At 59.4% G+C, this 57,671-nt stretch carries 48 protein-coding genes (1 of these 48 running past the window's edge); 24 read left to right on the forward strand and 24 right to left on the reverse strand.

The window, feature by feature from the left end; genetic code table 11:
* From fucP to H4317_RS06945, 5 genes are all read left to right on the forward strand, one after another.
* Positions 1-581: the end of an L-fucose:H+ symporter permease gene (gene fucP, locus H4317_RS06925; RefSeq protein WP_185889396.1), read on the forward strand. Its footprint begins 688 nt before the window's first position; only the last 581 of its 1,269 coding nucleotides appear in the window; the start codon falls outside the window, past its left edge; its stop codon occupies positions 579-581.
* A gap of 33 nt (positions 582-614) precedes the next feature.
* Positions 615-1,379, forward strand: a complete 765-nt coding sequence (locus H4317_RS06930) for an SDR family NAD(P)-dependent oxidoreductase (RefSeq protein ID WP_185889397.1) — start codon at positions 615-617, stop codon at positions 1,377-1,379.
* A 151-nt stretch (positions 1,380-1,530) separates the two neighbouring features.
* Positions 1,531-2,388: a fumarylacetoacetate hydrolase family protein gene (locus H4317_RS06935; protein ID WP_185889398.1), complete on the forward strand. Its 858-nt coding sequence runs from the start codon at positions 1,531-1,533 to the stop codon at positions 2,386-2,388.
* On the forward strand, positions 2,375-3,205 hold the full coding sequence (locus H4317_RS06940; RefSeq protein ID WP_185889399.1) for an amidohydrolase family protein: 831 nt from the start codon (positions 2,375-2,377) through the stop codon (positions 3,203-3,205). The genes H4317_RS06935 and H4317_RS06940 overlap by 14 nt, the downstream gene beginning before the upstream one ends.
* A 12-nt stretch (positions 3,206-3,217) precedes the next feature.
* Positions 3,218-4,006, forward strand: a complete 789-nt coding sequence (locus H4317_RS06945) for an L-fucose dehydrogenase (RefSeq protein WP_185889400.1) — start codon at positions 3,218-3,220, stop codon at positions 4,004-4,006.
* Between the two features lie 184 nt (positions 4,007-4,190).
* Here H4317_RS06945 and H4317_RS06950 read toward each other — a convergent pair whose 3' ends face one another.
* From H4317_RS06950 to H4317_RS06980, 7 genes are all read right to left on the reverse strand, one after another.
* Positions 4,191-4,760 carry a LutC/YkgG family protein gene (locus H4317_RS06950; RefSeq protein ID WP_185889401.1) on the reverse strand — a complete coding sequence of 190 codons (570 nt, stop codon included), beginning with the start codon at positions 4,758-4,760 and terminating at the stop codon, positions 4,191-4,193.
* Positions 4,757-6,133: a lactate utilization protein B gene (locus H4317_RS06955; protein WP_185889402.1), complete on the reverse strand. Its 1,377-nt coding sequence runs from the start codon at positions 6,131-6,133 to the stop codon at positions 4,757-4,759. The genes H4317_RS06950 and H4317_RS06955 overlap by 4 nt, the downstream gene beginning before the upstream one ends.
* 127 nt (positions 6,134-6,260) lie before the next feature.
* Complete coding sequence (locus tag H4317_RS06960) at positions 6,261-7,004, reverse strand: (Fe-S)-binding protein (protein WP_185889403.1); 744 nt, start codon at positions 7,002-7,004, stop codon at positions 6,261-6,263.
* Between the two features lie 133 nt (positions 7,005-7,137).
* Positions 7,138-8,466 (reverse strand): FGGY-family carbohydrate kinase, encoded by a 1,329-nt coding sequence (locus tag H4317_RS06965; RefSeq protein WP_185889404.1) that lies wholly within the window; start codon positions 8,464-8,466, stop codon positions 7,138-7,140.
* A gap of 2 nt (positions 8,467-8,468) precedes the next feature.
* A complete protein-coding gene (locus H4317_RS06970) occupies positions 8,469-9,749 on the reverse strand; it encodes a sugar isomerase (RefSeq protein WP_185889405.1) in 1,281 nt (426 codons plus the stop codon).
* 368 nt (positions 9,750-10,117) lie between these two features.
* A complete protein-coding gene (locus tag H4317_RS06975; RefSeq protein WP_260625883.1) occupies positions 10,118-11,161 on the reverse strand; it encodes a GntR family transcriptional regulator in 1,044 nt (347 codons plus the stop codon).
* Positions 11,162-11,452: 291 nt separating this feature from the next.
* A complete protein-coding gene (locus H4317_RS06980) occupies positions 11,453-13,561 on the reverse strand; it encodes a bifunctional aldolase/short-chain dehydrogenase (RefSeq protein ID WP_185889406.1) in 2,109 nt (702 codons plus the stop codon).
* A gap of 240 nt (positions 13,562-13,801) precedes the next feature.
* Between H4317_RS06980 and rhaT the strand changes: the two genes are divergently transcribed.
* From rhaT to H4317_RS07015, 7 genes are all read left to right on the forward strand, one after another.
* Positions 13,802-14,839: an L-rhamnose/proton symporter RhaT gene (rhaT, locus tag H4317_RS06985; protein WP_185889407.1), complete on the forward strand. Its 1,038-nt coding sequence runs from the start codon at positions 13,802-13,804 to the stop codon at positions 14,837-14,839.
* Positions 14,840-15,113: 274 nt separating this feature from the next.
* Positions 15,114-18,332, forward strand: coding sequence for a SusC/RagA family TonB-linked outer membrane protein (locus tag H4317_RS06990; RefSeq protein ID WP_185889408.1), 3,219 nt, complete (start codon positions 15,114-15,116; stop codon positions 18,330-18,332).
* Between the two features lie 21 nt (positions 18,333-18,353).
* On the forward strand, positions 18,354-19,886 hold the full coding sequence (locus H4317_RS06995) for a RagB/SusD family nutrient uptake outer membrane protein (RefSeq protein WP_185889409.1): 1,533 nt from the start codon (positions 18,354-18,356) through the stop codon (positions 19,884-19,886).
* Between the two features lie 117 nt (positions 19,887-20,003).
* The gene (locus tag H4317_RS07000) at positions 20,004-23,450 is read left to right on the forward strand and encodes a DUF4450 domain-containing protein (protein WP_185889410.1); all 3,447 of its coding nucleotides are present in this window, start codon (positions 20,004-20,006) and stop codon (positions 23,448-23,450) included.
* 171 nt (positions 23,451-23,621) lie between these two features.
* Positions 23,622-25,736, forward strand: a complete 2,115-nt coding sequence (locus H4317_RS07005) for a hypothetical protein (RefSeq protein WP_260625851.1) — start codon at positions 23,622-23,624, stop codon at positions 25,734-25,736.
* Between the two features lie 86 nt (positions 25,737-25,822).
* A complete protein-coding gene (locus H4317_RS07010) occupies positions 25,823-27,478 on the forward strand; it encodes a glycoside hydrolase family 28 protein (protein ID WP_185889412.1) in 1,656 nt (551 codons plus the stop codon).
* Positions 27,479-27,532: 54 nt separating this feature from the next.
* A complete protein-coding gene (locus H4317_RS07015; protein WP_349772192.1) occupies positions 27,533-28,723 on the forward strand; it encodes a glycoside hydrolase family 88/105 protein in 1,191 nt (396 codons plus the stop codon).
* A 93-nt stretch (positions 28,724-28,816) separates the two neighbouring features.
* Here H4317_RS07015 and H4317_RS07020 read toward each other — a convergent pair whose 3' ends face one another.
* Positions 28,817-31,702: a glycoside hydrolase family 2 protein gene (locus H4317_RS07020; RefSeq protein WP_185889413.1), complete on the reverse strand. Its 2,886-nt coding sequence runs from the start codon at positions 31,700-31,702 to the stop codon at positions 28,817-28,819.
* Positions 31,703-32,148: 446 nt separating this feature from the next.
* Between H4317_RS07020 and H4317_RS07025 the strand changes: the two genes are divergently transcribed.
* Positions 32,149-33,228, forward strand: a complete 1,080-nt coding sequence (locus H4317_RS07025) for an aldose epimerase family protein (protein ID WP_221899187.1) — start codon at positions 32,149-32,151, stop codon at positions 33,226-33,228.
* Positions 33,229-33,321: 93 nt separating this feature from the next.
* On the opposite strand, the gene H4317_RS07030 is transcribed toward H4317_RS07025, so the two are convergent.
* The 4 genes from H4317_RS07030 to H4317_RS07045 all read right to left on the reverse strand — a co-directional run bounded on the left by H4317_RS07030 (position 33,322) and on the right by H4317_RS07045 (position 37,785).
* Positions 33,322-35,436 (reverse strand): glycoside hydrolase family 97 protein, encoded by a 2,115-nt coding sequence (locus tag H4317_RS07030; RefSeq protein ID WP_185889415.1) that lies wholly within the window; start codon positions 35,434-35,436, stop codon positions 33,322-33,324.
* A 123-nt stretch (positions 35,437-35,559) separates the two neighbouring features.
* Positions 35,560-35,985, reverse strand: a complete 426-nt coding sequence (locus H4317_RS07035; protein WP_185889416.1) for an STAS/SEC14 domain-containing protein — start codon at positions 35,983-35,985, stop codon at positions 35,560-35,562.
* Between the two features lie 229 nt (positions 35,986-36,214).
* Positions 36,215-36,616, reverse strand: coding sequence for a hypothetical protein (locus tag H4317_RS07040; RefSeq protein ID WP_185889417.1), 402 nt, complete (start codon positions 36,614-36,616; stop codon positions 36,215-36,217).
* Positions 36,617-36,708: 92 nt separating this feature from the next.
* Positions 36,709-37,785 carry a fatty acid desaturase family protein gene (locus tag H4317_RS07045; RefSeq protein WP_185889418.1) on the reverse strand — a complete coding sequence of 359 codons (1,077 nt, stop codon included), beginning with the start codon at positions 37,783-37,785 and terminating at the stop codon, positions 36,709-36,711.
* 364 nt (positions 37,786-38,149) lie between these two features.
* Between H4317_RS07045 and H4317_RS07050 the strand changes: the two genes are divergently transcribed.
* The 3 genes from H4317_RS07050 to H4317_RS07060 all read left to right on the forward strand — a co-directional run bounded on the left by H4317_RS07050 (position 38,150) and on the right by H4317_RS07060 (position 42,320).
* Positions 38,150-40,423 (forward strand): heavy metal translocating P-type ATPase, encoded by a 2,274-nt coding sequence (locus H4317_RS07050; protein ID WP_185889419.1) that lies wholly within the window; start codon positions 38,150-38,152, stop codon positions 40,421-40,423.
* A 3-nt stretch (positions 40,424-40,426) separates the two neighbouring features.
* On the forward strand, positions 40,427-40,804 hold the full coding sequence (locus H4317_RS07055) for a cupredoxin domain-containing protein (RefSeq protein ID WP_185889420.1): 378 nt from the start codon (positions 40,427-40,429) through the stop codon (positions 40,802-40,804).
* 283 nt (positions 40,805-41,087) lie between these two features.
* Complete coding sequence (locus H4317_RS07060; protein ID WP_185889421.1) at positions 41,088-42,320, forward strand: isocitrate dehydrogenase (NADP(+)); 1,233 nt, start codon at positions 41,088-41,090, stop codon at positions 42,318-42,320.
* Positions 42,321-42,428: 108 nt separating this feature from the next.
* Here the strand turns inward: H4317_RS07060 and H4317_RS07065 are convergent, their stop codons facing one another.
* From H4317_RS07065 to H4317_RS07075, 3 genes are all read right to left on the reverse strand, one after another.
* Complete coding sequence (locus H4317_RS07065) at positions 42,429-42,638, reverse strand: zinc ribbon domain-containing protein YjdM (protein ID WP_019947089.1); 210 nt, start codon at positions 42,636-42,638, stop codon at positions 42,429-42,431.
* A 14-nt stretch (positions 42,639-42,652) separates the two neighbouring features.
* The gene (gene ychF, locus H4317_RS07070; protein ID WP_185889422.1) at positions 42,653-43,750 is read right to left on the reverse strand and encodes a redox-regulated ATPase YchF; all 1,098 of its coding nucleotides are present in this window, start codon (positions 43,748-43,750) and stop codon (positions 42,653-42,655) included.
* 364 nt (positions 43,751-44,114) lie between these two features.
* On the reverse strand, positions 44,115-44,462 hold the full coding sequence (locus H4317_RS07075) for a DUF3276 family protein (protein WP_185889423.1): 348 nt from the start codon (positions 44,460-44,462) through the stop codon (positions 44,115-44,117).
* A gap of 311 nt (positions 44,463-44,773) precedes the next feature.
* On the opposite strand from H4317_RS07075, the gene H4317_RS07080 reads away from it, so the two are divergent.
* Positions 44,774-45,694: a DUF58 domain-containing protein gene (locus tag H4317_RS07080; protein ID WP_185889424.1), complete on the forward strand. Its 921-nt coding sequence runs from the start codon at positions 44,774-44,776 to the stop codon at positions 45,692-45,694.
* 12 nt (positions 45,695-45,706) lie between these two features.
* Positions 45,707-45,922 carry a hypothetical protein gene (locus tag H4317_RS07085; protein WP_185889425.1) on the forward strand — a complete coding sequence of 72 codons (216 nt, stop codon included), beginning with the start codon at positions 45,707-45,709 and terminating at the stop codon, positions 45,920-45,922.
* Positions 45,923-45,928: 6 nt separating this feature from the next.
* On the opposite strand, the gene H4317_RS07090 is transcribed toward H4317_RS07085, so the two are convergent.
* From H4317_RS07090 to H4317_RS07105, 4 genes are read right to left on the reverse strand one after another with little or no spacing between them, the layout of a single operon-like run.
* A complete protein-coding gene (locus tag H4317_RS07090; protein ID WP_185889426.1) occupies positions 45,929-46,603 on the reverse strand; it encodes a DNA-3-methyladenine glycosylase family protein in 675 nt (224 codons plus the stop codon).
* A gap of 27 nt (positions 46,604-46,630) precedes the next feature.
* Entirely contained in the window at positions 46,631-47,299 is a 669-nt protein-coding gene (locus H4317_RS07095; RefSeq protein WP_185889427.1) for a metallophosphoesterase family protein, read from the reverse strand.
* A 12-nt stretch (positions 47,300-47,311) separates the two neighbouring features.
* A complete protein-coding gene (locus H4317_RS07100) occupies positions 47,312-48,580 on the reverse strand; it encodes a cation:proton antiporter (RefSeq protein ID WP_185889428.1) in 1,269 nt (422 codons plus the stop codon).
* Between the two features lie 34 nt (positions 48,581-48,614).
* The gene (locus H4317_RS07105; protein ID WP_185889429.1) at positions 48,615-49,646 is read right to left on the reverse strand and encodes a threonine aldolase family protein; all 1,032 of its coding nucleotides are present in this window, start codon (positions 49,644-49,646) and stop codon (positions 48,615-48,617) included.
* Positions 49,647-49,746: 100 nt separating this feature from the next.
* Here H4317_RS07105 and H4317_RS07110 point away from each other — a divergent pair, with 100 nt between their 5' ends.
* The gene (locus H4317_RS07110; RefSeq protein WP_185889430.1) at positions 49,747-49,911 is read left to right on the forward strand and encodes a hypothetical protein; all 165 of its coding nucleotides are present in this window, start codon (positions 49,747-49,749) and stop codon (positions 49,909-49,911) included.
* Between the two features lie 117 nt (positions 49,912-50,028).
* Here H4317_RS07110 and H4317_RS07115 read toward each other — a convergent pair whose 3' ends face one another.
* Entirely contained in the window at positions 50,029-50,523 is a 495-nt protein-coding gene (locus H4317_RS07115) for a metallophosphoesterase family protein (RefSeq protein WP_185889431.1), read from the reverse strand.
* A gap of 325 nt (positions 50,524-50,848) precedes the next feature.
* On the opposite strand from H4317_RS07115, the gene H4317_RS07120 reads away from it, so the two are divergent.
* Together H4317_RS07120 and H4317_RS07125 are read left to right on the forward strand one after the other, a co-directional pair.
* Positions 50,849-51,550 carry an NUDIX hydrolase gene (locus H4317_RS07120; protein ID WP_185889432.1) on the forward strand — a complete coding sequence of 234 codons (702 nt, stop codon included), beginning with the start codon at positions 50,849-50,851 and terminating at the stop codon, positions 51,548-51,550.
* A 23-nt stretch (positions 51,551-51,573) separates the two neighbouring features.
* Positions 51,574-52,059: a hypothetical protein gene (locus H4317_RS07125; RefSeq protein WP_185889433.1), complete on the forward strand. Its 486-nt coding sequence runs from the start codon at positions 51,574-51,576 to the stop codon at positions 52,057-52,059.
* An 80-nt stretch (positions 52,060-52,139) separates the two neighbouring features.
* Here the strand turns inward: H4317_RS07125 and coaD are convergent, their stop codons facing one another.
* From coaD to H4317_RS07145, 4 genes are all read right to left on the reverse strand, one after another.
* Positions 52,140-52,604: a pantetheine-phosphate adenylyltransferase gene (gene coaD, locus H4317_RS07130; RefSeq protein WP_185889434.1), complete on the reverse strand. Its 465-nt coding sequence runs from the start codon at positions 52,602-52,604 to the stop codon at positions 52,140-52,142.
* Positions 52,605-52,660: 56 nt separating this feature from the next.
* Positions 52,661-53,569 carry a DUF3822 family protein gene (locus H4317_RS07135; RefSeq protein ID WP_185889435.1) on the reverse strand — a complete coding sequence of 303 codons (909 nt, stop codon included), beginning with the start codon at positions 53,567-53,569 and terminating at the stop codon, positions 52,661-52,663.
* A gap of 87 nt (positions 53,570-53,656) precedes the next feature.
* A complete protein-coding gene (locus H4317_RS07140) occupies positions 53,657-54,163 on the reverse strand; it encodes an NUDIX domain-containing protein (RefSeq protein WP_185889436.1) in 507 nt (168 codons plus the stop codon).
* 26 nt (positions 54,164-54,189) lie between these two features.
* Positions 54,190-54,795 carry a DUF4126 domain-containing protein gene (locus tag H4317_RS07145; RefSeq protein ID WP_185889437.1) on the reverse strand — a complete coding sequence of 202 codons (606 nt, stop codon included), beginning with the start codon at positions 54,793-54,795 and terminating at the stop codon, positions 54,190-54,192.
* A gap of 158 nt (positions 54,796-54,953) precedes the next feature.
* On the opposite strand from H4317_RS07145, the gene H4317_RS07150 reads away from it, so the two are divergent.
* The 3 genes from H4317_RS07150 (at position 54,954) to H4317_RS07160 (ending at position 57,665) form a co-directional block, all read left to right on the forward strand.
* Positions 54,954-55,406 carry a PaaI family thioesterase gene (locus H4317_RS07150; RefSeq protein WP_185889438.1) on the forward strand — a complete coding sequence of 151 codons (453 nt, stop codon included), beginning with the start codon at positions 54,954-54,956 and terminating at the stop codon, positions 55,404-55,406.
* 165 nt (positions 55,407-55,571) lie between these two features.
* Positions 55,572-56,993, forward strand: a complete 1,422-nt coding sequence (locus H4317_RS07155) for an ATP-dependent DNA helicase (protein WP_185889439.1) — start codon at positions 55,572-55,574, stop codon at positions 56,991-56,993.
* A 144-nt stretch (positions 56,994-57,137) separates the two neighbouring features.
* Positions 57,138-57,665: a DUF1573 domain-containing protein gene (locus H4317_RS07160; RefSeq protein WP_185889440.1), complete on the forward strand. Its 528-nt coding sequence runs from the start codon at positions 57,138-57,140 to the stop codon at positions 57,663-57,665.
* Positions 57,666-57,671: the final 6 nt, after the last annotated feature.

Here is a 57,671-nt window from a genome sequence, read left to right on the forward strand (position 1 = left end):
TGTGGCAGGAGAAAAACCTGCTGCTGGGCGTGTTGACGCAGTTTTTCTATGTGGGTGCGCAGGTGTGCATCAGTAGCTTTTTCATTCGGTTTGCGGGCAGCGTGGCCGGCATTCCGGAGCAAACGGCTACGCTGTATCTGTCGGGGGCGCTGCTCAGCTTTATGGCGGGCCGCTTCATCGGGACGGCGCTGATGCGGGTGGTGACCCCGGCAAAACTGCTGGCGGCGTGCAGCTTGCTGAACGTGCTGCTGGTGGGTTTGGCCGTGACGCTGGAAGGCCAGCTGCCGGTATATGCGCTGATGGGCGTGGAGTTTTTTATGTCCATCATGTTCCCCACTATCTTCTCGCTCAGCATCCGCGGGCTGGGGCCCAGAACCAAGGACGGTTCCTCACTGCTGATTATGGCCATTGTGGGCGGCGCGGTGTTCCCAGTGCTCATGGGCCGCGTGTCCGATGCCAGCTCCATCCAAACGGCCTACGTGGTGCCGGGTTTGTGTTTTTTGGTGGTGCTGTACTTCGCCCTCCGCAACGCGCGGGTGCCGGTGGGGCCACCTGCTCCGGCCCTGGCGGGCGGCCACTGAGCCCGCGGCTACTTTTTCTAAAACCAGACCTTCATGTTCAGTTTACAAGGCAAAAGCGCCGTCGTGACGGGCGGCGGCAGCGGAATCGGGCAGGCCATTGCGCAGCTGTTTGCGCAGCAGGGCGCCCATGTGCACATCATCGAGCTCAACCAGGAAGCCGCGTCCCACACCGTAGCCGAAATCCAGCGGGCGGGCGGCACAGCTGAGGCGCACCTGCTCGATATCAGCCAGCAGACCGACGTGGTGCGCGTGTTTCAGACTATCGGCCAAGTGGATATTCTGGTTAATAATGCCGGCATTGCCCACGTCGGTAACGTGGCGCAGACCGCTGAAATCGACTTCGACAGGGTGTATCAGGTGAATGTGAAGGGTGCCTACAACTGCCTGTTTGCGGCCGTGCCCCTGATGCAACAGCACGGCGGCGGCGCCATCCTCAACATGGCCTCCATTGCCGCCCACGTCGGCATCACCGACCGGTTTGCCTACTCCATGAGTAAGGGTGCCATCCACGCCATGACGCTGTCGGTGGCCCGCGACTACCTGGCGGCGGGCATCCGCTGCAACAGCATTTCGCCGGCCCGCGTGCACACGCCGTTCGTGGATGGCTTCATTGCCAAAAACTATGCTGGCCGCGAAGCGGAGCTGTTCGACAAGCTCTCCAAAAGCCAGCCCATCGGCCGCATGGGCACGCCCGCCGAAGTAGCTGCCCTGGCCTTATACCTGTGCTCTGCTGAAGCCGGCTTCGTCACCGGCTGCGACTACCCGCTGGATGGCGGTTTCATCACGCTGAATAATTGATTGTTGGGGGTTGATTGGTGATTGTTGGGGCTGATTGTTTTGTGCTTTGCAACGTCCGACTCATCTGCCCGACCTTCCCAACAATCACCAATCAACTCCCAACAATCACCAATCAGCCTCCACCAATCACCAACCAATCAACTATCCTCACATGAAGCTAATCCGCCACGGCCGGCCTGAGCAGGAGCAACCCGGAATCATCCTCAACGACCGGAAGTACGACGTTTCAACTTTCGGCGAAGACTACAACGAAGCGTTTTTTGCCAACAACGGCCTGGCGCGACTGGCGGAATTTGTGCAAGTCAACGAAAGCCAGCTGCCGGAACTGGCCGACGACGTGCGCCTGGGCAGCCCGGTGGCGCGGCCCAGCAAAATCGTGTGCGTGGGCCTCAATTACGCCGACCACGCCCGCGAAACCGGCGCCACGCCGCCACCCGAGCCGGTGCTGTTCTTCAAGTCCACCACGGCGCTGGTGGGCCCGAACGACGCTATTGTCATCCCGAAAAACTCGGTGAAAACCGACTGGGAAGTGGAGCTGGCCGTAGTGATTGGCCAGCGCGCTTCCTACGTGGACGAAGCCGAAGCGCACGAGTACATTGCCGGCTACGCGCTGCACAACGACGTGTCGGAGCGCGAGTTTCAGCTGGAACGCAGCGGCACCTGGGACAAGGGCAAGGGCTGCGACACCTTCGCGCCCATCGGCCCCTGGCTGGCCACGCCCGACGAAATCCCGGACGTAAATAACCTGCGCCTATGGCTGAGCGTGAACGGGCAAATGATGCAGGACGGCACCACCGCCAACCTCATTTTCCGGATTCCGTTTCTGGTCAGCTACATCAGCCAGTTTATGACGCTGCTGCCCGGCGACATCATTTCCACGGGCACCCCGGCCGGCGTAGGCCTGGGCTTCAACCCGCCCGTGTACCTCAAGCCCGGCGACGTGGTGGAGCTGGGCATCGAAGGGCTGGGCACGTCCCGGCAGCAGTTGAAGGCCTATGCCAAGAATTGACGCGCACCAGCACTTCTGGCACTTCGACGCCCGGCGCGACGCCTGGATAACGCCCGACATGGCCGCCATCCAGCGCGACTTTCTGCCGTCGGATTTGGAGCCGCTGCTGCACCGCCACGGCCTCGACGGTTGCGTGGCGGTGCAGGCCAGCCAAAGCACTGGCGAAACCGAATTTCTGCTGGAGCTAGCCGCCCGCCACGACTTCATCCGGGGTGTGGTGGGCTGGGTTGATCTGCAGGCTGAAAACGTGTCCGAGCAACTGGCGCACTACGCGCAGTTTGATAAGCTGAAAGGCTTTCGGCATATCCTGCAGGGCGAAACCGACCGGGCCCTCATGCTCCGGCCGGAATTCCGGCGCGGTATTGCCGCACTGTACCAGCACGGTTTTACCTATGACCTGCTTATTCAGCCCGACCAGCTGGGCTACGCAGCCGAGTTGGCAGACGTGTTTTCCACGCAGCCCTTCGTACTCGACCACCTCGCTAAGCCGCTCATTAAAGCGGGCGAGCTGGAGCCTTGGCGGCGTGAACTGCAGGCCCTAGCCGCCCAAGAAAACGTGCTGTGCAAGGTATCGGGACTGGTGACGGAAGCCGACTGGCAGCACTGGACGCCGCAGGATTTTCAGCCGTATCTGGATGTGGTGTTCGACGCCTTTGGTCCTGCCCGCGTACTGTTTGGCTCCGACTGGCCGGTGTGCAACGTGGCCGGCGGCTACGGCCGCGTGGTAGAGCTGCTGCAGGACTACGTAGCGCGTTTTTCGGTGGAAGATCAGGCCGGTTTCTGGGGCGAAACCGCCGCGCGGGTGTACCACTTATAAGTCATTTCAGCCATGGATTTACAGCTTCAGGATAAGGTGATTCTCGTGAGTGGCGGTGCCAAAGGCATCGGTGAAGGCATTGTGCAGGTGCTGGCGCAGGAAGGCGCCGTGCCAGTCATCATCGGCCGCAACGGAGCCGATAATCAGGCCGCTGTAGCGGCCGTGGTAGCGGCGGGCGGCCGCGCCGGCCAGGTAGTGGCCGAGCTGTCGGACCCGGCGCACTGCGAAGCGGCGGTGCGGGCCGCCGTAGTGCAGTTTGGCCGCCTGGATGGGCTGGTGAACAACGCCGGCGTGAACGACGGCGTGGGCTTAGAGCACGGCAGCTACGAGGGGTTTGTGGCGAGTCTGCACCGCAACCTAGTGCACTACTACCTGCTGGCGCACCACGCGCTGCCGGAGCTGAAAAAGTCGCGGGGCAGCATCGTGAATATCAGCTCTAAAACGGCCGAAACGGGCCAGGGCAATACCTCGGCCTACGCCGCCGCCAACGGCGGCCGCAATGCCCTCACCCGCGAATGGGCCGTGGAGCTGCTCAAATACGGTATCCGCGTGAATGCCGTGGTGGTGGCCGAATGCTGGACGCCGCAATACGAATCTTGGATTCAGACACTGGCCAATCCGGCCGAAAAGCTCCGCGAAATCACCGCCCGAATTCCTCTGGAAAACCGCATGACCACGGCCGAAGAAATTGCTAATACCACGGCCTTTCTGCTCTCGGCCCGCAGCAGCCACACCACCGGCCAGATTCTGCACGTCGATGGCGGCTACGTGCACCTCGACCGGGCCCTGGCCAACGCCTGAGCTGGTGGTTAGTAAAGGGTATAGAATTGACTAGGCTGTGTCTGAAAACTCTAGAACGGTAATGCTGAGCTTGTCGAAGCATCTCTACCGCTTTGTTGGGCTACTACTGCAACGAGGCGGTAGAGATGCTTCGGCAAGCTCAGCATGACGCTCAATACACTTTAAACGGCTTTTCAGACACAGCCTAAGGCACCAGCAGCACCGTCAGACTGCGGGCGCCGTGCGCGCCAATCACCAACGACTGCTCGATGTCGGCGGTTTTGGAAGGGCCGGCCAGGAACGTGCCGTAGCCGCCCACCGTGGCCAGTCGGGCGTAGGCCTGGTGCATGGTGGCTACCAGCTGCTGCCGGCTGAGAACCAGGGCGAGATGCTGCGTTATCATGGGTAGCGCGCGGTGCAGCATGTTTTCTTCCGGCAGCCAGATAGCACCGTTTTCGGCCACCCCAAACTCGCCCTGCAACACCGCCAGTTCTACGTCGGCCAGCACCGCCAGCGGAGTTTGCGCATCAACGGATACGTTGGCAGAGGAGAGCAGGGGAGAGGCCACGCGGTAGTCCGCCGGGAATAGCTGCCGGACAACCTCCTCCAAGTGAGCCAAGGCGGCGACTTCCACCACGCGCCCGCCAATGGCCTGCACAAGCGTCGTAAACTTTTCCACTGAGGCGTCGCCTTCGAAAAACGGCACGGTAGGCAGCGGTACTTTGGCAGGCTGATTGGCCGTCACAGCGGCCAGGATTTTCTCGCGGCTGCTCATGCCTTGTCGTTCTGAGGTTGTTGTGCGTACCACTCGCGGAAGCTTTGCTGGGGCGGTGCTGGCAGTTCGCGCGCAATGGCCCAGGGGTTGTAGCCCTGGCCGTGGGTGAGGCCGTGCGGCAGCAGGCGTAGCGCCTGCCGGGCCACTTTGCCGCCCGCGCTGTACATCCCTGGTTTGGCCAGCACGCGGCTGAGCAGGCGCATGCTCCACTTCTTGCTGGTCGGCAGCTTGCCCGCCTCACCCAGTACCTGCCGCCATTTATATAGCTGCGTATGGATGTCGATTTTGACGGGGCACACGTCGGTGCAGGAGCCGCAGAGCGTGCTGGCAAACGGCAGCGAGGCGTGCTTGCGCATGTCGATGTTGGGCGACAGAATCGCGCCAATGGGGCCCGGAATCGTGAAGTCGTAGCTGTGGCCGCCGCTGCGGCGGTACACCGGGCAGGTATTCATGCAGGCCCCGCACCGGATGCACTTCAGCGACGCCCGGAAATCGGGCCGGCCCAGCTGCTGCGTGCGGCCGTTGTCCACGATGACGATGTGCAGCTCCTTGCCCTCGGCGGGCCGGGTGAAGTGCGAGGTGTAGGTGGTGATGGGCTGGCCGGTGGCGCTGCGCGTGAGAATGCGCGTGAATACGCTCAAATCGGAGAGGCGCGGAATCAGCTTTTCCATGCCCATGCACGCAATATGCACCTGCGCCAGGTTCACACCCAAGTCGGCGTTGCCTTCGTTGGTGCACACCACCACGGTGCCGGTTTCGGCCACCGCGAAGTTCACGCCCGAAATAGCCACCTGGCCGGCCAGAAATTTCTCGCGCAAGTGCTGGCGCGCCGTTTCGGTGAGTTGCTGCGGGTCGTTGTTGCCTTTTTCGGTGCCGAGGTACTTATGAAACGTGTCGCCGACGTCCTCCTTTTTCAGGTGAATGGCGGGCAGTACTACGTGGCTGGGTGCTTCCTCGCGCAGCTGAATAATTCGCTCACCCAGGTCAGTATCAATTACCTCGATGCCGTTCGCCAGCAGGTGCGGATTCAGGTGGCACTCCTCGGTGAGCATGGACTTGCTCTTGACCACGCGGGTCGCACCATGCTGGCGCAGCAGCCCCAGTACAATGGCATTGTGCTCGGCCGCATCGACAGCCCAATGCACGTGCACGCCGTTGCGGCGGGCATTTTCCTCGAATTGCTGCAAATAGAAATCCAGCCGGCTGAGCGTGTGGTCCTTGATGTCGGAAGCCAGCTGGCGCAGTTCCTGAAACTCAGGCGTGGCGTACACCGCTTTGTCGCGCTTCTCGCGCACAAACCACAGCGTTTCGTCGTGCCAGGTGGTGCGCTCGGCATCCAGCAGGAAAATATCGGAGCGTTCAGAATGGCTCATCTTGATTGTTGATGGCTGGGGGCTGATTGTTAATTGTTGGAGGTTGATGGCTGATTGTTGGTTGGTGATTGACGACTGTCGAGTTTCAACAATCATCAGCTAACAATCAACCTCCAACAATCAGCCATCAACCGATAATTACTCCATTAAGGATTTCGGCGGCGTGCAGTACATGCACCGGCAGCTTCTGGCGGCGCACGATACCTTCCAGGTGCATCAGACACGACATGTCGCCGCCGGTAAGCACCTGCGTGCCGTTGCGTACGTGGTCCTGCACCCGGTCCTGGCCCATGCGCGCCGAAATGCCCGCTTCGCTCACGCAAAACGTGCCCCCGAAACCGCAGCATTCGTCGTTGCGGGTCAGCTCCGTTAGCTCCAGGCCCTGCATACCGCTCAGCAGCCGCCGCAGCTGCCCGTCGCGTACCGGCGTCATTTCCGATTCGTTGGCTTGGTGCAGGCCACGCTGGCCGTGGCAGCTCAGGTGCAGCCCCACTTTGTGCGGAAATGAGCCCGGAATTTCCGTGATGCCCAGCACATTGATGATGAAGTCGAACAGCTCCAGCGTGTTGGTGCGCACGTGCTGCACCGCCGGCGTCTGTTCGATGATGTTGAAGTGCTTGCGCACGTGGTACACGCAGCTACCAGCCGGCCCCACCACGTAGTCGTAGTCCTGGAAAGCATCCACAAAGTTGTGGTACACCGGCTTGGCGTCCTGCTCACAGCCGCTGTTGGCCATCGGCTGCCCGCAGCAGGTTTGCTGCTTCGGGAAATGCGCCCGCACGCCTAGTTTTTCCAGCAACTGCAGCGAGGCAATAGCCACCTGCGGATAAAACTGGTCGACGTAGCAAGGGACGAAAAGGGCTACTTTCATGCGTTGTTTTAAACGTCATGCTGAGCCGGTCGAAGCATCTCTTTCGCCAAAGTAACTTGACTACTATTGCGGGCGAGATGCTTCGGCAAGCTCAGCATGAGAACTATTTGCTAGGGTGCTGTGAGGTAGAAAATCAACTAAACAACAGCTGCGTTTTCTTCCAGGCTTCGCCCTGCTCCATGTGCATGAGCGCGCCCAACGCCGTGGCCTGGGGCACTTCCAGCGTGCGGATTTTGGCATCTGGAAAGCTCCAGCCGAGCAGCTGCATAAACAGCGGATTGCGGGCAAAGCCACCATCCACGTAAATCAGCTTTTCGTCCTTGCGAATTAGGTTGATGGACTCGGTGAGGATGCGCATCAGGCCGTGCATGAGGTGCTGGTAGGCGTCGGCGGCGGTGCTGAAATTGCTTAGGTCCCACTCGGTGGCGGGCTGGTCGGGGAAAGGGCCGGTACCGTGCATGCACCAGGGCCGGAAGCTTAGCGAGGCCTCATCATATGGCCGCGCTACCATCAGGGAGTGGTAGAAATCAGGCTTGACATGGAAGTAGTGCGCGATGCGCTGTACCTGAAAGTCATGCTCCCGCCCAAAGAACACGCGCGAAGCCTTGGTCATTTCGCCTTTCGGCGAGAGGTAGCTCAAACAGTCGCGGCTCAGCAGCTCGGGCGTAAGTGGCTCGCGGTTGAACGGGTTGAGCGTAACGGCCCAGGTACCCGTGGACACCAGCAAAAACGGCTGCTCGTTTTCCTGCAGGTAGGGCAGCAGCGCGGCCGAGCTGTCGTGCAACCCAACACCCACCAGAATGCCGTCGACCACCGAGGCAATGGAGTCTTTGGTGAGTGGTGCCAGCTTGTCGTCGATACCTTCGCGGTACACCCAGTCGTGGTAGCGGCCCAGCTTGAAGTTCCAAAGCCCCGTGTGGCAGCCCACCGACGTGAAGTCGCTGAAGGCCTCGCCCGTGATGAGGTAGGACAGGTACTGTGGCAAGTGCAGCGAGGTGCGGATGCGGGCGTATTGCTCGGGCCGGGTTTGCTTGAGCCAGTACAGTTGCAGCCCCGAGTTGAGCATGCCCAGCCGTGGCGAGCATGTTTCAATGGCGAAGTCTACCGGACTCTGCTCCAGCTCCGCAAAAAACTGCTCCTGCATAGGCGCTGGCAGCGGTTTGAGGTAGTTGTAGAGCGGCAGAATCGGTTGGCCATTAGCCCCCAAATGCACGAAGCTGGCCCCGTACGACGTGAAATTCACGCCCTTCAGGTTGTAGTGCGTGTCGTGGCGGAGCGCCTGCCAGCGGTCCTGCACCCACTGCGAGAGGCGCGTCAGAGTTTCGCACGGAAAGCCTTCCTCGTCCACGGTTTCCAGGCACACTTGCTGGTGCTCGTCGATGATCTGGCGGTCCTCATCAAAAAGGATGACTTTCTTGTTGGTCTTGCCAACATCGAACACGGCGTAGATGGATTTTTTCATGCTTATAGGCCGGTCGAAAGGCTGAGTTTGCCGCGTTGCTGAATGAGTTGCTCGCGCACCTGGCCGGCGCGGTACACGGCCACCGGGCTCAGGGCGCCGCCGGCCTGGCGGTAGGCCTCGGCCACTAGCGGCCGCACGTCGGTCAGGAAAGCGTCGCGCAGCAGTTCTTCGGCCCGCACCACGTCGTTGGACTCCTGGGCTTCGTGCAGGGCGGCGCGGTCTACTAGCAGGGCTTTGGCATAAGCGCCCAAGATGCTTTCCACAGATTGCAGCAGGTCTTCGAGCGGGTCTTTGGTGTTGTGGCTGGCGTCAATCATGTAGGCCACGGCGGCCTCGGCCAGCGTCTGGTCCTGGGCGGCATCCACCAGCTCGTTGAAGATCAGAAACAGCTGAAACGGCTTGGTGCTGCCGGTAGTCAGGTCGTCGTCGCCGTACATCGAGCCGTTGAAGTGGAAACCACCCAGGCGCCCAAAGTGCTTGAGGCGGCCCACAATCTGCTCGATATTGGTGTTGGGCAGATGGTGGCCCAGATCCACGAGCACCTGCGCCTGCTGGCCCAGATACTGGCACAACGAGTACGACGTGCCCCAGTCCGGAATGACGGTGGAGTAAAAGTGCGGCTCGTAGGGCTTGTACTCAATCAGCATCGTCATATCCGAAGGCATGGCCTCGTAGATGCTGGCCAGCGACTCGGCAGTACGCTGGTAGGCGCGGCGCAGGTGCTGCTGGCCGGGGAAGTTGGAGCCGTCGGCGAGCCAAACTGTATGGATTTTTGCGCCGAGCTGCTTGCCGTATTCTACGCACTCGATGTTATGCTGAATGGCCTGCTGGCGCACGGCAGTTTCGGTGTTGCTCAAAGAGCCGAACTTGTAGGAGTAGGGCTGGTTTTTCTGGTCCTGAAACGTGTTCGAGTTCATCGAATCAATCGTTAGGCCCGACTCGCGTAGCTGCTGCTGCAGGGCCGGCACGTCCTGCGGAATATCCCACGGAATGTGCAGCGAAATCGAGTTCGACGAGCCGTTGAGGCGATTGAGCAGAGCCACGTCCTGGATTTTCTCTTCCAGACTGCGCGGCTCGCCGCCCAGCGGGTAGCGCCCAAAGCGGGTGCCGCCCGTGCCCAGCGCCCAGCTCGGAATAGCCACTTGAAATGCCACCAGTTGCTGCACCACGTCCGGCGCTTCCACGCCGCGGCGGGCCAGCAACTCGGTAAGGAATTGGTAGCGGAATTGGTGGTCGTCCAGCAGCGGCTGGTTGAGGTCCTGAATCTGTTGATCCGTGAGCATAGCGGAAAAGACGAGGGTGGGAGGGATAAGCCGGCCAGCCATTGGCAGGCACCGGATGGGTGCGGCGCGGGCTGGATTTAGAGAAGCAAACTACCACCCGCCCCCGCCGGAACTGTTCTGAACTCTCCTGTATGCCGGGTATTTTCAGCGGCCGGTGAGTGAGCGGTTAATTGCAACGGCAATTTGGCACATACCCTTTTCGAGCTGTGCCGGGAAGTTCGGTCAACTCAACGGTGTAGAGACGCATAGTAGCGTCTCGTCGTTGCTGACGTTGTATGGACAGAACGACGCGCCTTTGTTCGTTCAACGACAAGACGCAAGTATGCGTTTCTACACCGTTCAGGAAATCCGCCAGACTAACCTGTAACCTACAGTGAGCCGCGCCGAATCGTGTAGAACGGGTTTTTCACCTTCACGCGCTGCTTTTCCAGCAGCAGCTCGGCGGCGGTGCGGCCCATGGCCTCGAAGTCGGTGGTGATGACGGTAATGCCTAATAACTCCTTCAGTGTGCTGGAGTTGAAGGACAGGATGCCGATTTCGCGGCCCAGCAGGTAGTGCGTCTGGCGTACTTTTTTGATGAGCTCGGCCAGGTCGGTGGTTTCCACCACCACGTAGGCCGTGCCGGGCTCCATCACCTCGTTCATGGCGCTTTCCTTCACCGAAAACTCCTTGTTGTAGTTGATGCAGAACGTGCGGAAGCCCCAGGCAATTTCCACCGGGTAGTTGTTGCCGACGCTGGGCAGCACCAGCACCATGCGGTGGTATTTTTCGAGCAGGTCGTTGGTGCCTTCCAGCGCCGTGAAAATATCCTTGTCGAAATCCTGATACACGGTCAGCGGCTGCTGTTTCAGCTCGGGCAGCTCCTTGTCGAGTAGCACTAACTCGTCGGTCGGAATGGCGTTCAGGATGCTCTTGTAGTCGGCTTTGTCCAGGTCCTGGGTGAAGTGGGGCATGACTACATAGTAGTTGTACTTGCCCATATTCTTCTCCATTATTTCCTGGAAAATGGAGGCACTGTAATGATGAATCTGCAGGTCTACGGTGGCCCGCTCGCCCAACGCCTGCAAGAAGGCGTAGTACACGATTTTCTTGTAGGAGCTGAGCTTGTTGAAGACCAGCAGAATCTTGATTTTGTTGTTGTCGGGGGCTTGCACGTAATATCCTTTGCCTTGCACCGACGTGCAGAAACCCCGCTCCCGCAGCTCCCGATACGCTTTTTCCACGGTGTCGCGGGCCAGGTAGTATTCGGCGCTCAGCTCGCTGATGCTGGGCAGCTGGTCGCCTTTGCGGAGTGTGCCCCGCTCAATATCGGTGATGACGGACTGCACAATCTGCTTGTACTTCGGCGTTTTGTCGAACGGCTTGAACTGCAGCTTGTACATGGGTTGGGCGGACGGATAGAGGGTGGGCATAGCGCCGGCTGACCAGCGGGCTAGGTGGGAGGAATAGAGCAGCCGCAGCCAAGCCGGAAAGGAGTGCATCCGGGGGCGGCGTAGGTAGGAGCGAGGGTGGGACTACGCTGGTCACGGGATAAATTACAGAGCTTATCCTACAATGCGAAGCAAAATACCGGTTTAGTTGTGCAATCGTTACCGGGAACGTTGCCAAAAGCCTCCGAATCAGTAGGCAGTTTTAAAGTTCGAGAAATATAAAAAGGCCAGCATATCGGCTGGCCTTTTTACGTCCCTTTCTTCCACAATCAATTAGCGCACGAAGGCCATGGCCACGCCGCCGTCTACGTTCAGCACATTGCCGGTGCTCTTGCTCAGGCTACCATCCACGAACACGCGAACCGCTTTGGCAATGTCTTCAGACAACAATTCTTCGCCTAGCAGGGTGCGCTTGGCGTAGTGCTGCGGCAGCTCTTCCACCGAAATACCGTAGGCCTTGGCCCGGCCGGCTGCCCAGTCGCCTTCCCAGATCTTGCTGCCGCGCAGCACCGCGTCAGGGTTGACGGTATTGACGCGGATTTTGTCGGGACCCAGCTCGGCGGCCAGCAGGCGGCTCATGTGCAGCTGGGCCGCTTTGGCCGTGCCATATGCCACGTTGTTGGGGCCGGCCACGAGGCCGTTTTTGCTGGCAATATTCACGATGTCGCCGCCCAGCGCCTGCTGACGCAGGATGCGTACGGCCTCCTGGCTCACCAAGAACTGACCTTTCACCAGCACGTCGTTGAGGATGTCCCAATCGGCCTGGGTGGTGTCGGCCAGCGGCTTGCTGATGCTCAGGCCGGCGCAGTTCACGACGATATCCACGCCGCCGAACTGCAGGACACTGGCTCGCAACGATTCGGCAATGCTGTCGGCATCGGTCACGTTGATGGACGCGGTGAGGGCGCTGTCTTTACCGAATTGCTTGCGCAGGTCGGCCTGGGTTTCTTCCAGCCGGTCACGGTCTACGGCCACCACGCAGGCGCCGGATTTCAGCAATTCCTCGCAGATGGCTTTGCCGATGCCGCCGGTGCCGCCCGTCACGAAGGCCACCTTGCCCGACAGGGCTTTGGGCGGAGCCATGCGCTGCAGCTTGGCTTCTTCCAGCAACCAGTATTCGATGTTGAAGGCTTCCTGCTCGGCCAGACCAGTGTATTCGCTTACCGCCTCCGCGCCTTTCATGACGTTGATGGCGTTGGTGTAGAACTCAGCAGCTACACGAGCCGTCTGCTTGTCTTTGGCGAAGGTGAACATGCCCACGCCAGGCCACAGAATCACCACCGGATTGGCGTCGCGCATCGCGGGCGAGTTGGGGTGCTTGCTGCGCTCATAATACGCTGCGTAATCCTGGCGGTACGCTGCAAACTGCTCCTGCAAGTACTCCTGCACGGCAGCCAGAGGCTGGTGCATGATAGCCTCATCGAGTACCAGCGGGCGAATTTTGGTGCGCAGGAAGTGGTCGGGGCAGGAAGTGCCTTTCTGCGCCAACCGGGCCAAATCGTGGGAGTTCACGAATTCCAGCACGCGGGCGTCGTCGGTGTAGTGGCCCAGCATGCGGCGGTGGCCCGAGGCCAGACCGCGCAACACCGGCATTACGTCGGCGGCCATACGGCGGCGGGTGGCTTCATCGGGGCCAGCGGAGAGCTTCACGCCGCCGAAAACCGGTGCTTTTTTGCCGTAGTTGGCTTCCAGATACGTGGCCGCCATTTCAATCACCTCCAGGGTGTTGATATACGACTCGTAGCTGGTGTCGCCCCAGGTGAACAGGCCGTGGCCGCCTAGAATCACGCCGCGCAGACCCGGATTATCAGCCACAATTTTCTCCAACTGCAAGCCCAGGTCGAAGCCCGGCTTCTGCCACGGCAGCCAGCCCATGGTGTCGCCCCAGATTTCCTGCATGATCTGCTCGCCGTCTTTGCTGGCGGCAATGGCAATCAGAGCGTCGGGGTGTAGGTGGTCGATATGCTTGAAGGGAAGCAGGCCGTGCAGCGGCGTGTCGATGCTGGGGGCCGCGCACTTGGGGTCGAACAGGCAATGGTTGAACAAGTCCACCATTTCGTCCTCGAATTCCAGTCCACGGTAGCGGTTTTTCAGCTGGTGCAGCTTCTCTACATACAGGTTGGCGCAGCCGGCTTTGGTGAGCGTACCAATGTCGCCGCCCGAGCCTTTCACCCACATTACTTCCACAGGCTGGCCCGTGACCGGGTCAATTTCTGTAATCTTACACGACGTATTGCCGCCGGCGTAGTTGGTCAGGCGCAGGTCGGCGCCCAGCAGATTGGAGCGGTACAGGAACAGCGCGACTTCGTCGTGGGCCAGTTCCAGGGCTTTGGCCTCGTCCCACAGATAGCTGACGTGCTGAAAGGTTAAGGTTTTTTCCATTGTGAGGCTTCTATTTGGGTGCCGGAAACCGGATAAGGGTATTTTCTTTACCAAAGGACGCTACCCGCCCCTTGACAAACCTCCTGCACTCTCCTGCTCGTCTCAGAAAAAAAAGTTGCCTTGATTTTTCCTGGTGATGCCTCACTCACCGGTAGTATCCTGCTTTCAGGAGGGAGCAGGAGTGTTCCGGCTTAGAATCACGGCAGATTTGACCATATCAACCCCTCAACCCACCTGCACATGAGTATTTTTCTTGGCGTGATTTTGCACGCACTTGGCGGCTTTGCCTCCGGGAGCTTTTACTTACCCTATAAAAAGGTAAATGGCTGGGCTTGGGAAAGCTACTGGCTGGTAGGCGGGTTGTTTTCGTGGTTGTTGGCCCCCATTCTGATCGGCTACCTAACGGTGCCCAACCTGTGGGGCGTGCTGGCCCAAGCCAAGACCGAAACCCTGATTTGGACCTATATATGGGGGATTTTGTGGGGTTTCGGCGGCCTCACGTTCGGGCTGGCTATGCGCTATCTGGGCCTCTCGCTGGGTATGGCCGTGACGCTAGGCTTGTGCGCTGTGTTCGGAACGCTGGTGCCGCCCATCTGGGAAGGAACGTTTGGCACGCTGCTGAGCACCACTTCGGGCCAGGTGATTATGTTGGGGCTGCTGGTGTGCGTGGTGGGTATTCTGATCTGTGGCCGCGCCGGCATCATGAAGGAGCGCAGCCAGACTACGGAAGAAAAGCAAGCTGGTGTGGCTGAATTCGACTTGCGCAAGGGCCTGATGGTGGCGGTTTTCTCGGGCGTGCTAAGCGCCTGCATGTCGTTTGGCCTGACGGCCGGGCAGCCCATTGCGGAGCTGGCCGCGCAAAGTGGCACCAACCCGTTGTATGTCAACAACGCCATTCTGGTGGTGATTCTGCTCGGTGGCCTTACCACTAATGCCATCTGGACCATCTACCTCAACATCAAAAACAAGACTTACACCGACTACACCCGCGTGTCGGCACCCATTCTGCGTAACATTGTATTCTGCGCGCTGGCGGGCTTTACGTGGTATTTCCAGTTCTTTTTCTACGGCATGGGCGACAGCCAGATGGGCGAGTACCGCTTCTCGGGCTGGACGCTGCACATGGCGTTTATTATTGCGTTCAGCAGCATGTGGGGCCTGTTGCTGCACGAGTGGCGCGGCGCCAACCGGCCCACTATGCGCACCATCTCGCTGGGCATCCTGATTGTGGTGCTCTCGACGGTAGTGGTGGGGGTTGGTAACTACCTGGGGTCTTAAGGTTTGTGCGCGTTTAGGTGGGCCGCTCCCGCTACCGTACTTTCGGTAGCGGGAGTTGTGCTTCATAGAGGCAGACAGCTATAGAAAATGGGTGATATACGATATCCTGTGGCCCGACATAAGGCAGTTCAATTAATTATTAGAAAAATAATTCGTGAGTAATCACTCCGGGCGGTAGTCTACAGGACAGTTTGGGCTAGGAGAGGAAATAATTTAGCAACACTAAAGCACTCCCCTTTAGCCTCACACCTCAACAATCCTACCCTTACAACCCATGAAGAAAAGTTACATATGGCGGCGCGGCCAGTTTGTAGCCTGCCTGCCGTTGCTGCTGCTAGCGGGGCCAGGAATTGCTACCGTCCAGGCACGCCCTTCGCTCAAGACCGTAGCTGAGGTGCCCCTCACCGGTAAAGTAACGTCTGCTAACGGCGAAGGCCTCCCCGGTGTAACGGTAGTGCTGAAAGGCACCACACGCGGCACCACCACGGCCGCCGATGGCAGCTTCACGCTGACGGTTCCCGAAAATTCGGGTACGCTTGTATTCAGCTTCATTGGGTACACTACGCAGGAACGCCAGTTTACAGGACAGGAGAACTTCTCTGTTAAGCTGGCCGAAGACTCAAAAGCACTGGACGAAGTAGTGGTAGTCGGCTACGGCACGCAGAAGCGGGCCGACGTAACCGGCGCTATTGCTACGCTGGATGCCTCCAAACTGGAAGAGCGCCCCATTGTGCGGGTTGACCAGGCGCTGGTAGGCACGCTGGCCGGTGTAAACGTGCAGCAGAATACTGGTCTGCCAGGCCGGGGGTTCAATGTGCAGGTACGTGGCAACGGCTCCATCACGGCCAACAACCAGCCATTGTATGTAATCGACGGATTTCCGCTGGAAGGCACCTCGCCCAACGGCAACGGCAACTACGCCACCGGCAGCCCGCTCGACAACATCAATCCCAACGATATTCAGTCGATTGAGGTGCTGAAAGACGCTGCTGCGGCTGCTATTTATGGCTCGCGTGCCGCCAATGGTGTGGTGCTGGTGACGACCAAGCGTGGCAAAACCGGTAAGCCTCAGATCAACTTCAACGTGTATGGCGGCTTCTCGCAGATGGCCAAGAAGCTGGACCTGCTTTCGTCGGAAGAATGGGTAGAGCGCGCCACTGAAATCATCAACAACAACTGGGTTCGTTCGCAACCCAATACGCCTGGTGCGCCGATACGTCTGGCCAGCCAGAGCACGGCGGAGCGGCAGGCCATTCTGGGTGTTACCACCATCAACCCGTCGCAGATGCTGGACGAGCGGTGGGCTATGCCCGGCCACCCTGGCCTCGACTACATCGACTGGCAGGACGAAATCTTCCGCACCGGCAAGGTGCAGAACTACCAGATTTCGGCCAGCGGCGCTACCAACAACGTCAACTACTATGTGTCGGGCAACTACACTGACCAGGAGGGTATTGTAATTGGGGTAGCATACAAGCGTTACTCGGCCCGCGCCAACATGGAAGTAAAGGCTTCCGACAAGCTGAAATTCGGCCTCAACATCAGCCCTAGCTACGCCATATCCAACGACCCCGGCGTAGAAGGCAAGGACAACCTGGCCCAGAAGTTCATTACGATGGTGCCGGTGGCCGAGTCATCGGCGGGCGTGCTCACCAACTACGGCGACAACCCGGTGTATACCTGGGGCGGCAGCAGCATCAGCCCGGTGGGTGAACTGACCAACCGCCAGCAGCAAACCACTACGTTCCGGACGCTGAGCACTATCTACGGCGACTACGAGCTGCTGCGCGACCTGCGCTTCCGCTCCACGCTGAACCTCGATAACACCGACTCGCGGGCTAAAAGCTACATTCCGAACTCCAAGCTGGTTGGCTCGGGCGCTACGGGTACCTTCAGCGGCTACCGCAAGCAGGCCTTCGTGAACGAGAATACGCTGTCGTATAACCGCATTATTGCGGCCAAGCACGATATATCGGCGCTGGCGGGCTATTCTTACAACTTCTTCAAGACCGAAACCGACAAGCTCAAATCGTCGGGCGGCTTCACGAACAGCGCCGTAACGACGCTGAACGGAGCCACCAACATCACGGGCACCGGCGACAACGGCACCAGCGAAACCCAGAACGTGCTGCTGTCTTACTTCGGCCGCGTGCAGTACGCTTTCGATGGCAAGTACCTGGCTACGGCCAGCGTGCGCCGCGACGGTTCCTCGCGCTTCGGTGAAGACCGGCGCTGGGGTATCTTCCCGGCCGCTTCGGTGGGCTGGCGCATTTCGCAGGAAAACTTCATGAAAGCGTTGCCGGTGGTGAGCGAGCTGAAGGTGCGTGGTAGCTTCGGCATGTCGGGTAACAACGGCATCGGCGACTACAGCAGCATTGCGACGCTGGGCATCAATCCGTATACGTTCGGTGGGGTAGTGGCCTCCGGTCAGTCGCCGAACAAAGCGCCGAACGCCGACCTGCGCTGGGAAAAGTCGCAGACGATTGACGTGGGCCTGGATTTCGGAGTGATTGACAACCGCATTACGGGTTCGTTCGATTACTACACCAAAACCAGCAAAGACCTGCTGCTGAACGTGCCGCGCCCCAGTGCCTCCGGCTACTCGTCGCAGCTCGTAAACATCGGCGAAGTGCTCAACCAGGGGGTAGAACTGGAGCTTCGTTCGCGCAACACGACCGGTGCTTTCGGGTGGAACACTTCCCTGAACGTGAGCCACAACCGCAACGAGGTAGTGCACCTGGGCGAAGGCGACGCGACCATCGAAATTGCTTCACCCTACGGCGCGTCGAGCACGCTGCTGATGGTAGGCCAGCCGATGTTCACATTCTATGCCATTCAGCAGACCGGCATCCTGACCCAGAGCGACATTGATGGCGGTGTAGCACTCATTCAGGGCCAGACCATCGGCGACCCGCGCTACAACGACGCCAACGGCGACGGAATCATCAACGAGAAAGACCGGGTGATTATCGGCCAGCCAAACCCGAAACTGACTTGGGGTATCACCAACACCTTCAACTACAAAGGTTTCGACCTGAGTGTGCTGGTTCAGGGCCAAAACGGTGGTAGCCTTTACTCGCTCATCGGGCGGGCCATCGACAACACCAACATGGGCTACAACCAGAACGTGCTGGGCCTGCAGCGTGACCGGTGGCGTTCCGTCGACAACCCGGGCGCTGGCGAGCGGGGGAAGGCACAAGCCAACTTCACGCCGCTGAAAAGCGACTCGTGGCTGTACTCGACTAACTACTACCGGGTGCGCAACATTACGGTAGGGTATAACCTGGGCAGCGTAATCAGCAAGAGATACGCGCAGGCGGCCCGCATCTACGTGTCGGCTGAGAACTTCTTCGGTCACGACACCTACCGCGGCGGCTACAACGTGGACGCCACCAACTCCGATACCGGCGGCAGTGGCTTCTCGGTAGGCACCGACTACGGCGGACTGCCCCTGACCAAGTCGATGACTGTAGGCCTCAACGTTACTTTCTAGCCGCTAAGCTGCTACGACACTATGAAAAAGACTTTCCTCTCGCTTCTGGCTGCCAGCGTACTTGTGCTGAGTGCCTGCGAAAAAGACCTCGACCAAGCCCCGATTTCCAGCGGCTCGGTTCCTACCTTCTACAAAACCGCCGACGACTTCACGCAGGCCATCAACTCGGTGTACAGCAACCTGCGCGACTACCCCGACCGGCAACTGACCATGTCGGAAACCCGCTCCGACAACATCTACGGCGTGAGCACGCAGGGTATCCGGACCTGGGAACCCATCAACAACTTCTCGACTACCATCACCTCCAACGAGTATCCGGCTGATACCTGGACGACTGACTTCGTGGGCGTATTCCGGGCCAATATCGTGCTCGACCAGCTCACCAAGAACGGCTCTGTACTAACCGACGCCGACCGGACCCGCATTGAGGGCGAGGCGAAATTCCTGCGGGCGCTGTACTACTTCGATTTGGTACGCTACTTTGGCAAAGTGCCGCTGGTAGACCGGCCACTGGAGCCGCAGGAAGTAGTAAAAATTCCGCGTACGCCGGTTGCTGAGGTGTACAATCTGATTGTGGCCGACCTGCAGGACGCCATTACCAAGCTGCCCGATACGTACGCAGCTGCTAACCTGGGCCGTGCTACCAACAACGCTGCCAAAAGCATGCTGGCGCTGGTGTACCTCACCCGTTCCGGTCCGACGTATGGCATTGAAGGCCCAGGCCTCGGCACCAGCGACTACGACGCGGCCATTGCCCTGCTCGACCAGGTAATCAACAGCGGCAAGTATCAGCTGATAACGACGGCTGGCACTTCGCCCAGTGCTTATGCCAACGTATTTTCTTACACCAACGAAAACAACCGCGAGGTGATTTTCGATGTGCAGTACATCAGCGGTGGCACGGGTCTGGGAGCTTCGTATCCTTCGATTCTGCTCACCAACAACTACTTCCAATCGATTGGAGCCGGCACGGGCTTCGGCACCGGCGACGAGCTGCGCCCACCCTCCAACGACCTAGTTGCTAAGTACGCCACCGCCGATACTCGCAAGGCCGCCACGTTGCAGGTGGGCTACACCACCACCACTACGCCAGTGGCTGTAGAAACCCGTCCGGCCTTCAAAAAGTACGTGAACGGTGCGCTACGGGGCACCTCCCGCACCGATTGGCCTATCAACTTCATTGTGATGCGCTACGCTGACGTGCTGCTGCTGAAAGCCGAAGCCCTTCTGCGCAAGAGTGGCCCTTCGACTGTAGTAGACGGCTTGGTGAAGCAGGTGCGTGACCGTGCCGGTTTGACGGCCAACCCGCTGACCGGTGTTACCATGGCCCAACTGATGGAAGAACGCCGCCTCGAGTTTGCTTGCGAAGGCCTGCGCTGGCATGATTTGGTCCGCTCGGGCCAGCTCGTGACCATTATGAACAGCTGGGCTACCGCAGAAGACACCCGCAACCGGATCCGAAAGCCTATCGTGGCCAACGACATCCTGTATCCGGTGCCGCAAAACGAGCTGGCGGCTTCGTCGTACCTCTACGAGCAAAATCCTGGTTACTAACCCGACCTCCAACTAGCGGCTTCGGCCTGGGCACTTTCGCACGGTTGCGGAGGGGTTCAGGCCGAATCTGTTACTGTGCCCTGCATGATTCCATCTGCTTCGTCTTTTTCTGCTGTTATGCGGTGCGTCCGTCGGGGCCTGCTGCTCGGCGGCGTGGTGGCTGGCTTCCTGAGCCCTGAACCCGCCCAGGCCCAGGCACCCGCCGCGCCGCTTTGGCACAACGAGGCCCGCACTCTGCGCTACCGCCCCGACGGTACGGACTTCGTGATTCAGAACGGCAACAAGCGCTTCACGCGGGCCTTGTATGGCACCAACACCGCCTTCCGTGTGGAAACCGGCGACCTGCCGGAGTTTGCGCTGTATCTGCCCGGCATGGGCGGCAATCTGAAGTTCGGGCTGCTTGCCGGCGGGCAAAGCAAGTGGCTGATCAAGGCCGACAACATCGAGGCGCGCTACCGGCCCGGCGCCATGCGCTACCGCATCCAGGACCCGCTGCTGGGCGGCGGCACGCTCCAACTGGAAGTGCTGGCCATGGCCGACGCCGAAGGCGTGCTGGTGAAGGCGCAGTTTGAGGATGTGCCGATCGGCCGCGTGCGGTTGCTGTGGGCGTTTGGCGGCGTCACGGGACGCAAGTTCAGCCGCGACGGCGACATTGGGGCCGACCCCGAGTCCAGCTTCTATCTCAAGCCGGAATACTGCCAGGGCAACACGTTTGCGTTGAAAAACAACAGCTTCGCACTGGAATATGGCCTGCCTGGCAAAGCCAAACCTGGAGAGCCTGCTCCCAAAGCTGAGCGCAAAACCCTGCTGGGCGTGGTGCCGGCAACGTCCGAGATGCACGTTGCCGATGCCACGCAGCAGGAGTCGCCGCAGCAGTTGTGGTCTTCAGGAGCCTCTGCCACGCCTGCCCTGGCCGGCACCATGAAGGCCAAAGCAGGAGAGACGCTGTACTTCGCGGTGCAAACACCCGGCAGTGGCGCCGCGTTGCGCACTGCCGACCTGCCGGCTGCTTGGGCGAAAGCCGAAGCTGTCCGGCAGGTGTTGGCCGGCCGCATTCAGGTAACCACACCCGACCCGTATATCAATACGCTGGGTGGGGCGCTGGGCGTGGCTGCCGATGCCATCTGGGAATCTCCCACGTATCTGCACGGCTCGGTAGCCTGGCGTATGCGCCTCAACGGCTGGCGCGGCCCCTACGCCGCCGACGCCCTGGGCTGGCACGACCGGGCCCGCACGCACTTCCGCGCCTACGCCCAGTCGCAGCTGACCAGCCCCGCTGTGGGCGTGCTGGCCATGGACACGGCACTGAACCTAGCCCGCTCGCAGGAGAAGCTGGGTACCAGTGTCTATAGCAGCGGCTACATCAGCCGTAACCCCGGCGGCGACTTCCGGCCCCATCACTACGACATGAACCTGGGCTACATCGACCAGCTGCTGCGCCACTTCCGCTGGACCGGCGACCTGGCGCTGGCCCGCGAGCTGTGGCCCGTGCTGACCCGCCACTTGGCCTGGGAAAAGCGCAATTTCGATACCAACAACGACGGCCTCTACGACGCCTACGCCGCCATCTGGGCCTCCGACGCGCTGCAGTACAGCGGCGGGGCCGTCACGCACACTTCCGCCTACAACTACTGGGCAAACCGCGTGGCCGCCGAGCTGGCTGCCAAAATAGGGGAGAACCCCGCCCCGTATCAGCAGGAAGCAACTAAGATAAAGGCGGCGCTGAATGCCCAACTGTGGTTGCCGGCGCAAGGCTGGTACGCTGAATACCAGGATGCTTTGGGCCTCAAGCAGCGCCATCCCGCCGCCGGCCTCTGGACCATCTACCACGCCCTCGACTCGGAAGTGGCCGACCCGTTCCAGGCCTACCAGGCGCTGCGCTACGTGGATAGCGAGATTCCGCACATTCCGGTGCGCGCCGCTGGCCTGCCCGATGACGGCTACTACCTGCTTTCGACCACCAACTGGCAGCCCTACGACTGGTCCATCAACAACGTGGCGCTGGCCGAGGTGCTGCACACCACGCTGGCCAACTGGCAGGCGGGTCGGGCCGAAGAGGCCTTTAAGCTCTGGAAAAGCGCTTTGCTGGAAAGCATGTACCTGGGCAGCAGCCCTGGCAACTTCCAGCAGGTGTCGTTCTACGATGCCCACCGCGGCGAGCTGTACCGCGACTTTGCCGACCCCATCGGCATGGCGGCGCGCAGTCTGGTCGAGGGCCTGTTCGGCATTCAGCCCGATGCGCTGGCCGGCGTGCTGACGGTGCGGCCGGGGCTGCCCGCCGCCTGGCCCACCGCCGCCCTGACTACGCCCGATGTTGCGTTCGACTTCCGCCGCACTGGTCAGCAGGACACCTATACGCTTACTCCGCGCTTCGCCCAGCCGTTGCAGCTCCGGCTGCAGGTGCCGGCCCGCGCCGTGCGGGTGCAGTCCGTGACAGTGAACGGGCAGCCGGCGCAATGGAAGAACCTGGCCGCAGCGGTAGGTACGCCGACCATCGAAATAAGCAGCGCCCCGCAAGCGAAATACGTGGTGGAAATCCGGTGGCAGGGCGACGCGCCGGACGTGGCCGCGCCGGCTGCCCGCTACGTGCCCGGCGCGCCGCTGGCCCTGACGTTTCCGCACGCCACCATCCAACAACTGGCCGACCCGCAGCAGGTGTTGCTCCAGGCGGCAGCGGTGGGCTCGGCCCTCACGGCGCAGGTGGCCGGCTTGCCCGGCAGCCGCACGGCCTTCGTGCAACTCCGGCAAGGCGACCTGACGTGGTGGGCACCATTGCACATAGAAGTGCAGGCCGCTGCTCCGGCCGCTGCAGTTGCCGCGTCTCCGGTCATCAAAAGCGAAACCGTGGACCTCACGGCCTACTTCAACGACAAGCTGACCAACATCTTCCAGCCCAACAAGTACCTCACGCCCCGGCCGGCTGGCCCTACCTTGCAGCTACCCACGCAGGGCATCGGCAACTGGTGCTACCCGCTCATCCAAGCCGACATCAACGACGCAGGTTTGCGCCAAGCGGCGGGCTCCGCCAACGAAATCCAGACGCCCTGGGGCGCGCCCTTCCGCACGCCCGGCGCGGCCGCAGCCCCCAATGTGCTGTTCGTGTCGCGCTGGGACAACTACCCTGACGCCGCCACCGTGCCGCTCAAGGGCAAGGCGCGTCATGCCTACTTACTGATGGCCGGCTCCACGAATCCTATGCAAAGCCAGCTCGATAACGGCGCCATCGTGGTGCAGTACACCGACGGTACGGCCGACACGCTGGCCTTGCGCAACCCCACCAACTGGTGGCCCATCGAGCAGGATTTGCTGGACGACGGGTTTGCCTTCAGCACCGGCGCGCCGCGGCCGTACCGGCTGTATCTGCAGTCGGGGCAGCTGAGCCGGGAGGCGCCGGAGAGCTACTCCAGCATCAAGGGTTTCAGCACCCGCGCCATTGCGGGCGGGGCCGCCACCGTCCTCGACATGCCACTCAATCCCAAGAAGAAACTCAAAAGCCTTACCGTGCAGTCCCTGGCCAACGACGTGGTCATTGGGCTCCTCAGCGTGACGCTGGTGCGCCAGTGAGCGGCCAGTCGCCCGCTGGCAAAACGCGGCGCTTAGCGTCTGCGCACCCGCGCTGCCTGGGCTGGTAAGGCTACCAACATTCGCAATGCCGAGACGCCAGCTAGTGCGTCTCTACACCGTCCTTCTAAAGCCAGAATCACTTCTATGCTTTCCTTTCCTCGATTCCTTTCCTTGAGTTTACTGCTAACTGGGGCGCTGCCGCTGGCGGCACAGTCGGGCGCGCCCATCAACCGCCAGGCGGTGGTGGAGCGCCACAAGGTGCGCCTGACTTCCACCGATTCGCTGTCGTCGCTGTCGGTGGGCAACGGGGCCTTTGCTTACACCGTGGACGTCACGGGCCTGCAGACATTTCCGGCGCACTACGAGAAGGGTGTGCCGCTGGGCACCCAGTCGGAGTGGGGCTGGCACAGCTTTCCTAATCCCCAGGGCTACAAGTTCGAGCAGAGCTTGCGCGACTACGACCTGAACGGGCGCAAGATCAGCTACGCGGTGCAGCGCAAGGAACCCGCCAACAAGGACGCCGTGGACTACCTGCGTGCCAACCCGCACCGGCTGCAACTGGGCAACCTCGGCTTCGTACTCACCAAGCGCAACGGCCAGCCTGCCACCATCCAGGATCTGCGCGACATCCAGCAGGAACTCAACCCCTGGACCGGCGAAATCAAAAGCCACTTCACCCTGGAAGGCACCGCCGTGGATGTGCTGACAGTGGGCCACCAGCAGCAGGACGTGGTGGCCGCGCGCGTGGAGTCGGAGCTGCTGAAAGCGGGCCGCTTGCGAGTGCTGCTGCGGCTGCCGTGGCCTACCGCCGGCTGGGCCGACATGGGCACCGACTACTCTCACGCCGACCAGCACAAATCGGCCATCAGTGGCCAGACCAAGACCGGCGCGCTCGTATCGCATCAGCTGGACTCTACCACCTACTACGTGGCCCTGAACTGGGCGCAGGGGGCCACGCTGGCCGCCGGCAAGCCCCACGAATACGTGCTGACACCTGGCAAGAAAGACAAGGTACTGGAAGTCAGCGCCCGGTTTTCGGCTCGGCCCCGGGGCGCGGTGCCGACTTTCGCGGCCACCCGCCTCAACAGCCAGCAGCAGTGGGCTTCGTTCTGGAAAAGCGGCGGCGCCGTGGACTTCGGCGGTACCACTGACCCCCGCGCTAAGGAGCTGGAGCGCCGCGTGGTGCTTTCGCAGTACCTCACCAAGCTCTACAACGCCGGCTCGCAGCCGCCACAGGAAACCGGCCTGCTTACCAACAGCTGGTACGGCCGGCCACACCTCGAAATGCACTGGTGGCACTCGGCGCACTTTGCGCTGTGGGGCCGCTCGCCGCTGCTGGAAAAAAGCCTCACCTGGTATGCTCGCCCCGATGTGCGCGCTGAGGCTCGCAAGATTGCCCAGCGCCAGGGCTACGAGGGTGTGCGCTGGCAGAAAATGACCGACCCCTGGGGCCAGGAAGGGCCGTCGTCGGTGGGCGCGTTCCTGATCTGGCAGCAGCCCCACATGATCTACTTCGCCGAGGAAGCCTACCGCGCCCACCCCGACAAGGCCACGCTGGCCTTGTACCAGGACCGGGTGGCCGCCACCGCCGACTTCATGGCGTCCTTCCCGTTTTATGAAAAGGACAAAGGCCGCTACATCCTGGGGCCGGGCGTGATTCCGGCGCAGGAGCGGTTCAAGGCCGAGCAGACCTTCAACCCCACCTTCGAGCTCGTGTACTGGCACTGGGCCCTGACCACCGCCCAGCAGTGGCGCACTCGCCAGGGCTTACCCCGCAGCGCCAAGTATGATGATGTGCTGGCCAAGCTCTCCAAGCTGCCGCAGGCCGGCGGCGTGTACCTGGCCGCCGAGTCGGCTCCCGATTCCTACACCAACCCCGAATTCAAAACCGACCACCCCTCGGTGCTGGCGGCGCTGGGCGTGATGCCCGCCACCGGCCAGCAGGATGCGGCCACCATGCGCCGCACGTTTGATCTGGTGTGGAAAGGCTGGAGCTGGGACAAAACCTGGGGCTGGGACTTCCCGATGACCTCCATGACGGCCACCCGCCTGGGCCTGCCCGATAAAGCCGTGGACGCCCTGCTGATGCCCGTGCGCACCAACACCTACCTGCCCAACGGCCACAACTACCAGGAAGGCCGGCTGCCCGTGTACCTGCCCGGCAACGGGGGCCTGCTGGCCGCCGTGGCCCTCATGTGCGCCGGCTACGACGGCGCGCCATCCGCCAACCCCGGCATCCCAAAAGGCTGGCAGGTGAAGTGGGAGGGCCTGAGCAAGATGCCGTAACAGAACCCGAAGAATAGAACCTAACAGGCTGGTTCCTGGCGCAGAGAGTCGGGACCAGCTACCCAGATCAACATACGTTGCTTCTCATGCTGAAATACCTATTGCCTGTCGCATTGCTGAATTTTTCCGGCGCCTATGCCCAGTCTTTCGTGCCGAATCTGCCGCCAGTGAAGGCCACCAGCTTCCCCCGGGACACCGTGCGCATCACCCAGTTCGGGGCCGTGGCCGATGGCCTGACCGCTAATACCAAGGCCTTCACCGACGCCATTGATGCCTGCAGCCGCAAGGGCGGTGGCGTGGTGCTGGTGCCGCGCGGCCACTGGCGCACCGGCCCCCTGACAATGCGCTCCAATGTGAACCTGCACCTGGCGGCGGGCGCCTTCGTGCAGTTCAGCAACCAGCTCGCCGACTACCAACTCATCAAAACCAACTGGGAGGGCCTCGACGCCGTGCGCAACCAGCCGCTCATCTACGGCCAAAACCTGGAAAACGTGGCCATCACCGGCCACGGCATCCTCGACGGGGCCGGCGAGGCGTGGTGGATGGTACAGAAGGGCCGCACGCCCGAAGGCGAGTGGAAGCAGCTGGTGGCTTCGGGTGGCTACCTGAATGAAAAGCAGGACCGTTGGTATCCGTCGGCGCAAAGCCTGAAGGGCACGACCGTGAAGGAAGCCGGCGTGCTGACTCCTGAGAAGCAGAACGTGCAGGATTTCGCGGACCTGAAAGACTACCTGCGGCCCGATTTCCTGGTGCTCGATAACTGCAAACGGCTGCTGCTGGAAGGCGTGACGTTGCAGAACTCGCCGGCCTGGACGGTGCACCCCATGCGCAGCCAGGACGTGACCGTGCGCAACCTGACCGTGCGCAACGGCCCCTACACCCCCAACACCGACGCCCTGGACCTGGAATCCATCAACCGCGCCCTCGTAGAGAACTGCACCTTCGACGTGGGCGACGACGCCATCTGCATCAAGAGCGGCCGCAACGAGCAGGGCCGGGCGCGGGCCATGCCCACCGAAAACGTACTGATTCGCAACTGCACCGTGTACCGGGCGCACGGCGGCTTCGTCATCGGCTCCGAAATGTCGGGCGGGGCGCGCAACATCTACGCCCAGAACCTCACCTTCGTCGGCACTGACATTGGTATCCGGTTCAAGACCACGCGCGGCCGGGGAGGCGTGGTGGAGAACATCTTTATTGAGAACGTGGACATGAAGGACATCGGTGGCGAGGCCATCCTGTTCGACATGTACTACATGATCCGGGACCCGTCGCCGCAGGTGGCGGGCTCCAAGGAGCGGCCCGTGTCGCCGGCCAAGCCCGTGGACGAGAGCACGCCACAGTTCCGCAAGATTGCCATCCGCAACATCACCTGCAACGGCGCCAAAACCGCCATCCTGGTGCGCGGCCTGCCCGAAATGGCCATCAAGGACATCAGCATCGAAAATGCTGTGCTGCAAGCCGAAAAGGGCCTCGTGTGCATCGAGGCCGACAACATCCAGCTGAAAAACGTGACGCTGCTGCCCACCAGCACCGACCCGGTAATGGAAGTGCACAACAGCCGCAATATCACCCTCAACGGCATCAAGTACCCGGCCGGCACGGCCACGCTGCTGCGCGTGTCGGGCGCTGAAAAGGCCAAAAATGTGCGCCTGCTCAACACCGACCCCGCCCAGGCCAGGCAGCCGCTGGAACTGGGCGAAAAGGTGACGAAAAAGGTTGTCACGGTGTCGAAAAAGTAAGTCGCATCTGTCCGGCTGTCCTACTGCCTGGTTCTCCCTCTCTATCCCTGTCCTATGATTTTTCGCCTGTTTGTTCTGCTGGTCCTCTTGATGGCCACCGCGGCCCCGGCCCAGCACAAGCCTAAAGCCTCGGCGCCGCTGGCCCGCCAGATGGCCGACTCCTTCATGCGCCGCTACCCCGACTCGCTGGGATTGGCCGACAACAAGGTGGCCCGCTGGGGCTACGAGCAGGGGCTGATGCTCAAGGCCATCGAGCGGGTGTGGCAGCAAACCGGCGAGCGGAAATACCTGGACTATATGGTGCGGATTCTGGACTACTCCATCGGGCCCGACGGCACCATCCAGCGCTACAAGTACGACGACTTCAACCTCGACAACATTAACACCGGCCGCGCCTTGCTCACGCTCAGCCAGCAGCCCGGGCTGGCGCCGGAGAAATACCGCCTCGCCGCCCAGCGTCTGCACCAGCAGCTGGAGGCGCAGCCCCGCACCAAGGAGGGCGGCTACTGGCACAAAAAGCGCTACCCGCACCAGATCTGGCTGGATGGGCTGTATATGGCCGAGCCCTTCGCAGCCGAATACGCCAAGGTGTTCAACCAACCCGCCGATTTCGACCACGTGGCGCTGCAGTTCGCGCAGGTGGAAAAGCACCTCGTGGATTCTAAAACCGGCCTGCTCTACCACGGCTACGACGAAAGCCGGGAGCAGCGCTGGGCCAACAAAACCACTGGCCTCTCGCCTAACTTCTGGGGGCGCGGCATAGGCTGGTACGCCATGGCCCTCGTGGACGTGCTCGACTACTTCCCCCAGGACCACCCCGAGCGCGCCAAGCTGGTGCAGTACCTACAGCGCCTCGCGCCGGTGCTGGCCCGCTACCAGGACCCCAAAACCGGCGGCTGGTGGCAGGTATCCGACCAAGCGGGCCGCGCCGGCAACTACATCGAAACCTCGGCTTCGTGCATGTTCGTGTACGCCCTGGCCAAAGGCAGCCGCCTCGGCTACCTCGACAAGAAGTACCGCAAAGTGGCCCAAAAAGGCTACGAGGGCATTGTGCGGCAGTTTGTAGTGCAGGAGCCCACCGGTTTGCTGACCCTCAACGGCACCGTGAGCGTGGGCGGCCTCGGCGGCTCCCCCTACCGCGACGGCAGCTACGAGTACTACCTCTCCGAACCGCTCCAGCAGAACGATTTCAAGGGCGTGGGCCCGTTCATCATGGCCGGCGTGGAGATGGAAATGAGCAAGTAGGCCAGGGCCAACTGAGAGGAGGCCAGAGCGTCAATCAAAACGGCAAGCTCAGCATAACGTTTTAAAGTATTCAATATCCACTCTCCGCCTGCCCTAAAACAGGTCGTCCTTGGCGGGGGCGGTGTAGGGCTGGGGCTGACGGTCGGTTTTTGGGAGGCCGAAGTAGAAGAATAGGGTGCGCTGGCGGGCGCCGCGCTGGTGGTTCAGCTCGCTGGCCGGGCCCAGGTTGGCGGTGTTGGCGTCGATGTTGAGGGCTAGCTTGGTGCCCAGCGGCGGAATGGCGTCGAGAAACGACAGGTTTCCGACGGGCAGGGCGGGGGAGGGCTGCACACCGGAGAGGCCGTAGAAGTCGAACAGACGCACGTAGAGGCCGGGTTCGGGGCTGGCCACCAGGAACTTGCCTTCCACTGTGTTCATTTCCAGCCAAGCAATGTCGGCGAAATAGCCCTTGAATTCCGGGTAAATCCAGGGCGCGGCGCCGGTCTGAGTGTTGTTGTAGGCGTTTTCCCACACGTTGTCGGCCACGCCCTGCAAACGGTTTTTCCAGACCCGGTACGGCCCCTTGCCCAGCCACTTCGCCCCGATGACGTAGTTTTCGGGGTAAGTGAAGCTCAGGCCGGCAAAGGTATAGTCGGTGGGCGGCAGCGCGTACTCGTAGGTGAGCTGCAGCCAGCCCGAGGCGTACATTTTCCAGCGCATCGTTTTCAGGTCGCCGGCGTAGCGCGCTTCCACCACTTCGCCGTCGGGCTCGGAGTGGTGCTGCAGGCTCAAGAAGGTAGACGCGCCGCTGGCTAGCACCGGGCCGTTGCCGAAGGAAAGCTTGTCGCCGTTGTTGCCCCTGATGCCGGTGAGGTGGCCGGTGGTTTTGCTGAAGCCCACGCTGATATTGCCGGCCTTCAGCGTCAGCAGCGAATCGGTGTCGGTGACGGCCACCGCGCCGGGTGCGGCCAGGTCCACCAAGCCGGCCAGGACTTTGGCGTTGCCGCCGGTTTTCCAGGTCCATTTGTACACTAGGTTCTTCTGCGTATCAAAAGCCGACACCACCAGCGCGTCGTACTGCTGCCAGTTTTTGGGCAAACCCAGCTGCAGCCGCCCAGTGCCCAACGGCTTTACGTCGGGGCTTTTGAGGCGGCTTTTCTGCTGCGTTATCGAGCCCGGAAAGGCGTCGGTGGGCGAGCGAAAGTTCACCAGCTCCCACTGGAAAAAGCATTGGCTGAGGTTAGTGAAGTGGTAGCGGTTTTCCACCGGCAGCGTGCCGTTGAACTTAGTCGGCAACTCCGGCAGCGCAATGCGGATAGGCGAAAAGATTTCCCGGATGGCGTAGAAGCTGCCTTCCTTTTCACGGTGCGGGCCCACTACGCCGTCGGGCGCATTCACCCCGTTTACGTCGATGATGTTGCGCTGGTCGGTGCGCACCACGCCCTCGTCCAGCAACGCCCACAGGAAGCCGCCGCCGCTGCGTTTGGCGTTCCAGTGCAGCTCCCAGAAGTCGGCCAGGCCGGTGCCGCCGCCGCCGTCGTCCTGGCAGTGCAGAAACTCGGTGGGCATGTAAATCAGCGAGTCGGCCAGGAGTTGACGGGTGCTGTAGTAGTTTTCGTAGTGGTTGCCGTCGATGCCGCTGTGGGCGTTGCCGGGACGGTGGTGGGCATGGATGACGGGCCGGTTGCTGAGGTCGTAGCGGCCGAAATCGTCGTCGAGCTCCTTGTTGGTGCCGCCCTCGTTACCGTTGCTCCAGAAGATGATGCTGGGGTGGTTGGCGTCGCGCTGTACCATTTCGCGCACCAGCTTGGCGCCGGCCGCGGTGCTGTAGGCTTTCTGCCAGCCGGCCAGCTCATCCAATACATAGAGGCCCAGCGAATCGCAGAGGTCCAGAAACTTCGCGTCGGGCGGGTAGTGAGCCATACGCACGGCGTTCAGGTTCATTTCCTTGAGCAGCTTCACGTCGAGCAGCTGGATGGAGTCATTGAGCGTGCGGCCAGTTTCGGGCCACCAACTGTGCCGGTTGATGCCTTTCATCTTTACCTGCGTGCCGTTCACGAAAATGCCTTGCCCGCGCCGCACCTCTATGGTGCGAAACCCAAACCGGCTAGTGGTTTCATGCAGCGTGGTGCCGCCCGCCCGCAAGCTGGTGCGCACCCGGTACAGATGGGGCGTTTCGGCGGTCCAGCGCCGTGGCTGCCGCACCTGCGTGCGCACCGTCACGACGGTATCCGACGGATTGGCGGCGGCCTGCGCCGTGCCCACCACCTTGCCCGCCGCATCCAGAATTTCGGCCTGCACCTGCGCCCCGGCCGGCGCATTGCGCACGAATACGTTCATGCTGAACGCGCCGCTAGCTTGGGCATTGATGGCGGTGCGCGCAATAAACTGCCTCGGGTACGCCGCCAGATACACCGGCCGGAAAATGCCGCCGAACACCCAGTAGTCGGCCAGCCGCTCGGCGTTGTTCACCGATTTGTCGGCCGACATCTTGCTCACCGTCACTTCCAGCAGGTTGGACTGGCTGGGGCGGAGCTTGTCAGTGATGTCGTGCCGGAACTCATAGAATGCGCCCTGGTGCACCGGCCCCGCCGCCTGCCCGTTAATTTTCACCTCGGTATCCGTCATCGAGCCTTCAAACACAATAAACACCTGCTTATCCTGCCAGGCAGCGGGCACCTGAAACGAGTGCCGGTAGCGGCCCTGCTCGTCGGCGAAGCGGAAGTTTTTGCCGTAGGTTTTGTAGTCGCGGCCGTAGTTGTAGCTCCCGAAACCCATCTGTTCCCAGCACGAAGGCACCGCAATTTTAGTCCAGAAGCCGCTTTGGCGCCCGACGGTGCAGAAGAAGTCCCACTGCACAGTCGGGTGGTTGTCGCGCCCCGAGAGGTACTGCACCTGCGTCTGCGGCGCCGGCTGGGCGTAACTGCAAAACGGGAGCAAGGCGCACAGAATAGCCAAAGAGCGGAAGGCTAGTCGTGGGAACAGGAAGAGGATTCTCATGGACAGTATAGCATAGCCTGAGTGGTTAGGTGGCCGAGGGGCATTTCTAACCGGCACTCAACCTAGGCAGAACCTTGGAAAGCGGCACCCTGTAGTTTCCTGCCCGGCCCACTACCGCAGAACTGAGCTGGCAGGAGTTGAGCACTACTTGCAATATTCGCCGGATGAACGAACAGGTCCGACGTGTAGCAGCATTACCAGAAGCCGTATTTCAACGTTATCTTACGTATGCTTTTACTTACTCTTTCGGCAGCAAGGTATAGGCCACCGGCTTGGTGCTGGAGTGTTGTGGAAGGCGTTTTTTCATTTCCATTCCGTATCGAATGCTGCCGCCTAACTGCTCCGCCCAGCTTTGTAGGACCTTGCTGGTCCTGACCGGCTTGTTCGCCATTGGCAGCTGCAACCACTCAACTCCTGCGCAACAGCAGGCGGGCACTTTCTCTCCTATGACTGACTCCACGCAAACTTCCACCACCGCCACGCTTCCTACTATCACTGCTTTCGGCAAAACCACCGACGGCGCTGCAGTGCAGATCTACACCCTCACCAATGCCCACGGCATGAAAGTGAGCATCACCAATTATGGTGGTATTATCACCAGCCTCGTGGTGCCCGACAAGGATGGTAAGCTAGGTGACGTAGTGCTGGGGTTTGATGAGATAAGCGGCTACCAAAGCCCTGCGTATCGGAAGGCGGGACCGTACTTTGGCGCCCTGATCGGACGCTACGCCAACCGCATTGCCCAGGGTAAGTTCACGCTCGATGGCCGGGAGTACACGCTGGCCCAAAACAATGACGGAAACACCTTGCACGGTGGCAATAAAGGATTTGATAAGGTAATCTGGCAGGCCGTACCTGGTGCCTCCGCCGTGGGCCAGACGCTTACGCTTACTTATTTGAGCAAGGACGGCGAGGAGGGCTACCCCGGCAACCTAACCGTAAAGGTGGTGTACACTCTCACCGTTGATAACGCCCTACAAATCGACTACTCAGCCTCCACTGACAAGGCCACGCCCGTTAACCTTACCAACCATACATACTTTAACCTTAATGCTGGCCCGGACGTGCTAGCCCATGAAATAACCATTGACGCCGACCGCTATAATGTGGTGGACGCAGGCATGATTCCGACCGGCGAGCTGCGTCCTGTCAAAGGCACGCCTTTCGACTTTACTGCGCCACACACCATAGGTGAGCGGATAGGACAGGTGCCCAACGGCTACGACCACAACTGGCTGCTTAGGAAGTCAATTGGCCAGCCTGCTGCCACCGTGTATGAGCCCACTACCGGCCGCACCATGCAGGTAGCCACCACCGAGCCCGGAGTACAGTTCTATACCGGCAACTTTCTGGATGGTACACTGCGCGGCAAAAATGGGCAGGTATATGGCAAGCATGCGGGCTTCTGCCTAGAAACCCAGCACTTTCCCGATTCGCCTAACCAGCCCAACTTCCCGACCACCATCCTGAAGCCCGGCCAGACCCTACACTCAACGACGACCTACACGTTTGGCGTGCGAAAATAAGGTATGCGCCTAGCAGTAGCGCTCAGCTGAGCGAAGCTGTAGCCTCAATCCCGCTTCTCAGGTAGTGGGCTCTCAAAAAAATAGAGGGCACACTTACCGGCCAACGGGCTTAATACTGATGGCCGCACCGCCTCCAGCTGCCAGCTGTAGCTTGATGATGGACTTGCTGTTGACTTTCTGTTTGCGGATCTGGTATGCCATTGGGTTTTTATCCCAGCTGGCACCCTTTCCATCAGCATAGATAGTGGCTTCGTACTGCTGGCCGGGCGTGAGGAAGTCGAGCTTCACAGTCTGGTGGCGCGGATTTTCGTCGGTGATGCTGCCCACGTACCACTCCTCGCGGCCCTTAGCCTTGCGGGCCGTGGTGATGTACTCGCCGGGCTCGGCCAGCAGCACGCGAGTATCATCCCAGTCCACGGCCACGTCCTTGATGAACTGGAAGGCATTGAGGTGCTGCTCGTAAGCTTCGGGCAGGTCGGCGGCCATTTGCACGGGGCTGTAGAGCGTCACGTAGAGGGCCAGCTGTTTGGCTAGCGTGGTGTGTACCTGGCGACCTTTGTTCTGGGCGGGGTTCCAGCTTTCCAGTTTGATCTGGAAAATGCCGGGCGTGTAGTCCATGGGGCCGCCCATGAGGCGGGTGAAGGGCAGAATAGTTTCGTGCTCGGGCGGGTTGCCGGTGCTCCAGGCATTGAACTCGTTGCCCCGGGCCGCTTCCGAAGCCAGCCAGTTGGGGTAGGTGCGGTGCAAGCCCGTGGGCCGTACGGCTTCATGCATATCCACCATGAGCTGGTTCTGGCCGAGCAAGGCGGCCGTGTGGTTGTAGTGGTTCACCATCCACTGGCCGTCGTGGTGCTCCCCGCGCGGGATAATGCGGCCCACGTAGCCGGTTTTCACGGCCGCGTAGCCGTGCTCCTTCATGAAGCGGTAAGCTTCCTGCTGGCGCCGCTCGTAGTTGGTCACGGAGCCGGAGGTTTCGTGGTGCATCATCAATTGCACGCCCTTGGCGGCGGCGTACTGCTGCAGTTCCGTCACATTGAAATCGGGGTAGGGCGTCACGAAGTCGAATACTTCCTCTTTCCAGTTATTGGCCCAATCCTCCCAGCCCACATTCCAGCCTTCCACCAGCACACTTTGTAAGCCGTGTTGGGCCGCAAAATCGATGTAGCGCTTCACGTTGGCCGTGTTGGCGCCGTGGCGGCCGTTGGGCTTGAGGCGGTTCCAGTCGGTGCCGGCCAGCTTGATGTTGCTGGTGTCGGCGTAGTTCCAACTGGCCTTGTTCACGTGCATCTCCCACCACACGCCCACGAATTTCTGGGGCTTAATCCAGTCGGTGGTCGGGAACTTGGTGGGCTCGTTCAGGTTCAGAATCAGCTTGCTGGCTAGTACCTCGGGGGCTTTGTCCGACACCACGATGGTGCGCCAGGGCGTGTGTTCGGGGGCTTGCAGGTAGGCGGCCGCGCCGGTAGCGCCGGGCACCAGCTGACTGCGCAGGCCGTAAGTTTTGGTGTCCACGTTCAAGAACATAGCCGGGTAGTTCACCAGTGCCGCCTCGTGAATGTTCACGTACAGCCCATCGTCCGACTTCAGCATCAGCGGCGTCTGAATGCGGTAGGGCGCGGCTTTCTGCTGAATGGCCTCGATAGGCGTGGTATTCACCTCGCTCAGGCGGGAGGTGGTGTAGGTGTACTCGTTGGAGTCGTAGTCGCCGGGAATCCAGAAGGCCTTGTGGTTGGCGGGCAGGTTGAACTCAGTCAGCTCGTCCTGCACCGTGAAGTAGCTCAGGCCGGGCTGTTGGGGCACCTCGTAGCGGAAGCCCACGCCATCGGCAAACACCCGGAATACCACGTCGAGGCGTCGGCCGGGGGCTTGGGGCTGGCGCAGGTGCACCGTGAGCTGGCGGTAGTGGTTGCGGATGGTTTTTACCTCGCCCCACACCGGGTTCCAGCTTTCATCCACATCCTTGGTTTCGGAGCCGGTGATTTCCAGCGGCCCATCGAAGCCCTTGCCATCGGCTAGAGCCAAGCCCAGCCGGGAAGGGTTGATGACGGATTTCGGCCCGTACTGCACGGCGTAGGCGGGCTGCCCGCCGGCGTTCAGAGTCACCGTCAGGCTGACTTTATCGAGGCGGGCGGTAAGCGGGGCAGCTGTCTGGGCGGTGGCCGGTAAACCTACTGCAAGGAGTAGTACGACCAAAAAGGAGTTCTTCATTCGGGTAAGTATCAAGGTCCGAAGGTAAGGCCTGATACTTACTGTGCAGGGTAATGACTGTAGCTTTTTAGCCTGACACTCCCACACCCTGTGGGATGTGGGTTGCTGAGATGAAGTGATAGGCTAGGAGGCCGGAACAGGTTGCCGTGCCTCCCGCAGCCAAGCCTGCGCCGAGTTGATGTCGCCGAACATGCGCATTTGCAGGCGCCCACCCAGGCCCAAATGCATAGCATCCGCCGACTGGGCCGCCATAGATTCCGGGCTGACCACGTGAGCGAAATGGGTCAGGCCTTGTTGCGCGGCACGCGGTGCCCAGTCACTGACAATCCATTCCACGGCGTGGTCCCACGGCCCAATGACTAAGCGGTTATCATTGAGCAAGTAGGCGCAAGCGTGTTCCCGTAGTGGACCCAGGCAGGCATCGGCGCCAGCAAGTATGCCATTATGAGTCTGATACCCAATCCAGTTGTTATACAGCCAGTGGTTCACAGCATCGTAGGCAATAGTCAGGTATACATTGCCGAACCCATTGGTTAGTTCCAGGGCCATAAGAGAAAGAAAAAGATTCGGCTACTATAAAAGGTGTGGTTCCGGGCGTTACCTAAGCTGCGCTGCCAACAGGCAGCACGGCTTTAAGCAGCATGAAGAACACGATGCTGACAAAGTAGTACTTATTACTGGGAAAATAGGACCAGTATAAGAGATTGACGACAATATTGTGCAAGTCCCTCCCACTGATCCTGAATCACAGGATCAGTGAGAGGGACTTGCAGGCGCTCTACCGGGAGTAGTTGTCCTCCCATTCCGAGTAAGGCGTGTTCGGCACCCGGTCAACATCTTGGAAGCGCAGACTGAGCGTATGCTCGCTTAGCTTCGTGATGGTGCATTTGGCGCGACTGTATTGCAAGGTATTGCCCTGCCGGGAGTACTTGTGGCGGCCCCAGGAATTGCCATTCATGATGTCGTAGTAGTTCAGCGAATCTGGCGTAATGACCATGTAAAAGGATACATCGGCTATACTATCCTGACTGAGCAACTGGCCAGCCGCGTTGTAGTTGTACCCGGTAGTGCTACGGGAGTTCCAGCGGCCTTCCAGGCTCGGATCAGGCTTGGATGGGTCCTTCTTGCAGGCAGTGGCAAGCAGTGATAAACTCAATAACAGAAGTGAAAAACGTTTCATAACGTGTATTGACAAAGCTCCGCATACAGTCCACGGAGCTTCAGCAAAAATAAAAGAACGAACAGGAGTTTACAGTTGAGCAGGTAAGCTAATTATCGGCCCAGCTTGTAGAGCATGCGGTAGTGCGAATGCAACGCGCCTGTGAAAGTTGGATTTTCCAGATAGGGCAGCCCAAACTCGTGAGCAGTCTGCCGAACGATTGTCGAAAGAGCCGGATAATGGACGTGGCAGACCCGAGGGAAAAGGTGATGCTCGATCTGGCGGTTCAGGCCGCCGCACAAAAAGGCCGCCACAGCGCTCTGCGGCGAAAAGTTGGCCGTTGTGCGCAGTTGGTGCACGGCCCAGGCTTCCTGCAGGTCGCCTGTTTCATCGGGCGAAGGAAAAGCCGTGCCCTCCACAACGTGGGCCAGCTGGAACACCAGCCCCAGCACCAGTCCCTCCACGAAGTGCATGCCCAGAAAGCCCAGCACAAACTGCCACCAGGTGATGTCCAACACCACCAACGGTACCACAATAAAGAGCAGGTAATAAAGTGCCTTGTAAGCAAACAGATTGATGACTTCCCGGCGTGGATGCGCGGGCGTGGGGTGCTGGCCAATCTTATCCTTAAAGAATTTGAGGTAGTCTTTGCGCAGCACCCACGACAGCGAGGCCAGCCCGTAGAGCGGAAATGCGTACAGGTGTTGGTAGCGTTGCCACGGCCGTAGTGGCTCCTCCTCCGAAAGCCGAACCAAGCCCGGCGCCACCTCAATGTCTTCGTCGTGGCCCGGAATGTTAGTGTAGGTGTGGTGCACAATGTTGTGCGTGATGGTCCACACGTAGGGGCTGGCTCCAATTAGATTGAAGACCAAGCTGAATATCTTGTTGACACGCTTGCTGGACGAGAAAGCCCCATGCATGGCGTCATGGCAAACGTTGAAGCCGATAAAAGCACAGCAGGCCCCCAATAGCCCCGCCAATCCCAACAAAGCCCACGGACCAAACGAGCCGAAAAGAATCAGGCAATACAGGCCCACAAAGCTGGTCAGGAAGAAAATCGTTTTGGCCCACATGGCCCCGTTGGCGTGGCGCGAGAGTTGCTGACTCTGAAAGTAGATATCAACTCGCTGGCGAACAGTGGCGAAAAAGGTTGAGCGGGAAACGTTGGTAAACTTCAGGGAGGCGCTCATAAGAAGAAGGGTAGAACTGGGCAAGAGCAGTACATACCGCTTCAGCTGGGATACAAGTAGGGATAAACCTACAACCTGATAACCGGAAGTGCCTGGGAAAGGCTCCAAAACCGGGTGGGTTCATGGCAAAGTCATGCCGCAGTAGCCGGTTATCCTACTGCCGGAGTAGTAGTCACCCTGAACCGCCAGATGCCCAAAGCAGGGGTAAAGCACGGGCCATAAACCTCCGATGAGTCAAATTATGCAAGTGTTTCTCAGGATTTCATACCAACCTTGCGCAGGGGCGAATGTTCCTTTGTACTGGATTCCTGGTATTCGCCGCCAGGCGGAACGCGTGGGAATCCGTTCGTAGTATTCTGTTTTTATGGAACCCGTCACTAAAACCGAAACCCTCGACATTGAGGGCATGACCTGTGCTTCCTGCGCTTCTTTCGTGGAGAAGGCGCTGAGCCGTACGCCGGGCGTACAGCGGGCCATGGTCAACTTCGCCACCGAAAAGGCCACTATTGACTACCTGCCCACTCAGGCCACACCAGCTACGCTCCGGGAGGCGGTTGTCAGCTCGGGCTACGGGGTGGTTGAGCGCGCGCCCGACACCAGTGCTGCTGAGCGCAGCGCCGAACTAGACCGGCAAAAAGCGGCGGCGTATCAGAAGCTTAAGCGCCGATTTTGGGTAGCGGCAGGCTTGGCCGTCATCATTATGCCCCTGAGTATGCTTATGCTCTGGCCGGCGCTGCTGGCGCACGTGAACATGCAGTGGCTGAACTACGGGCTACTGTTGCTTACGCTGCCAGTGCTGCTCTATAGCGGCCGCGAGTTCTATACCTCCGCCTGGAATGGCTTCCGACATCGGGCAGCCAACATGGATACCCTGATTGCCGTGGGAACTGGCGCAGCCTTCCTCTACAGCCTAGCCGCAACCGTTGTGCCCGGCTTTTTTACCAGCCGTGGGCTGATGCCAGAAGTATACTATGATACCACCGCCACCATTATTGCCCTGATTCTGCTGGGCAAAGTGCTGGAAATGATGGCCAAAACCCAGACTTCAGCGGCTATTAAGGCCTTGATGGGGCTGCAGGCCAAAACGGCCCGCGTAGTCCGGCCCGATGGGCAGGAAGTGGATGTGCTTATTGAGCACGTGCAGTTAGGCGACCTGGTGGTGGTGCGCCCCGGTGAGAAAGTGGCTACCGACGGCATTCTGCAGGAGGGCCGCTCAGCCGTAGACGAGGCCATGCTCACCGGCGAAAGCCTGCCCGTAGAGAAAGTCGCCGGCGACCCGGTATTTGGTGCTACGCTCAACAAGACTGGTTCCTTCCGTTTCCGCGTCACCAAAGTAGGGACGGACACGATGCTTGCTCAGATTGTGAAGCTGGTAGAAGAGGCTCAGGGTAGCCGTGCGCCCATCCAGCGGCTGGCCGATAAAGTCAGTGCCATCTTCGTGCCTACGGTTTTGGTTATTGCCATTCTCACGTTTGTGCTCTGGTTTGATCTGGCTCCGGTAGCCACCCGCCTGCCGCTGGCCTTGGTCAACTTTGTGGCGGTGCTCATCATTGCCTGCCCCTGCGCATTGGGCCTGGCCACACCAACTGCCATTATGGTCAGCACCGGAAAAGGCGCGGAGCACGGCGTCCTGATTCGTAGCGCTGAGGCGCTGGAAAAGGCCTACCAAGTCACGACAGTGCTCCTTGACAAAACCGGTACCATCACCCGCGGTGAGCCGGCTGTCACGGATTTTGTAATTCTCAACCAGGATGCGCGGCGTGTGTTGCAGGTGGTAGCGGCAATGGAGCGGCAGAGTGAGCACCCGCTGGCTGAGGCTGTGGTGCGCTACGCCGATGCCCAAGAGGTGAGCAACCTGTCAGCCTCCGGTTTTCGGGCAATTGAAGGCAAAGGAGCCGCTGCCACCGTCGAGGGGCAGACAGTTCTCATCGGCAACCAGCGCCTGCTCAGCGAGGCAGGCATACCACTTTCGCCGGAGCTGACTACTCAGGCCGGAATGCTGCTGCGCGGGGCCAAAACGGTGCTGTATATTGCCATAGATGGGCAGGCCGTGGGAGTAGTCGGCGTGGCCGATACTATCCGTGATACATCCGCTGCCGCTATCAAACGGCTGCAGGCGATGGGCATTGAGGTGGTCATGATGACTGGCGATAATCCGCAGACCGCAGCGCAGGTAGCCGCTCAGGTGGGTATCTCGCGCTACTTCGCGGAGGTGTTACCCCAGGACAAGGCCGGCAAAGTAAAAGAACTGCAGGCCGAGGGGCGTACAGTAGCTATGGTCGGCGACGGTATCAACGATGCTCCGGCTCTGGCGCAGGCAGATATTGGTCTGGCTATTGGCGCTGGTACCGATGTGGCTATGGAAGCAGCCGGCATCACGCTGATGCGCTCTGACCTGCACGGCGTGGTAACGGCCATCGAACTGAGCAAGCAAACCATCCGCACCATTAGGCAAAACCTGTTTTTCGCCTTTATCTATAACACGTTGGGCATACCCATTGCGGCTGGCTTACTCTACCCCGTTTTTGGGTGGCTGCTTTCTCCCATGCTGGCCGCTGGAGCCATGGCTCTGAGTTCAGTATCCGTCCTGACCAACTCGTTGCGCCTACGGGCTTTTCACCCTCATCAAGCCGCTTAAACCATGGATGCAGCTGAAATTCTGGTTACGCTGGGTGGAAGTGGCTTGGCAGCCTTCGTATTGTGGTACTTCTTTCTCTCGGCCCGGCGGACGGCCAGCGCAGTTTCGGCCTCTGGCGGCCTGCAGGAAGTGGACATTACCGTCAAGGGCGGCTACTCACCCGACGTAATTGAAGTGGAACGCGGAAAGCCCGTGCAACTACGCTTCTACCGCGACGAAGAAAACTCCTGCTCGGAGGAACTGCTAATCCCGGATTTTCGGATTCGCCGCGACCTGCCGGCCTTTAAAACTACCTTGGTAGAACTACTGCCTCAGCAAGCCGGCCGGTTTGAGTTTACCTGTGGCATGAGCATGTTGCGCGGTACTCTGGTCGTGAAATAATCCTTCGCAACTAGCCCCATTTCTTCATTGCCGGCTGTAGCATGCTGGCCTGGCACTGCACCTAGTAGGTTTGCACCGCCGTGACCTTGCCTGTAAGAAGGTAGGCTGCTGAAAACAAGAAGGATATCTGCGCCACATCAAGCATCATGCGGCCGGGCAGCAAATCTCACTTAATTTGGCGCCGGCAAGTGCCTCTTCAAAAGGCGTTGGCAGCTGATTCTGTGCCGGCAGCCACGTCTTTCGTCAAGCGAATTACTCTAAACCTACCCTAAACACTGTAGAAATGGCCAAAATCAAAGTAGCCAACCCCGTAGTTGAGCTTGATGGCGACGAAATGACGCGCATCATCTGGAAGTTCATTAAGGATAAGCTGATTACCCCGTATCTGGAACTGGACATCAAGTACTACGATCTGGGTATTGAGTACCGCGACGAAACCAACGACCAGGTAACCATTGACGCCGCCAATGCCATTAAGCAGTACGGCGTGGGCATCAAGTGCGCCACCATCACGCCCGACGAGGAGCGGGTAAAGGAGTTCAACCTCAAGCAGATGTGGAAGTCGCCGAACGGCACCATCCGCAACATCCTGGACGGCACCGTGTTCCGTGAGCCAATTGTGATGAGCAACGTGCCGCGCCTCGTGCCCAACTGGACGGCCCCCATCTGCATCGGCCGCCACGCTTTCGGCGACCAGTATCGCGCCACCGACTTCGTGACCAAGGGCAAAGGCAAGCTTACCATCACCTTCACCCCCGAAGACGGTGGCGAAGAGCAGTCGTTTGAAGTCTATAACTTCAAGAGCGACGGCGTGGCCCTGGCCATGTACAACACCGACGAGTCCATCCGCGGCTTCGCCCACGCCTGCTTCAACCAGGCCCTGATGAAAGGCTGGCCGCTGTATTTGAGCACCAAAAACACCATCCTGAAAAAGTACGATGGCCGCTTCAAGGACATCTTCCAGGAAATCTACGAGCAGGATTATCTGGCTAAGTTCCAGGCTGCCGGCATCACCTACGAGCACCGTCTGATTGACGACATGGTGGCCTCGGCCCTGAAATGGAACGGCAACTTCGTGTGGGCCTGCAAAAACTACGACGGCGACGTACAGTCCGACACCGTAGCCCAGGGTTTCGGCTCGCTGGGCCTGATGACCTCCACGCTGGTAACGCCCGACGGTGGCACGATGGAGGCTGAAGCCGCCCACGGCACCGTAACGCGCCACTACCGCGACCATCAGAAAGGCAAGCCCACCTCCACCAACCCCATTGCCAGCATCTTCGCCTGGACCCGGGGCCTGGAGTTCCGCGGCAAGCTCGATAACAACCAGGAGTTGATTGACTTCTGCCACAAGCTGGAGCAGGTGTGCATCGAAACTGTGGAAAGCGGCAAGATGACCAAGGACCTTGCCGTCTGCATCCACGGCAACAAAGTGGAGCACGGCCGCGACTACCTCTACACCGAGGAGTTCCTGGAAGCGTTGGACACCAACCTGAAAGCCAAGCTCGGTAAATAGACGTTGCAGCTTCCTTACTAAAAAAAGCCTCTCCGAGTTTCGGAGAGGCTTTTTTTAGTAATTGTTATGGTCGGCCGGAACGCGAATGGCGTGGGCGAGGAAATAAGGCTAGGCTTTCTTCAGAAACTCGGTTTTGAGTACCATGGTGCTGCCACCAGCACGACCCTCAATTTCAGCGGGGCTGTTGGTGAGGCGGATGTTCTTGACCACAGTGCCACGTTTGAGCGTGAGCGAAGAGCCCTTCACTTTCAGATCCTTGATGAGCGTCACCGAGTCGCCTTCTGCGAGCAGGTTGCCGTTGCTGTCTTTTACGTCCATGGGTACGGAGGAAGTTAGACGTTGAAGCGGAAGTGCATGATGTCGCCGTCCTGCACCACATATTCTTTGCCTTCTACGGCCATCTTGCCGGCTTCCTTAATCTTTACCTCAGTCTTGTATTCCTGGTAATCAGCCAGCTTAATTACCTCGGCACGGATAAAGCCTTTCTCAAAATCGGAGTGGATGACGCCAGCCGCGGCCGGTGCTTTGTCGCCGCGGTGGATAGTCCAGGCGCGTACTTCCTGTACGCCGGCCGTGAAGTACGTAATCAGGTTCAGCAGGGAGTAGGAAGCGCGGATCAGGCGGTTCAGGCCGGATTCGGTGAGGCCATATTCGCCCAGGAACATTTCCTTTTCCTCGGGGTCTTCCATCTCCGCAATCTGCGACTCAATAGCAGCCGATACCAGCACTACTTCGGCGCCTTCCTTGGCCACGTGAGCCTGCAGGGCTGCCGTGTGGGCATTGCCGTTCGTGATGCTGGCTTCGTCCACATTGGCCACGTAAATTACGGGCTTGATGGTGAGCAGCTGCAGATCCGCAACGGCCTCCAGCTCCTCGGGCGTAGCCTGCACAGCACGGGCGTTCTGGCCGTCTTCCAGGGCAGCCTTAAACTTCTGCAGCGCTGCTACTTCTTTCTTGGCCACGGCGTCGCCGCCTTTGGCTGCGCGCTCCGACTTGATGAGCTTCTTGTCGACGCTCTCCAAATCTTTAATCTGCAGCTCGGTATCAATTACATCTTTGTCGAACACCGGGTCAACCCCACCGGCTACGTGCACGATGTTGGGGTCGTCGAAGCAGCGCACCACATGGATAATGGCATCTACCTCCCGAATGTTCGCCAGGAATTTGTTGCCCAGTCCTTCGCCTTTGGAGGCACCTTTCACCAGCCCGGCAATGTCTACGAACTCAATAATAGTAGGCAGCACACGCTTCGGGTTCACCAGCGCCTCCAGAATCTGAAGCCGCTCGTCGGGCACGGTAATTACGCCCACGTTCGGCTCGATGGTGCAGAACGGATAGTTGGCCGATTCGGCCTTGGCATTAGAAAGAGCGTTGAAAAGCGTGGATTTGCCGACGTTTGGCAGGCCGACGATACCGCAGCGGAGACCCATAAGATGGAATAGTGAGTGGTGAAATGGTGCGCTGAGCTACTGGCTCAATTCGCGGGGGCAAAGGTACGGGGCTTTTTTGGGGAAAGCACGGCTCATCTGAGTCCGTTGCAACGGGTAGTGATGCCATTGAACCAGATGCGGCACTGCTTCTGTTGGGCAGGCATGTGTGAACACCATAAACCCACTCAGAAACTACAGCGCCTAGGCTTTTATGTGGCTGCCGGTGTGTTGCTGTTGGTTAGCCAGTACTACGCACTCTAGTGCGCAGAAACCACGACGGCGCGCTCTGGCCGAAGCCGGGCGCGCCGTGCGGTGGGAAACGAAGAGCTTTTTTGTAGGACTGTTTCGCTAGGCTTTCCTGAAATTAATAGTTGTCGTCGGCGCGGTTCGGGTTGAAGCCGGCTTCACGCTCCTCATATGCCGGGCGTGGGCGGTCCAGTTCGGCTACCTCTTCAGGCGTCAGCAACTCTTCGCGCACATATTCCACGGCATCCTGCAGCGCATCGACGAACTTCAGGAAGTCTTCCTTGTACAGGAAAATCTTGTGCTTCTCATACGAGAAAGTGTCGTCGTCACGGAGCTTGCGCTTGCTTTCCGTGATGGTCAGATAATAGTCCTGGCCGCGGGTAGCTTTCACGTCGAAAAAGTACGTGCGTTTGCCCGCTTTAATGCGCTGGGAGTAAATTTCTTCTTGGTCGTGACGTTCTTCCACGGGGCCTTCTGTAAAGTTTTGTTATTCCAAGATGGTTGAATTTCAGGCCAAAGTACAACTACTGCGCATGATATAAAAATTTTGAGGCCTCGTTTCTGATGTAAATCCTTGAATATCTTAGTGAAGCGCAATAATTCGGGAAAATAATCAGTTTTGTTCAAGCGCTGCTCATTGGAATATGGCAGGATGAAATCTGCATCATATATGATTGTTGCTATGCCTGAGCCACCTTCTGTACTTCTTTGTTTCTTTGAGGCGCAGGGCCCAGTCTAGCTGCGCACTACCTCTTTTGCTTTCCTTGAATTGCATTTATGGCTCAACCTCTTGATCTGGCCGCCGTCCGCTCGTTCGAAAACCTGGAATTCCTGGCTCGCCAGCTGGTGGAAGGCTTTATCACGGGCCTGCATCAGTCGCCCTACCACGGCTTCTCGGTAGAGTTTTCGGAGCACCGCCTTTACAACCCCGGTGAAAGCACCCGCCACCTCGATTGGAAGGTATTTGCCCGCACCGACAAGCTTTTTGTAAAGCGCTATGAGGAAGAAACCAACCTCCGCTGCCATCTGCTGCTCGATGTTAGCCCCAGTATGTACTACCCCGAGCCCGGCCACGATAAGCTGCGGTTTGCGGTGCTATGCGCGGCAGCCCTCACCACGCTACTCCAGAAACAGCGAGACGCCGTCGGGCTCGTTACGTTCTCCAGCCAGGTAGAACTGCAGACGCCGGTGCGTTCAACCAGCACCCACCGCCACACGTTGCTGCTGGCGTTGCAGCAACTTCTGGAGCGTCCTGCCAGCACAACCCATACGTCTACCGACGTGTCAGGCGTCATTCATACCATAGCGCAACAGATTCCAAAACGCTCGTTGGTGGTGCTGTTTTCGGATATGCTGGGCCGCGCTCCAGAAGAGCAAACGGGCACGCTGGCTGCTTTGCAGCACTTGCGCCACCAGCACCACGAAGTGCTGCTGTTCCACATCATGGACCGCAGCACCGAGTCTAATTTTGACTTTCAGGACCGGCCTTATCTGTTCGAGGATATTGAAACGGGCGAAACTGTGAAGCTGCAGCCGTCGCAGGTGCGGGAGCAATACCGCGCTGCCATGCAGGCGTATGAGCACGAACTGGCGCTACGCTGCGGGCAGTATAAAATCGACTTCGTACCAGTTGATATCCGGGAGCCGTTTGATAAGGTCCTGTATGCGTATATGGTGAAGCGCGGGAAGGTGCGCTAACTTTGCAGTTCTATGGATGAATTTGCGTTAGGAGTTGGCCTGTTTCTGGTGGCGTCGTTTTCGGCTTTGGTAACGGCTTATATTGCTCACATGTACGGCCGGCCACTGGTGCGCTGGCTGCTGATTGGCTTCTGCTTGCCCTTGCTGGGTATTTTTGTGGCAATGGCCTTGGCAGTGCGCGACGCCGGCAAAGAGGAGGCGGCAGAAAAGCGGGAAAAAGGCGAATAATGCGCCTTATTTCTCTGGCGCCGGGGTATTGTCCAACGACTGCCAGAGGTACTTGCAGGCCAGACTGCGGTAGGGCCGCCAGGGTTCCGCAATTTCCGTCATGCGCTTCAGCAAGGCCCGGCCGGTTTCCTCTAGGCCATAGTGCCGGCGCATGGCGTTCTGCACGCCCAAGTCACCTTCCGCGAATACGTCGGGCTGGTCCAGGGCAAACATCTGCAGCATCTGGGCGGTCCAGCGGCCTACACCTTTTATCTGCGTGAGGTGGCTGGTAAAGTCGTCCGCTGACAGTTGGCTCAGGTGGGCGTGGTCGAGTTGGTCGCGCAGAGCAAAGCCAGCAATGGCCCGCAGGTAGCCGGCCTTTTGCCGCGAAATACCCGCTGTGCGCAGGTCCTCATCGGTCAGCTCGACCAAAGCCAGCGGCTCGGGGTAGCCGTCGGGCGGAAACAGGGCCTGCACTTTGCGCCAGATGGCCGCCGCCGCTTTCGTAGAAATCTGCTGGCTCACGATGGCGCGCAGCAATGCCAGATATAAGTCTTCGTGCGCCGAGGGCTGAATGGGCCGGCCCCGCGCGATAATGCCCGCCAGCACCGGATCGGCCTGCGAAAGGTGGGCTAGTGCCTTATCTGAAGAAGCACCAGTGGAAGTAGGCGGAAAGGCCGGCGTGTGTGGTACAGAAGCCATAGAAAAGGGAAGTCAGGTAGAAGAAGCCTACTCGGCAGCGGCAATATCAATACGGTGCGTGGGAATAATGACTTCCTCCAGCAGCTCGCCCGTGGCAGACAGCCGCACCCCAGTCAGCGCAAACCCGAAGCAGGCGCCGGTATCAATATTGAGCACATTTGTGGCCGGATCAAACGTTGGGTCGCCGTCGGTGGGCGTGTGCCCGATAACCTGTCGGCGGCCCATGTTCAGCAGCGGGCCGCGCCGCCAGAGCAGCCCATCGGGATGGTCTTCGTCGAGCTGGTGAGGCGTATCAGCGAAGCCGGCGTGGCTGATAAGCAGGTGCTCGTTGTGCCAGTATAGAGGCCGGCGCGACAGCCACGCGAGGTGTGGCTCCAACAGCGCCTGACATGCCTTGTACTGTGCTACAGTACTGCGGCCGCCCCAGCTTAGCCATCCCTGATAAGGGCCAGCCGGGCCAAAATGCCGCAGCATAGCGGCCTCGTGGTTGCCTTTCAGAAACGTAGTCTGGCCTGGGTAGCGTACTTCTAGGCTTATGGCTAGAGCTACGCATTCCGGGCTGTAGCGGCCCCGGTCTATCAAGTCGCCGACCTGTATCAGCCGTTCCGTTTCTGGGCGCCAGTGCTGCAGCAACTCTTCTAATGTGTTGAGACATCCATGCACGTCGCCTATCACAAATACATTCTGTTCGGCCATCACGGAGTAAGGTTAATGCCCGGAATCAGCAGGGGTGGAGGGCTCAGTGCTCAGGCCCAGCCGCTTCACCAGCGGGCCCAATGTAAGGCCCTGCACCACAATGCTGAATATTACGACGACGTACGTAACGCCCACAATCAATTCGCGCGGCATGGTTTCGGGCAGGGAAAGAGCCAGTGCTACCGAAATGCCGCCGCGCAACCCACCCCAGGTCAGAATCCGCAGCGTGGGCCGGTCGAAGTAGTACCAACGGCGCAGCAGCCCCAGCGGCACCGCCACCGACAGCAGCCGGCCCAGCAGCACTACCCCAATCGTGACGCCGCCAACGAACAGGGTAGTGCGGCTGATGTGCAGCACCAGCAGCTCCAGCCCGATAAGCACGAACAGCACGGCATTCAGAATTTCATCCAGCACCTCCCAGAATTTGTCCAGGTAGTCGCGCGACTCATCGGAACTGGCCTGACGGCCTTTGCTGCCCACAATCAGGCCGGCCACCACAATAACCAGCGGCGCCGATGTGTGCAGCGTGGTGGCCAGCGCGGTACCGCCCATCACCAGGGCCAGCGTAATCAGCACTTCTACCTGGTAGTTGTCGATGGTGCGCAGGGCGCGGTAGGTGGCGTAGCCCAGCACTGCGCCCAGAACCAGACCTCCTACTACTTCCCGCAAAAAAAGCTGCCCGATAACGCTGAGCGTAGCGGCTTCGCGACCGGCTTCTGCTATCTGAAACAAACTCACAAAAAGCACCACCGCAATACCATCATTGAAAAGCGACTCGCCCACAATTTTGATTTCCAGGGTTTTGTCGATGCGGGCTTCTTTCAGAATGCCCATTACGGCAATAGGGTCGGTGGGGGAGATGAGCGCGCCGAACAGCAGGCAGTACACGTAATCGAGCGGTACCCCGAACACAGGCAGCAGAAAGTAGAGCGTAGTGCCGATGAGCACGGTGGACAGAATGGTGCCTGCTGAGGCCAGCGCCGCCACCGGCAGCTGCTGGCTACCTAGCGCCCGCACATCTACGTGAATGGCCCCTGCAAACAGCAGAAAACTCAACATCACCTGCATTACCACGGCATGAAAGTCGAGGTTGCGGACCATTCGGCTAACCATTAGCACCCATGGAACCTCCAACTCGCCCAGCGCAACGGCCCCCAACGAAAAAATGAGGGCCAGCACCATGATGCCAATAGTGGCAGGTAAGCGTAGAAAGCGGTGATTGAGGTAGCCGAACAGAGCCGCTACCACCAGCAGTAGCGCGAAAGTATTGTAGAGTTCCAACAGAAGCAGGGTTACGTAAAGGCAACCGGGCGCCTCAGGACGCCAAGTGCCGCAATACGCTTTCTACGCGCTGCAGCATCGTGTCGTCTATGTCCAGATGGGTTACAAACCGAATCATCTGCGGCCCAAACGACGAAGCCCGTATGCCTTCCTGCTCCAGATACGCCAGAAACTTCTCGGCCGGCATGTCGGGGCGCAGCCGGAAAATCACGAGGTTGGTTTCTACAGGCAGCACTTCGGCTACATAGGGCTGAGCCTGCAGGCTAGTGCCCAGTTGCCGGGCGCGGCGGTGGTCGTCGCGGAGGCGCTCTACATTGTGTTCCAGCGCGTAGAGGCCGGCCGCTGCTAGGTAGCCTGCCTGCCGCATGCCGCCGCCCATCACCTTCCGAATACGCTTTGTTTTCTGGATAAATGCCTGGCTGCCTAACAGCACCGAGCCCACCGGCGCCCCCAGCCCCTTGCTCAGACACACCGAAATAGTATCGAAGAGGCGGCCGTACTCAGTAGCCTGCTGGCCAGTAGCTACCAGCGCGTTAAAGATGCGTGCCCCATCGAGGTGCAGCGGAATCCGGTGGCGCTGGGACACTTCGGCAATGGCCTCCAGTTCGGTCAGTTCATAGCAGCTGCCGCCACCGCGGTTGTGCGTGTTTTCCAGCGAAATGAGGCTAGTGGTGGGGTAGTGGACGTTGACGGGCCGGATGGCAGCCTCCACCTGCGCGGCCGTCAGGCGCCCTCGCTCACCGGGCAGTAGCGCCACCGACGCCCCCGAATGAAACGCAATGCCGCCTACTTCCCAGAGGTAAATGTGCGAAGTCTGCTCACAGATTACTTCGGAAAGCGGCTCGGTGTGGGCCTTGATGGCAATCTGGTTGGTCATGGTGCCGGAAGGGCAGAACAGGCCGGCTTCCAGCCCGAAACGGGCAGCAGTTTCCTCTTCCAGCGCGCGCACGGTCGGATCTTCTTCGTACACATCGTCGCCGACGCGGGCCTGGAACATGGCGTCCAGCATAGCCGGCGTAGGGCGCGTAACGGTGTCGGAGCGCAGGTCAATTATAGAATCAGTCATGAGTTTAGAGTAGGGAAAAAAGGGAAAGGTTTCCCGGTGTCAAATTTAGTCGTTACTTTTGCCCCTCAATTACCGAAAGACCTTAACCGACCCGGAAAAAATGAGCGTTACCCGTCTGAAGCGGAAGCACCGCAAGAACATTGCCCGCGCTAACAACAAGCAGCGCGTGATTAAGCAACTCCTCCTGACTCCCGTTCTGAAGAACGTGGACATCGAAGAACTGAAAACCCGCTTCAACAAGAGCGAAGCTACGACGGCCGCCTAAGTAAGCGCCGTCTGGCAGCCTGCCCCCGGTGTCGGTGGGTTTTGGTCAGAAATTTCAAAAGCGTTTTTCCCACCCGGGAAAGACGCTTTTTTTGTGTCTGAACACCAATGACTCGCTTCACTTTGGTCCTAGTTCTACCACTTGCAGTTGCTGCACCTTGCCCTCCGTTACTTCAAACCGCAGCAGGGTGCGCACTTTATGAAAGCCGTGGCGGCCCGCGGCTCCAGGGTTCAGGTGTAGCAACTGGAGGCGTGGATCGGGCATGACCTTGAGAATGTGAGAATGGCCACTGATGAACAAACCCGGGCGGTGCTCCTGCACCAGTAGGCGCGCGGCTGGGCTGTAGTGGCCCGGATAACCCCCGATATGCGTCATAAGCACAGACAGGCCTTCTAGCTCGAAGTGCTGCACCAAGGGTTGCGTCAGGCTTACGTCGCGGCCATCAATGTTGCCGTACACGCCGCGTAGGGGCGCCACCGTTTCCAGTTCTTCTATCACGGCGCTGGTACCAAAGTCGCCGGCGTGCCAGATTTCGTCGCAGCCACGCAGGTGGTGCAGGATTCGTTCATCGAGGTAGCTGTGGGTATCGGAAAGCAGACCGATTTTTTTCATAGGGCGAAGGTAGGGTAGATATAGAGTCGAAAAATGGAAGTTTCGAAACGAAAAATTCGCCTATCGGGTGCTGCAAAGCATGTTGCACGGTATCAGCTATGATGCCTGGGCACGCAATTGCGCCCAAGGGTTAGGGAGTTGCATCCCTGTTAGTACCCGGGTTCGTCTACTTCCGGCTCTATTCATCCGAGCTCACGACAACACAACCGTGTGCATCTCGTATCTTGCCCGTCCTGTGGCGGGTTTTCGATTGCCAAGTTTCCTGTTGTGCTTTGCAACGCCCCGGCCTTGATTCCTCATTGTTGCCTCTCCTGATTGCCCCGCGATGAACGTCTTCATCAACGATATTCCGCTGATCATCAAAAAGAACAGCGAGAAAATATACAAGCACAAGTACGACCTGATTCTAAATCCGGAAGATGAGTTCATCTCGAAGGATCTGGTAGGGGATGTGCTCGTGCGCGACGTCACGGACGTATTCGTGGACCGGCTGCTACGCCTGATGGAAGTAAAAAAGCTGAAAAAGCTGAAGTCGCTGACCATGCTGGCTCGCAAGAAAAAGCGGCTCATTCTGCACCTGAAAGACCAGTTCCGCATCGTGAAAGCCGCTGGCGGCCTCGTGGTGAAGGATGGCAAGGTGCTGATGATTTACCGCCTCGGTAAGTGGGATTTGCCCAAAGGCAAGCTCAAGAAGGAGGAAGATCCGGCCCTTGGCGCCCTGCGCGAAGTAGAGGAGGAATGCAACATCAAGATTGAGCTGGGCGATGAACTGCCGAGCACGTGGCACTCCTACGCGTACAACGGCAACAAAATCCTGAAGAAGACCAACTGGTACATCATGCGCTGCCTTGACGACTCGCTGATGAAGCCGCAGGCCGAAGAATATATTGAGGAAGTGCGCTGGATGACGCCGCAGGAGGCACTGGCCGTACTTGAAGAATCGTACGCCAGCATTGCACTCGTGATGCGCCACTACCTGAGCGAAGTAATGGGCTCTACGCCAGCCAGCGAGCCTTCTGCCAAATAATTCCCTAGCTTCTTTTCCTTTCCATGCGTCTTTCGTCCCTTTCTTTTTCCGCTCTGCTGGTGCTGGGCGGAATGGCTGCCTGCACAGGCACCCAAACTGCTTCCGAAGCTGATAAGCCCGTGACGGGCCGCGCCGAAGCAGTAGCGCCCAACAGCCTCAATCTGCCGTTGCTCGTTGGCCGCAACATCGACCAAGTGCGTCGTAACCTCGGTACGCCCCGCGAAACCAAGGACCAGAAAATAGGCCTGGAGCCTACCGCCGAGCAAATGAAGGCCACCAAAGGCGAAGACTGGGTCAATACGTTTGATAAGAACGGCACTACCATTGTGGCTACCTACAATGCCCGCACCCGCAAGGTGAACAACCTGGTAGTGCTGGGCAGCGACGAGGACGACCTACTGCGCCGCGCCAACCTGAGCCTCACCGACGCCAGCTACACCGTGCAGCCCATTGCCGACCCCAAAAACCCTGGCAATACGGTCGGCCTACGCATCACGAAGAACAACTAGCTCCACAGCTGTTATATAAACACAGAAAGGCCCGCTTTGCTATAGCAGAGCGGGCCTTTCTGTGAACAATTCGTAGCACATTAGCCAGCGAAAGGCGGGAGCTGAAACGGAACAAAGTCATCAACATTGCCGCCAAACCGGTGAATTTCACGGATGATGGTGCTACTGATGGCTGCTAGCACTGGTGAGGTGATAAGAAACACGGTTTCTAAATCTGGGTTGACGTGTCGATTGGCTTGCGCGATGGTGTTTTCGTACTCGAAATCGGTGGTGTTGCGTAGGCCACGCAGCAGAAATCGGGCGCCTACTTCGCGGGCATAGTCGGCGGTCAGGCCTTTGTAGGACTGTACGGACACCCGTGGCTCGTCTCGAAACACCTCCTGTATCATTTCCTGCATCTGCTCTACAGGCAAATAACGACTCTTGCTACTATTGTTGCCAATGGCAATGATGACTTCATCGAACAGAACCGTGCCGCGCCGTACCACATCGAGGTGACCATTGGTGAACGGGTCGAAGGAGCCAGGAAAAATAGCTGTTCTCATAAGGCGGGGCTAAAAAAGAACTATCAGGCTCGAAGCAGAACCAAGAACGAGTGGGGCTATTCGCACAGATGCAAACTATAGAGCTCGAAGAAACGATACTCGAACAGCTCGTTCAGGCGGTAGCTGTAGCCGAGGTCGAACGGACGGTTGCCGAATTTGATGTGGCGGATGTACTTGCGCAGAATAGTGAACAGCTCCGAATCGTGCATCAGGTCTCCCCATACTATAATGGGGTCCTGATCGGGGTTAAGCTGAAATTCCTGCATCACCAAAATGGTGTAGTAAATCAGGTCTTCCGGCGAACTGAAGGCGAAAACGTTGCAGAACTCTGGCCGTTTGTCGCGGATGACAACGATAGTCACTTCCAGGTGCCCGATGCTCAGGTAGAGCCGGCGTGGGGCCGCTGCGTCGCTCTGGTGCATGAGGCCTTCAAGCAGGGCACTGGTCTGGTGCAGCAGTGTACCGGTAGGATACGTAGCACGAAACCAATCGTTCAGGGATTTTTCGGCCGCGAAGATGCTGACCATTTCCTGGCCCGGATGCGCATAGGCATGCACCGTTTCATACTGGGCATCGACGGGATGGTGCAGGCGCAGATAAGCAGCCTCGTCGCCGGCCCGGAAAAGCGGAGCGGGCAGCAGCGTAAAGTGTCGGTTCTGTACAGCCAGCCGCACGTGGTTCCAGCCAGACTGGCCTAGCAGGTCGTGGTGGGAGGCCAAGGCCTGTAGCTGTCCACCGAAAGAGGTAGCAGTCTGCGACGCGTATTCTTCCAGTACCACAAACTTGTTGCGGCGCGTATCCGCAATGCCCACCCGCAGTCCGGCCGGCCCGGCCGTAAGGTAGAGGTTGTAGGCAGCCAGGTTTTCGGGAGTCAGCGTTTCATCGCGCAGGCGGTGCAGTACCGTAGGAGCAGGCAAGGAAGACAACGCGGGCACAGCAGTAGAAACGGGATAGACAGAAGACACGAGCAGAAACTAGAGCGCAGAGCAGTAAGGGGTGGGCGGCAAAGGTACGAAAGTAGCTATGGTGCAGCCACCGCGCTTGGACAGCCGTTACTGCTGAAACCGTATTTGCGGAATAAAGACATCGTCGGTGCTGATAATCTGACGAAGAACCGGATGCACCTGAAGTGCCGGCAGCACAACCAGTTGCCGAGGCGAAACATAGGCCAATTCCAAGAGCAACTGCTCGTCAGCGGAATGCTCGGGGTCGGAGCCCAGCCGGGGCACAGCCGTGGGGTCAAGGGCAGTTACTTCAAAAAACAGCTCCAGCGCCTGCAGGCCGTTGCTTTGGTGCTCGTGCAGGTGCAGGAACCGACCTACAGTTACCTCAAGGCCCGTTTCCTCCCGAAACTCACGCCGCAAGCACTCCTGAATTGTTTCGCCAAACTGCCACCCGCCACCCGGCGGCGACCAAAAGGGCTTGGAATCAGGCAGCAGCCCCCGATGCGCAGTCAGTAGCAGCGTGTCATTGTGCACCAACAGGCCGCACACGCGCAGCCGTACCTGGCCGGTGTAGGCCTGTGGCATTTCACGGGTGGGAAGAGAGTCGGAAGCCATACAAGCAGAAAAAGTGAACCTTAGTGTCAGCCCTTTGCCAGAGCCGAAGCAGACCCACGACGTTGGGCCCGCCGCTGCCGCCAGCGCCGCAGCCGGGTGGCAATATACACTACCAGGCCCAGCATAAGCGCGGCAGTCAGCACGGGCAGGAGCAGCGCCAGCGCCGAGCCTAGAATGGCCAGCGTGTTTTCGGCGGTGGCCAGTACCGGGTTGCCGAGGCCGCCGGTTGCAGCTGTAGAGCCCGCCCGGAGCAGTGCTGTGCCGGTCTGTACCATGCCGGCTGTGCCGCCGCCTACCAGCACGCCCAGCCCCCAGCGCACTACTGGGTCAAGGTCAGGCAGAGCGGCTGTCATGAGCACAGTGCCGGCAATAAACGAGGCGGGTGTGGTGATGGTATCCAGCACGTTATCAACCACCGGAAAGTAATAGCCCAGGATTTCGGCTACCGTGGCTGTGCCCAGCGCGCCCACTGCTGCCCACGAGCCCAGCCACGCAAATCCGGCTGAAGGGTCCAGCAAACCAGTACGATACGCCAGACTAGCGGCCAGCAGCGGCACAAACACCCGAAACCCACTGCACGCGGCCAGCGCTAAGCCCAGCGCACCGCTCAAAACGTATTCCTGTGGTAGCATAGCTGACTGAAAGCGGAGGTAGAAGAACAGAAGTGCCTGGAGAGCGGAGAACGAGCCCGTACTACCAGCTTAAAATAGCGAGAATGCCATAATAAGCAACACATATTACCGAAACGCGCTGACACAAACCCGAAATCGGCTGGGCTATCTTTGCCCCAATGAATTCTTCTGCACTTTCTGCCGCCCCCGCCGCTACTCCCGACGACTCGCTCGAAACCCGTATCCGCCGCAAGCTCACGCGCCAGCACTTTATGCACCTCATCGGGGCCGACCTGACCCGCATCGAGCCGGGCCGCATCGAAGCGGAAGTCACGCTCCAGCAGCAGCACCAGCAGCACAGTGGTTTCGCCCACGGCGGCCTCGTCGCCACCATGGCCGACCTGGTAGCTGGTTTCGCAGCCCTCACGCTCGTGCCCGATGGTACCGACGTGGTAACGGTGGAGCTGAAAACCAGCTACCTGCACCCCGGCGTGGGGCAGAAGCTGCGCGCCGTGGGGTGGGTGCTGAAAGCTGGCCGCCGCCTGCATTTCTGCGAGTCGGAGGTGTGGTGCGATGATAAGCTGATAGCCAAAGCTTCGGCGACGATGGCCGTGGTGGAGCCGCAGGGGTAGGCAGGCAAACGGTTGTGGGAGGCCCAGTGAAATACAAGTTCGTAAAGCCGCTAGAGCTTTACCTCACAGATAAAGCTGCTTGGCAAATAGTTCTGTTTTCACCCCAACAACCGGCGTGCCAGGGACCTGAAACGGGCGTAGCTTTGTTACCCGAATACACTTGCTATGCTCTCCCTCCGTACCCCTTCCGTCCGCGACTATTTCCCCTACGAACCCACTCAGGACCAGGCCACGCTGTTTCAGAAGCTGGATGTTTTTCTGAAGGACGACTTGCCGGGACGCAAGGCGTTTGTGCTGCGCGGCTACGCGGGCACTGGCAAAACCACCGTAGTCAGTGCGCTAGTGCAGTGGCTGCATAAGCTGGGCCGCAAATACGTGCTGATGGCTCCAACGGGCCGCGCCGCCAAGGTGATGAGCGGCTACGCGGGCGTGCCGGCCAGCACCATTCACAAGAAAATCTACCGCCAGACCAGCGGCTCTCCTAGCCAGAATCTGTCGTTTCAGCGCCAACCTAACCGCGCCCAGGACACGCTGTTCATTGTGGATGAGGCGTCCATGATTTCCGACGAGAAGTCGTTTGGCGAAACCGGCCTGCTCGACGACCTGCTCAACTATGTGTTCGAGAAGCCCTCGAATCGGCTGCTGCTCATCGGCGACACGGCCCAGCTGCCGCCCGTGGGCCAACTACTCAGTCCCGCCCTCGACCCGGAATTATTGCGCCACCGGTTCCGCGCTACTGTGGATGGAGTGGAGCTGCGCCAGGTGATGCGCCAGGCCGAGCAGTCTGGCATTCTGATGAACGCCACCGTGCTGCGCGAAGAACTGCGCGAGGAAAAACCCAATATCCTGTTTCATACCCGCGGCTACCCCGACCTGTTTCAGATGGGCGGCGACAAGCTGGAAGATGGTCTGCGCTGGGCCTACAAGAACTTCGGGCACGAAAACACCACCATCATCTGCCGCTCCAACAAAAACGCCAACCAGTACAACCAGATGATCCGGCGGGTGCTGTTCGAGGCCGAGGACGAAATTGAGAGTGGCGACTACCTGATGGTGGTACGCAACAACTATTTCTGGCTGCCCAAAGATTCGGAAATGGGCTTTCTGGCCAACGGCGACTTTGTGCAGGTGGTGAAAATCATCCGCCTCACCGAGGAATTCGGCTTTCGCTTCGCCGATGCCCGCGTGCGGCTCGTGGACTACCCCGACGAGCCGGATATGGAAATCAAGCTGCTACTCGACACGCTGCACACCGAAAGCCCCGCCCTGCCCGCTGACCGTAGCAAGGAACTCTATGAGGCCGTAGGCAAGGACTATGACCACCTCACCACCAAGAAAGACAAGACGGCTGCACTCCGCAAAGACCCATTCTTGAATGCGCTGCAGGTAAAGTTTGCCTATGCCCTCACATGCCACAAGGCGCAGGGCGGCCAGTGGCAGGCTGTGTTCGTCGACCACGGCTTTTTAAAGGAGGATATGGTGAATTCCGAGTTTGCTCGCTGGCTCTACACAGCTGTGACACGCGCCTCAGAAAAATTATTCTTGCTTAATTTCAATCCTAAGCTGCTGGCAGAAAACCCAGAATGAGTAGTTTAGCGAACAAAATCAGGTAGTTGGGCTGTTTGTCTTCATGTCAGCTTCACCTAGTTCGGTGAAAACTGGCACTCAACTTGCGCCACCCGGCAAAACGAGTATTTTTGTTTTCTCCAACACCATTCACACAGTACCCTCATGAAAAAAGCACTTGTACTGGCTCTGTCGCTGACTTGCGCTGGCTTTGCCGCTCAGGCTCAAACGGCTGCCGTAAAGCCTGCCAACGCGCAGACGAAAGTGGCCGGCCCGCAAATTCAGTTTGATGAAATGAAGTACGACTTCGGCACCGCCAAACAAGGTGATGTGGTGAAGCACGTGTTCAAGTTCAAAAACATTGGCACCCAGCCGCTGGTAATCTCTAATATCGGTGTTAGCTGCGGCTGCACCACCCCAGAGTGGACCAAGGACCCCATCATGCCCGGCAAAACCGGTAGCATCACGGCTAACTTCAACACGGCCGGCAAAATGGGCATCCAGAACAAAGTATTGACCGTGGAGTCGAACTCGGCCGGCGGCAATGCGATGGTATCGGTAGTAGGCGAAGTAAAAGAAGGCAACGCCACGCCTACCATGACGGTAGAGAAAGTAGAATCGACAGTAGGTGCCGACAAGGTGAAAGTGAAAGCTGACGACACTAAACTGAAAGCTAAAGCCAAGAAGTCGTAAGACAAT

It is taken from the genome of Hymenobacter sediminicola (assembly GCF_014250515.1).
Taxonomy (GTDB): domain Bacteria; phylum Bacteroidota; class Bacteroidia; order Cytophagales; family Hymenobacteraceae; genus Hymenobacter; species Hymenobacter sediminicola.

What these genes read in the sequence shown, in the direction of transcription:
- H4317_RS06930 (WP_185889397.1), top strand. Translation starts at nt 615, where the DNA reads ATGTTCAGTTTACAAGGCAAAAGCGCCGTCGTGACGGGCGGCGGCAGC.
- H4317_RS06935 (WP_185889398.1), top strand. Translation starts at nt 1,531, where the DNA reads ATGAAGCTAATCCGCCACGGCCGGCCTGAGCAGGAGCAACCCGGAATC.
- H4317_RS06940 (WP_185889399.1), top strand. Translation starts at nt 2,375, where the DNA reads ATGCCAAGAATTGACGCGCACCAGCACTTCTGGCACTTCGACGCCCGG.
- H4317_RS06945 (WP_185889400.1), top strand. Translation starts at nt 3,218, where the DNA reads ATGGATTTACAGCTTCAGGATAAGGTGATTCTCGTGAGTGGCGGTGCC.
- H4317_RS06950 (WP_185889401.1), bottom strand. Translation starts at nt 4,760, where the DNA reads ATGAGCAGCCGCGAGAAAATCCTGGCCGCTGTGACGGCCAATCAGCCT.
- H4317_RS06955 (WP_185889402.1), bottom strand. Translation starts at nt 6,133, where the DNA reads ATGAGCCATTCTGAACGCTCCGATATTTTCCTGCTGGATGCCGAGCGC.
- H4317_RS06960 (WP_185889403.1), bottom strand. Translation starts at nt 7,004, where the DNA reads ATGAAAGTAGCCCTTTTCGTCCCTTGCTACGTCGACCAGTTTTATCCG.
- H4317_RS06965 (WP_185889404.1), bottom strand. Translation starts at nt 8,466, where the DNA reads ATGAAAAAATCCATCTACGCCGTGTTCGATGTTGGCAAGACCAACAAG.
- H4317_RS06970 (WP_185889405.1), bottom strand. Translation starts at nt 9,749, where the DNA reads ATGCTCACGGATCAACAGATTCAGGACCTCAACCAGCCGCTGCTGGAC.
- H4317_RS06975 (WP_260625883.1), bottom strand. Translation starts at nt 11,161, where the DNA reads ATGCCCACCCTCTATCCGTCCGCCCAACCCATGTACAAGCTGCAGTTC.
- H4317_RS06980 (WP_185889406.1), bottom strand. Translation starts at nt 13,561, where the DNA reads ATGGAAAAAACCTTAACCTTTCAGCACGTCAGCTATCTGTGGGACGAG.
- rhaT (WP_185889407.1), top strand. Translation starts at nt 13,802, where the DNA reads ATGAGTATTTTTCTTGGCGTGATTTTGCACGCACTTGGCGGCTTTGCC.
- H4317_RS06990 (WP_185889408.1), top strand. Translation starts at nt 15,114, where the DNA reads ATGAAGAAAAGTTACATATGGCGGCGCGGCCAGTTTGTAGCCTGCCTG.
- H4317_RS06995 (WP_185889409.1), top strand. Translation starts at nt 18,354, where the DNA reads ATGAAAAAGACTTTCCTCTCGCTTCTGGCTGCCAGCGTACTTGTGCTG.
- H4317_RS07000 (WP_185889410.1), top strand. Translation starts at nt 20,004, where the DNA reads ATGCGGTGCGTCCGTCGGGGCCTGCTGCTCGGCGGCGTGGTGGCTGGC.
- H4317_RS07010 (WP_185889412.1), top strand. Translation starts at nt 25,823, where the DNA reads ATGCTGAAATACCTATTGCCTGTCGCATTGCTGAATTTTTCCGGCGCC.
- H4317_RS07015 (WP_349772192.1), top strand. Translation starts at nt 27,533, where the DNA reads ATGATTTTTCGCCTGTTTGTTCTGCTGGTCCTCTTGATGGCCACCGCG.
- H4317_RS07020 (WP_185889413.1), bottom strand. Translation starts at nt 31,702, where the DNA reads ATGAGAATCCTCTTCCTGTTCCCACGACTAGCCTTCCGCTCTTTGGCT.
- H4317_RS07025 (WP_221899187.1), top strand. Translation starts at nt 32,149, where the DNA reads ATGACTGACTCCACGCAAACTTCCACCACCGCCACGCTTCCTACTATC.
- H4317_RS07030 (WP_185889415.1), bottom strand. Translation starts at nt 35,436, where the DNA reads ATGAAGAACTCCTTTTTGGTCGTACTACTCCTTGCAGTAGGTTTACCG.
- H4317_RS07035 (WP_185889416.1), bottom strand. Translation starts at nt 35,985, where the DNA reads ATGGCCCTGGAACTAACCAATGGGTTCGGCAATGTATACCTGACTATT.
- H4317_RS07040 (WP_185889417.1), bottom strand. Translation starts at nt 36,616, where the DNA reads ATGAAACGTTTTTCACTTCTGTTATTGAGTTTATCACTGCTTGCCACT.
- H4317_RS07045 (WP_185889418.1), bottom strand. Translation starts at nt 37,785, where the DNA reads ATGAGCGCCTCCCTGAAGTTTACCAACGTTTCCCGCTCAACCTTTTTC.
- H4317_RS07050 (WP_185889419.1), top strand. Translation starts at nt 38,150, where the DNA reads ATGGAACCCGTCACTAAAACCGAAACCCTCGACATTGAGGGCATGACC.
- H4317_RS07055 (WP_185889420.1), top strand. Translation starts at nt 40,427, where the DNA reads ATGGATGCAGCTGAAATTCTGGTTACGCTGGGTGGAAGTGGCTTGGCA.
- H4317_RS07060 (WP_185889421.1), top strand. Translation starts at nt 41,088, where the DNA reads ATGGCCAAAATCAAAGTAGCCAACCCCGTAGTTGAGCTTGATGGCGAC.
- H4317_RS07065 (WP_019947089.1), bottom strand. Translation starts at nt 42,638, where the DNA reads ATGGACGTAAAAGACAGCAACGGCAACCTGCTCGCAGAAGGCGACTCG.
- ychF (WP_185889422.1), bottom strand. Translation starts at nt 43,750, where the DNA reads ATGGGTCTCCGCTGCGGTATCGTCGGCCTGCCAAACGTCGGCAAATCC.
- H4317_RS07080 (WP_185889424.1), top strand. Translation starts at nt 44,774, where the DNA reads ATGGCTCAACCTCTTGATCTGGCCGCCGTCCGCTCGTTCGAAAACCTG.
- H4317_RS07085 (WP_185889425.1), top strand. Translation starts at nt 45,707, where the DNA reads ATGGATGAATTTGCGTTAGGAGTTGGCCTGTTTCTGGTGGCGTCGTTT.
- H4317_RS07090 (WP_185889426.1), bottom strand. Translation starts at nt 46,603, where the DNA reads ATGGCTTCTGTACCACACACGCCGGCCTTTCCGCCTACTTCCACTGGT.
- H4317_RS07095 (WP_185889427.1), bottom strand. Translation starts at nt 47,299, where the DNA reads ATGGCCGAACAGAATGTATTTGTGATAGGCGACGTGCATGGATGTCTC.
- H4317_RS07105 (WP_185889429.1), bottom strand. Translation starts at nt 49,646, where the DNA reads ATGACTGATTCTATAATTGACCTGCGCTCCGACACCGTTACGCGCCCT.
- H4317_RS07110 (WP_185889430.1), top strand. Translation starts at nt 49,747, where the DNA reads ATGAGCGTTACCCGTCTGAAGCGGAAGCACCGCAAGAACATTGCCCGC.
- H4317_RS07115 (WP_185889431.1), bottom strand. Translation starts at nt 50,523, where the DNA reads ATGAAAAAAATCGGTCTGCTTTCCGATACCCACAGCTACCTCGATGAA.
- H4317_RS07120 (WP_185889432.1), top strand. Translation starts at nt 50,849, where the DNA reads ATGAACGTCTTCATCAACGATATTCCGCTGATCATCAAAAAGAACAGC.
- H4317_RS07125 (WP_185889433.1), top strand. Translation starts at nt 51,574, where the DNA reads ATGCGTCTTTCGTCCCTTTCTTTTTCCGCTCTGCTGGTGCTGGGCGGA.
- coaD (WP_185889434.1), bottom strand. Translation starts at nt 52,604, where the DNA reads ATGAGAACAGCTATTTTTCCTGGCTCCTTCGACCCGTTCACCAATGGT.
- H4317_RS07140 (WP_185889436.1), bottom strand. Translation starts at nt 54,163, where the DNA reads ATGGCTTCCGACTCTCTTCCCACCCGTGAAATGCCACAGGCCTACACC.
- H4317_RS07145 (WP_185889437.1), bottom strand. Translation starts at nt 54,795, where the DNA reads ATGCTACCACAGGAATACGTTTTGAGCGGTGCGCTGGGCTTAGCGCTG.
- H4317_RS07150 (WP_185889438.1), top strand. Translation starts at nt 54,954, where the DNA reads ATGAATTCTTCTGCACTTTCTGCCGCCCCCGCCGCTACTCCCGACGAC.
- H4317_RS07155 (WP_185889439.1), top strand. Translation starts at nt 55,572, where the DNA reads ATGCTCTCCCTCCGTACCCCTTCCGTCCGCGACTATTTCCCCTACGAA.
- H4317_RS07160 (WP_185889440.1), top strand. Translation starts at nt 57,138, where the DNA reads ATGAAAAAAGCACTTGTACTGGCTCTGTCGCTGACTTGCGCTGGCTTT.